This is a genomic window from Pontibacter populi (genome assembly GCF_040278685.1).
Classification (GTDB): domain Bacteria; phylum Bacteroidota; class Bacteroidia; order Cytophagales; family Hymenobacteraceae; genus Pontibacter; species Pontibacter populi.
Genome location: NZ_JBEOKT010000002.1, coordinates 1 through 56,409, shown reverse-complemented (window position 1 = coordinate 56,409; position 56,409 = coordinate 1). Strand labels below are relative to the sequence as shown.

The 56,409-nt window shown below is 45.0% G+C and carries 62 protein-coding genes (1 of these 62 only partly in view); 25 read left to right on the top strand and 37 right to left on the bottom strand.

Annotated elements, in window-relative coordinates; translation table 11 throughout:
* From ABS362_RS02040 to ABS362_RS02030, 3 genes are all read right to left on the bottom strand, one after another.
* Positions 1-861: the 5' portion of a hypothetical protein gene (locus ABS362_RS02040; protein WP_350410553.1), read on the bottom strand. The gene continues 54 nt to the left of window position 1, outside the view; only the first 861 of its 915 coding nucleotides appear in the window; the start codon lies at positions 859-861; its stop codon lies off the left edge, out of view.
* A gap of 77 nt (positions 862-938) precedes the next feature.
* A complete protein-coding gene (gene dtd, locus ABS362_RS02035; RefSeq protein ID WP_350410551.1) occupies positions 939-1,391 on the bottom strand; it encodes a D-aminoacyl-tRNA deacylase in 453 nt (150 codons plus the stop codon).
* A 104-nt stretch (positions 1,392-1,495) separates the two neighbouring features.
* The gene (locus ABS362_RS02030) at positions 1,496-2,128 is read right to left on the bottom strand and encodes a hypothetical protein (protein ID WP_350410550.1); all 633 of its coding nucleotides are present in this window, start codon (positions 2,126-2,128) and stop codon (positions 1,496-1,498) included.
* A gap of 134 nt (positions 2,129-2,262) precedes the next feature.
* On the opposite strand from ABS362_RS02030, the gene ABS362_RS02025 reads away from it, so the two are divergent.
* Complete coding sequence (locus tag ABS362_RS02025) at positions 2,263-3,141, top strand: ATP-grasp domain-containing protein (protein ID WP_350410549.1); 879 nt, start codon at positions 2,263-2,265, stop codon at positions 3,139-3,141.
* 9 nt (positions 3,142-3,150) lie between these two features.
* Here the strand turns inward: ABS362_RS02025 and ABS362_RS02020 are convergent, their stop codons facing one another.
* Positions 3,151-4,020: a universal stress protein gene (locus tag ABS362_RS02020; protein ID WP_350410547.1), complete on the bottom strand. Its 870-nt coding sequence runs from the start codon at positions 4,018-4,020 to the stop codon at positions 3,151-3,153.
* A 142-nt stretch (positions 4,021-4,162) separates the two neighbouring features.
* Here ABS362_RS02020 and ABS362_RS02015 point away from each other — a divergent pair, with 142 nt between their 5' ends.
* Positions 4,163-6,877, top strand: a complete 2,715-nt coding sequence (locus ABS362_RS02015; RefSeq protein WP_350410546.1) for a hypothetical protein — start codon at positions 4,163-4,165, stop codon at positions 6,875-6,877.
* Positions 6,878-7,147: 270 nt separating this feature from the next.
* Here ABS362_RS02015 and ABS362_RS02010 read toward each other — a convergent pair whose 3' ends face one another.
* Both ABS362_RS02010 and ABS362_RS02005 read right to left on the bottom strand, forming a co-directional pair.
* Entirely contained in the window at positions 7,148-7,753 is a 606-nt protein-coding gene (locus ABS362_RS02010; protein WP_350410901.1) for an IMPACT family protein, read from the bottom strand.
* A gap of 2 nt (positions 7,754-7,755) precedes the next feature.
* The gene (locus tag ABS362_RS02005) at positions 7,756-8,667 is read right to left on the bottom strand and encodes a hypothetical protein (RefSeq protein ID WP_350410545.1); all 912 of its coding nucleotides are present in this window, start codon (positions 8,665-8,667) and stop codon (positions 7,756-7,758) included.
* A gap of 93 nt (positions 8,668-8,760) precedes the next feature.
* Between ABS362_RS02005 and ABS362_RS02000 the strand changes: the two genes are divergently transcribed.
* The 6 genes from ABS362_RS02000 (at position 8,761) to ABS362_RS01975 (ending at position 16,164) form a co-directional block, all read left to right on the top strand.
* Positions 8,761-9,195: a sugar 3,4-ketoisomerase gene (locus ABS362_RS02000; protein ID WP_350410543.1), complete on the top strand. Its 435-nt coding sequence runs from the start codon at positions 8,761-8,763 to the stop codon at positions 9,193-9,195.
* 2 nt (positions 9,196-9,197) lie between these two features.
* Positions 9,198-10,301 carry a DegT/DnrJ/EryC1/StrS family aminotransferase gene (locus ABS362_RS01995; protein ID WP_350410541.1) on the top strand — a complete coding sequence of 368 codons (1,104 nt, stop codon included), beginning with the start codon at positions 9,198-9,200 and terminating at the stop codon, positions 10,299-10,301.
* 265 nt (positions 10,302-10,566) lie between these two features.
* Positions 10,567-11,511 (top strand): glycosyltransferase family 2 protein, encoded by a 945-nt coding sequence (locus ABS362_RS01990; protein ID WP_350410539.1) that lies wholly within the window; start codon positions 10,567-10,569, stop codon positions 11,509-11,511.
* A 194-nt stretch (positions 11,512-11,705) separates the two neighbouring features.
* Positions 11,706-12,686: an acyl-ACP desaturase gene (locus ABS362_RS01985; RefSeq protein ID WP_350410537.1), complete on the top strand. Its 981-nt coding sequence runs from the start codon at positions 11,706-11,708 to the stop codon at positions 12,684-12,686.
* Positions 12,687-13,370: 684 nt separating this feature from the next.
* Complete coding sequence (locus ABS362_RS01980; protein WP_350410535.1) at positions 13,371-14,471, top strand: vWA domain-containing protein; 1,101 nt, start codon at positions 13,371-13,373, stop codon at positions 14,469-14,471.
* 175 nt (positions 14,472-14,646) lie between these two features.
* Positions 14,647-16,164, top strand: coding sequence for a sigma 54-interacting transcriptional regulator (locus tag ABS362_RS01975; protein WP_350410533.1), 1,518 nt, complete (start codon positions 14,647-14,649; stop codon positions 16,162-16,164).
* Between the two features lie 63 nt (positions 16,165-16,227).
* Here ABS362_RS01975 and ABS362_RS01970 read toward each other — a convergent pair whose 3' ends face one another.
* The 10 genes from ABS362_RS01970 to ABS362_RS01925 all read right to left on the bottom strand — a co-directional run bounded on the left by ABS362_RS01970 (position 16,228) and on the right by ABS362_RS01925 (position 22,755).
* Positions 16,228-16,626: an NUDIX hydrolase gene (locus ABS362_RS01970; protein ID WP_350410531.1), complete on the bottom strand. Its 399-nt coding sequence runs from the start codon at positions 16,624-16,626 to the stop codon at positions 16,228-16,230.
* 23 nt (positions 16,627-16,649) lie between these two features.
* Positions 16,650-17,435, bottom strand: a complete 786-nt coding sequence (locus ABS362_RS01965; RefSeq protein ID WP_350410529.1) for a class I SAM-dependent methyltransferase — start codon at positions 17,433-17,435, stop codon at positions 16,650-16,652.
* A 16-nt stretch (positions 17,436-17,451) separates the two neighbouring features.
* A complete protein-coding gene (locus ABS362_RS01960; protein ID WP_350410528.1) occupies positions 17,452-17,739 on the bottom strand; it encodes a hypothetical protein in 288 nt (95 codons plus the stop codon).
* Positions 17,740-17,753: 14 nt separating this feature from the next.
* The gene (locus tag ABS362_RS01955; protein WP_350410526.1) at positions 17,754-18,080 is read right to left on the bottom strand and encodes a putative quinol monooxygenase; all 327 of its coding nucleotides are present in this window, start codon (positions 18,078-18,080) and stop codon (positions 17,754-17,756) included.
* 122 nt (positions 18,081-18,202) lie between these two features.
* Positions 18,203-19,285: a tetratricopeptide repeat protein gene (locus ABS362_RS01950; RefSeq protein WP_350410525.1), complete on the bottom strand. Its 1,083-nt coding sequence runs from the start codon at positions 19,283-19,285 to the stop codon at positions 18,203-18,205.
* Between the two features lie 39 nt (positions 19,286-19,324).
* A complete protein-coding gene (locus ABS362_RS01945; protein WP_350410524.1) occupies positions 19,325-19,888 on the bottom strand; it encodes a hypothetical protein in 564 nt (187 codons plus the stop codon).
* Positions 19,889-20,065: 177 nt separating this feature from the next.
* Positions 20,066-21,130: a ribosome small subunit-dependent GTPase A gene (gene rsgA / locus ABS362_RS01940; RefSeq protein WP_350410523.1), complete on the bottom strand. Its 1,065-nt coding sequence runs from the start codon at positions 21,128-21,130 to the stop codon at positions 20,066-20,068.
* Between the two features lie 200 nt (positions 21,131-21,330).
* Positions 21,331-21,687 (bottom strand): bleomycin resistance protein, encoded by a 357-nt coding sequence (locus ABS362_RS01935; protein ID WP_350410521.1) that lies wholly within the window; start codon positions 21,685-21,687, stop codon positions 21,331-21,333.
* Positions 21,688-21,841: 154 nt separating this feature from the next.
* Positions 21,842-22,330 carry a hypothetical protein gene (locus ABS362_RS01930; protein WP_350410519.1) on the bottom strand — a complete coding sequence of 163 codons (489 nt, stop codon included), beginning with the start codon at positions 22,328-22,330 and terminating at the stop codon, positions 21,842-21,844.
* Between the two features lie 110 nt (positions 22,331-22,440).
* Entirely contained in the window at positions 22,441-22,755 is a 315-nt protein-coding gene (locus tag ABS362_RS01925; RefSeq protein ID WP_350410517.1) for a hypothetical protein, read from the bottom strand.
* 213 nt (positions 22,756-22,968) lie between these two features.
* Between ABS362_RS01925 and ABS362_RS01920 the strand changes: the two genes are divergently transcribed.
* Complete coding sequence (locus ABS362_RS01920) at positions 22,969-23,706, top strand: hypothetical protein (protein ID WP_350410516.1); 738 nt, start codon at positions 22,969-22,971, stop codon at positions 23,704-23,706.
* Here ABS362_RS01920 and ABS362_RS01915 read toward each other — a convergent pair.
* Together ABS362_RS01915 and ABS362_RS01910 are read right to left on the bottom strand one after the other, a co-directional pair.
* Complete coding sequence (locus ABS362_RS01915) at positions 23,684-24,988, bottom strand: dicarboxylate/amino acid:cation symporter (protein ID WP_350410515.1); 1,305 nt, start codon at positions 24,986-24,988, stop codon at positions 23,684-23,686. The genes ABS362_RS01920 and ABS362_RS01915 overlap by 23 nt on opposite strands.
* A gap of 280 nt (positions 24,989-25,268) precedes the next feature.
* Positions 25,269-25,727 carry a peptidylprolyl isomerase gene (locus ABS362_RS01910; RefSeq protein WP_350410513.1) on the bottom strand — a complete coding sequence of 153 codons (459 nt, stop codon included), beginning with the start codon at positions 25,725-25,727 and terminating at the stop codon, positions 25,269-25,271.
* Between the two features lie 112 nt (positions 25,728-25,839).
* Here ABS362_RS01910 and ABS362_RS01905 point away from each other — a divergent pair, with 112 nt between their 5' ends.
* Positions 25,840-26,463 carry a fasciclin domain-containing protein gene (locus ABS362_RS01905; RefSeq protein ID WP_350410512.1) on the top strand — a complete coding sequence of 208 codons (624 nt, stop codon included), beginning with the start codon at positions 25,840-25,842 and terminating at the stop codon, positions 26,461-26,463.
* Here the strand turns inward: ABS362_RS01905 and ABS362_RS01900 are convergent, their stop codons facing one another.
* From ABS362_RS01900 to ABS362_RS01890, 3 genes are all read right to left on the bottom strand, one after another.
* Positions 26,464-27,165, bottom strand: a complete 702-nt coding sequence (locus tag ABS362_RS01900) for an SDR family oxidoreductase (protein WP_350410510.1) — start codon at positions 27,163-27,165, stop codon at positions 26,464-26,466.
* 329 nt (positions 27,166-27,494) lie between these two features.
* The gene (rsgA, locus tag ABS362_RS01895) at positions 27,495-28,418 is read right to left on the bottom strand and encodes a ribosome small subunit-dependent GTPase A (protein ID WP_350410509.1); all 924 of its coding nucleotides are present in this window, start codon (positions 28,416-28,418) and stop codon (positions 27,495-27,497) included.
* A gap of 1 nt (position 28,419) precedes the next feature.
* A complete protein-coding gene (locus ABS362_RS01890; protein ID WP_350410508.1) occupies positions 28,420-29,664 on the bottom strand; it encodes a 3-deoxy-D-manno-octulosonic acid transferase in 1,245 nt (414 codons plus the stop codon).
* 115 nt (positions 29,665-29,779) lie between these two features.
* Between ABS362_RS01890 and ABS362_RS01885 the strand changes: the two genes are divergently transcribed.
* The 3 genes from ABS362_RS01885 to crcB all read left to right on the top strand — a co-directional run bounded on the left by ABS362_RS01885 (position 29,780) and on the right by crcB (position 31,345).
* Positions 29,780-30,403, top strand: a complete 624-nt coding sequence (locus ABS362_RS01885; RefSeq protein WP_350410506.1) for an HAD family hydrolase — start codon at positions 29,780-29,782, stop codon at positions 30,401-30,403.
* Between the two features lie 120 nt (positions 30,404-30,523).
* Positions 30,524-30,955, top strand: coding sequence for a VOC family protein (locus tag ABS362_RS01880; protein WP_350410504.1), 432 nt, complete (start codon positions 30,524-30,526; stop codon positions 30,953-30,955).
* Positions 30,956-30,973: 18 nt separating this feature from the next.
* Entirely contained in the window at positions 30,974-31,345 is a 372-nt protein-coding gene (gene crcB, locus ABS362_RS01875; protein ID WP_350410502.1) for a fluoride efflux transporter CrcB, read from the top strand.
* Between the two features lie 80 nt (positions 31,346-31,425).
* Here the strand turns inward: crcB and ABS362_RS01870 are convergent, their stop codons facing one another.
* From ABS362_RS01870 to ABS362_RS01850, 5 genes are all read right to left on the bottom strand, one after another.
* Positions 31,426-32,055: a peroxiredoxin gene (locus tag ABS362_RS01870; protein ID WP_350410500.1), complete on the bottom strand. Its 630-nt coding sequence runs from the start codon at positions 32,053-32,055 to the stop codon at positions 31,426-31,428.
* Between the two features lie 19 nt (positions 32,056-32,074).
* On the bottom strand, positions 32,075-32,548 hold the full coding sequence (locus ABS362_RS01865) for a Fur family transcriptional regulator (RefSeq protein ID WP_350410498.1): 474 nt from the start codon (positions 32,546-32,548) through the stop codon (positions 32,075-32,077).
* A gap of 318 nt (positions 32,549-32,866) precedes the next feature.
* Entirely contained in the window at positions 32,867-33,640 is a 774-nt protein-coding gene (locus ABS362_RS01860) for an enoyl-CoA hydratase-related protein (protein ID WP_350410497.1), read from the bottom strand.
* Positions 33,641-33,732: 92 nt separating this feature from the next.
* Positions 33,733-33,960, bottom strand: a complete 228-nt coding sequence (locus tag ABS362_RS01855) for a hypothetical protein (RefSeq protein WP_350410496.1) — start codon at positions 33,958-33,960, stop codon at positions 33,733-33,735.
* Between the two features lie 151 nt (positions 33,961-34,111).
* Positions 34,112-35,371, bottom strand: coding sequence for an aspartate kinase (locus ABS362_RS01850; RefSeq protein ID WP_350410494.1), 1,260 nt, complete (start codon positions 35,369-35,371; stop codon positions 34,112-34,114).
* 100 nt (positions 35,372-35,471) lie between these two features.
* Here ABS362_RS01850 and fbp point away from each other — a divergent pair, with 100 nt between their 5' ends.
* Positions 35,472-36,479 carry a class 1 fructose-bisphosphatase gene (gene fbp / locus ABS362_RS01845; RefSeq protein ID WP_350410493.1) on the top strand — a complete coding sequence of 336 codons (1,008 nt, stop codon included), beginning with the start codon at positions 35,472-35,474 and terminating at the stop codon, positions 36,477-36,479.
* A gap of 10 nt (positions 36,480-36,489) precedes the next feature.
* On the opposite strand, the gene ABS362_RS01840 is transcribed toward fbp, so the two are convergent.
* From ABS362_RS01840 to yihA, 4 genes are all read right to left on the bottom strand, one after another.
* Entirely contained in the window at positions 36,490-36,801 is a 312-nt protein-coding gene (locus ABS362_RS01840) for a hypothetical protein (protein ID WP_350410491.1), read from the bottom strand.
* A gap of 61 nt (positions 36,802-36,862) precedes the next feature.
* A complete protein-coding gene (locus ABS362_RS01835) occupies positions 36,863-37,378 on the bottom strand; it encodes a DUF5606 family protein (protein WP_350410489.1) in 516 nt (171 codons plus the stop codon).
* A gap of 18 nt (positions 37,379-37,396) precedes the next feature.
* Entirely contained in the window at positions 37,397-37,798 is a 402-nt protein-coding gene (locus tag ABS362_RS01830; RefSeq protein ID WP_350410487.1) for an energy transducer TonB, read from the bottom strand.
* 36 nt (positions 37,799-37,834) lie between these two features.
* A complete protein-coding gene (gene yihA, locus ABS362_RS01825; RefSeq protein ID WP_350410486.1) occupies positions 37,835-38,443 on the bottom strand; it encodes a ribosome biogenesis GTP-binding protein YihA/YsxC in 609 nt (202 codons plus the stop codon).
* A 56-nt stretch (positions 38,444-38,499) separates the two neighbouring features.
* Between yihA and ABS362_RS01820 the strand changes: the two genes are divergently transcribed.
* The 7 genes from ABS362_RS01820 (at position 38,500) to ABS362_RS01790 (ending at position 44,993) form a co-directional block, all read left to right on the top strand.
* Entirely contained in the window at positions 38,500-38,625 is a 126-nt protein-coding gene (locus ABS362_RS01820) for a hypothetical protein (RefSeq protein ID WP_350410484.1), read from the top strand.
* A 4-nt stretch (positions 38,626-38,629) separates the two neighbouring features.
* Positions 38,630-39,889: a tetratricopeptide repeat protein gene (locus ABS362_RS01815; protein ID WP_350410482.1), complete on the top strand. Its 1,260-nt coding sequence runs from the start codon at positions 38,630-38,632 to the stop codon at positions 39,887-39,889.
* 385 nt (positions 39,890-40,274) lie between these two features.
* Positions 40,275-42,224 carry an OmpA family protein gene (locus ABS362_RS01810; RefSeq protein ID WP_350410480.1) on the top strand — a complete coding sequence of 650 codons (1,950 nt, stop codon included), beginning with the start codon at positions 40,275-40,277 and terminating at the stop codon, positions 42,222-42,224.
* 153 nt (positions 42,225-42,377) lie between these two features.
* Positions 42,378-43,100: a bifunctional demethylmenaquinone methyltransferase/2-methoxy-6-polyprenyl-1,4-benzoquinol methylase UbiE gene (gene ubiE, locus ABS362_RS01805; protein ID WP_350410478.1), complete on the top strand. Its 723-nt coding sequence runs from the start codon at positions 42,378-42,380 to the stop codon at positions 43,098-43,100.
* Positions 43,049-43,822 (top strand): type IX secretion/gliding motility protein PorT/SprT, encoded by a 774-nt coding sequence (gene porT / locus ABS362_RS01800; RefSeq protein ID WP_350410476.1) that lies wholly within the window; start codon positions 43,049-43,051, stop codon positions 43,820-43,822. The genes ubiE and porT overlap by 52 nt, the downstream gene beginning before the upstream one ends.
* 7 nt (positions 43,823-43,829) lie before the next feature.
* The gene (locus ABS362_RS01795; RefSeq protein ID WP_350410475.1) at positions 43,830-44,585 is read left to right on the top strand and encodes an SDR family NAD(P)-dependent oxidoreductase; all 756 of its coding nucleotides are present in this window, start codon (positions 43,830-43,832) and stop codon (positions 44,583-44,585) included.
* Positions 44,586-44,741: 156 nt separating this feature from the next.
* A complete protein-coding gene (locus ABS362_RS01790) occupies positions 44,742-44,993 on the top strand; it encodes a hypothetical protein (RefSeq protein ID WP_350410474.1) in 252 nt (83 codons plus the stop codon).
* Positions 44,994-45,083: 90 nt separating this feature from the next.
* Here the strand turns inward: ABS362_RS01790 and ABS362_RS01785 are convergent, their stop codons facing one another.
* The 6 genes from ABS362_RS01785 to typA all read right to left on the bottom strand — a co-directional run bounded on the left by ABS362_RS01785 (position 45,084) and on the right by typA (position 52,094).
* A complete protein-coding gene (locus tag ABS362_RS01785; RefSeq protein WP_350410472.1) occupies positions 45,084-46,664 on the bottom strand; it encodes a hypothetical protein in 1,581 nt (526 codons plus the stop codon).
* A 132-nt stretch (positions 46,665-46,796) separates the two neighbouring features.
* A complete protein-coding gene (locus tag ABS362_RS01780; protein ID WP_350410470.1) occupies positions 46,797-48,383 on the bottom strand; it encodes a hypothetical protein in 1,587 nt (528 codons plus the stop codon).
* Between the two features lie 28 nt (positions 48,384-48,411).
* The gene (locus tag ABS362_RS01775; protein WP_350410468.1) at positions 48,412-48,606 is read right to left on the bottom strand and encodes a hypothetical protein; all 195 of its coding nucleotides are present in this window, start codon (positions 48,604-48,606) and stop codon (positions 48,412-48,414) included.
* A gap of 276 nt (positions 48,607-48,882) precedes the next feature.
* Positions 48,883-49,041, bottom strand: coding sequence for a hypothetical protein (locus ABS362_RS01770; protein WP_350410466.1), 159 nt, complete (start codon positions 49,039-49,041; stop codon positions 48,883-48,885).
* Positions 49,042-49,230: 189 nt separating this feature from the next.
* Positions 49,231-50,139 (bottom strand): hypothetical protein, encoded by a 909-nt coding sequence (locus ABS362_RS01765; protein WP_350410465.1) that lies wholly within the window; start codon positions 50,137-50,139, stop codon positions 49,231-49,233.
* 143 nt (positions 50,140-50,282) lie between these two features.
* On the bottom strand, positions 50,283-52,094 hold the full coding sequence (typA, locus tag ABS362_RS01760; protein WP_350410463.1) for a translational GTPase TypA: 1,812 nt from the start codon (positions 52,092-52,094) through the stop codon (positions 50,283-50,285).
* A 211-nt stretch (positions 52,095-52,305) separates the two neighbouring features.
* Between typA and msrB the strand changes: the two genes are divergently transcribed.
* The 3 genes from msrB to ABS362_RS01745 all read left to right on the top strand — a co-directional run bounded on the left by msrB (position 52,306) and on the right by ABS362_RS01745 (position 53,679).
* Entirely contained in the window at positions 52,306-52,857 is a 552-nt protein-coding gene (gene msrB / locus ABS362_RS01755; RefSeq protein WP_350410461.1) for a peptide-methionine (R)-S-oxide reductase MsrB, read from the top strand.
* A gap of 132 nt (positions 52,858-52,989) precedes the next feature.
* Positions 52,990-53,250: a hypothetical protein gene (locus tag ABS362_RS01750; protein ID WP_350410459.1), complete on the top strand. Its 261-nt coding sequence runs from the start codon at positions 52,990-52,992 to the stop codon at positions 53,248-53,250.
* A gap of 105 nt (positions 53,251-53,355) precedes the next feature.
* Positions 53,356-53,679, top strand: a complete 324-nt coding sequence (locus tag ABS362_RS01745; protein ID WP_350410458.1) for a hypothetical protein — start codon at positions 53,356-53,358, stop codon at positions 53,677-53,679.
* A 67-nt stretch (positions 53,680-53,746) separates the two neighbouring features.
* Here ABS362_RS01745 and ABS362_RS01740 read toward each other — a convergent pair whose 3' ends face one another.
* The gene (locus ABS362_RS01740) at positions 53,747-53,962 is read right to left on the bottom strand and encodes a hypothetical protein (protein ID WP_350410456.1); all 216 of its coding nucleotides are present in this window, start codon (positions 53,960-53,962) and stop codon (positions 53,747-53,749) included.
* 142 nt (positions 53,963-54,104) lie between these two features.
* On the opposite strand from ABS362_RS01740, the gene metG reads away from it, so the two are divergent.
* On the top strand, positions 54,105-56,147 hold the full coding sequence (gene metG / locus ABS362_RS01735; RefSeq protein ID WP_350410455.1) for a methionine--tRNA ligase: 2,043 nt from the start codon (positions 54,105-54,107) through the stop codon (positions 56,145-56,147).
* Positions 56,148-56,409: the final 262 nt, after the last annotated feature.

The window sequence follows — 56,409 nt, the reverse complement described above, 5'->3', positions numbered from 1 at the left end:
TTCTATAATGTCCTTATTATTCAGGAAAGCCAGGTCCACGGTAATACGCTCGCCCATAAAGCGTAAACCATATGAATAAATGCCGCCACTGATATCCTCGCTGGGAACGAACCAGTTCTCTGAAACCAATCCAAGTTTCTGTGTTAGACGGGTCATGCCACTTAGCGTAACGATAGGCCTGCTGGCAAAGTCACCATCAACGTAACCATAACCTAACCCTAAAGTGGCATTATTATCGGTATTACCATAGGTTACAATGCCATAGCCAACGCCAAGGCCCGAGAAACCATCATCTGCAAGTGTGCTGGTCAGGTACAGTGCGCCAGCGCCTGCACGCCATTTGTCAGCTAGTTTAAAAGTGTATTTTGGAGTGATAAAAAAGGTAGGTTCGCCACTGAAGGTAGAGATCAGTTCAAACCCACCTCCTATGGTAAAGTTATCGGTAAGGCCAAAGTTAAAGGAGTTGAGAACCAGGTAGGTGTTCTGGTAATAGGCCTCGCCTTTGCGCAGACTAAACGCCGAAGGGCCAAACAGGTAACGGCTGGAGTTGGGGTTCTCGTACCAGTATTGGCCATTCTTATAGTTGCGCTCGTCCAGCACACGGGTGCTCTTTACCTTGTCGATAGGGATGATGATGTCGCCGGCACTATCGGTGCGTAGGTGTATGCCCAATTCGTCCTGCTTCAGAAAGACACCCTGGTACACCGAGCCATCCTTGGTCTCTACCATCCAGCGCTGCGGGGCAGGAGTTTGGGTAGTTGTAGTATCGGTCTGGGCTAGGGTTGGCGAGCAAACTATAGTTGCAAGTAAGAGCAGGCAACAACCTATTAGGTGGCGGGCACTAAGACCGGGCTTATCCATTCTTTATCTAAGTTAAAGTATAACTATAGCTGAATATACGGATTTCAGAAAGTTAGATAATGCCGCTCAGATTTATTTTATTCCTTGTTCTGAGAATCTATCGTTATCGTTACCGGGCCATCGTTCAGCAACGCTACTTTCATGTCGGCACCAAAGTCACCTGTCTGTACTTTTTTGCCTAAAGCAGTCTCCAGGTAAACTATAAATTTTTCGTAAAGCGGGATGGCTATAGTTGGCGGAGCAGCGTTGATGTACGACGGGCGGTTCCCTTTTTTGGTGTTGGCAAATAACGTAAACTGGCTTATTACCAGCATATCCCCGTTCACATCCTGCACGCTCAGGTTCATCTTATCATCTGCATCGCTGAATATCCGGAGCTGGGAAATTTTGCTGGCTGTCCATTTCAGGTCTTCATCAGTGTCGGTGGGCGTGAAGCCGGCCAAAATGAGTAGGCCTAAGCCAATTTCACCTTTTACTTCCTTGTTTATAGTTACGGATGCCTGCGTTACCCGCTGTACCACTACGCGCATACTGATTGCTGATTGTTTTATCCGGGTAAAGATAATTTAATTGTTGAATTGCTAAATTGTCGAATGGTTAAAAATCTAATAATCAACAATCAGCCATTTAACAATTAATCTACATACCCTTCATACAAAATACGACTGACTTTGCCGTTCTTCAGGAAGAAATATAGATGGATAGGAGCACCGTCTTTGGTGGAGGCAACGATCTTGTCTGGTGATTGCTGCAGGTTAATGTTCTGGGCTTTAAGTTTGCCGGTCAGTTCTTCCTGGGGCATGCCTACACGCAGGTTGTTACGGAGCTTGATCGAACTATTCCGGATATCGGCAACCTGTAGCAGCAATTTGCCCGATTGCGTTGGCGCGTATAGTTCCAGCATCGAACTCCCGAAGCGGATCGTGTAGATCGTGTCCGTAACAGTAGGGCGGTGCATATTCTCTATAGCGTCAGCATCTACCGAAAAATCATCCTGAATCTTATCGAAATAAGCGCTCAGCGAATTACTTTGGGCTACACTAGCAATAAAAGGATTTCCTAAAAAATCGATAGTGGCGGGAGCCCGGCGCGGGGTACGAACGGCTGTAGTGTCTATTGTTTCCCGGGAAACAGGGGAGGTGTTTTCTTCACTGGCCTGCTCTGAAGTGCATGCTACTGTTACTGAATGCACAAAAAACAACAGCGCAAGCAGCCGTACGCGTAGGGCATACTTATAGTTGAAACTGTTGCAGAGCAGGGTAAACATAGTATCCGGGGAAAAGGGTAAGATTTATACCTCACATACGAGAACCAGGCGCTTAAAAGTTTTACTTAAAATTGCCTGCATCTATAGTTTCTGCGCTGCCCAAAGTATAATTTCGCAGCAAAGATGATATAAATATGCAAATACAACAAATAGCGCTGATAACTTGTGAAAGCTTAGGTAGCTACACTGCCAACGCCGACTCAGAAGACGAGCGTTTATACCAGTTTTTGAAGGGAAAAGGACTGCCTGTCTCGTGGCAGGTGTGGGATGATGCAAGCGTAGACTGGAGCCGGTTTGACGCCCTGATCATTAAATCGCCATGGGATTATTTTGACAAGATTGAAGCATTTTATAGTTGGCTGGATAAGGTTGAAGCTGCTGGCTGTAAAGTGCTGAACCCGGTTAAAACAGTACGCTGGAATGCCGACAAACTATATTTTAAAGATATGGAAGCAGCAGGCGTAACTATAGTTCCGACGGTTTGGCTGGAGCAGGGCAGTAGCTTTGTTGCCGGAGCAGCTTTTGTAGAACTCGGAAGCGAGAAAATTATAGTGAAACCACGCGTGAGCGGCGGCGCCAAAAATACCTTTGCCTTAACTATAGATGAAGCCATCGCCAGAACATCAGAGATAAATCAGCTGCTGGAACAGGAGCCTTTCCTGGCACAACCGTTCATCGAAGAAATTAAGACGGACGGGGAGTGGTCGTTTATTTTCTTTAATGGCAACTATAGCCATACAGTATTAAAAACCGCAAAGCCCGGTGATTTTAGAGTGCAGCACTTTTTTGGTGGAACCATACATACCCCAACACCTCCGGCTGCCTTACTGGCCACAGCACAAACTATAGTTGATAAATTTGCGAAAGACTGCCTTTATGCCCGTGTAGATGGCGTAGCCCTCAAAAACGAACTGGTACTGATGGAACTGGAACTGATAGAACCATTCCTGTTTTTGAGTACTTCAGAAGGTAGTTTAGAACGCTATTACCAGGCATTATTAGCCCAACTATAGGTATTGAACTTAATCGGAAGCATGGAATATAAGTAACGGAACCTGCGACTCCAGCACAAGCCGTTTGGTAAGGCTGGGGTTTAGCAGGGAGCCGAGCAACGTGCGTGAGTGGGTAGTTAAAGCCACCATATCTATAGCCTGCTCGGATACGAATTTTTGCAGCGCATCAGACACGTCATCGCCATCCAGTAAAGTGTAACTGATGTTGGTTTTAGCGCTTTTCTGCAATTTACTGCGAAGCTCTTCCAGTTTCTGGTGGTCGCTTTTCGATAGCTCATCGGCTACGTGCACACATTCTATAACCGGGCTAAAAGGCTGTATAAGCTGCTGCAGCGATTCTAAAACCTGCGTATCTTCTTTCCCGAAATCAGTTGCGTACAGCACACGCTTTATAGTGGTGCCCTCGTAGGTTTCGGGTACGGTAAGCATGGGTACATTAATGTCTTTGGCAATACTGGTGGAGATGGTTCCGAAGAATGTCCGTGCCATGTTAGACTCGCCTTTGGTTGCCATTACCAGCAGGTTCGGTTTAAAGCGCTGCACTTCTTCGGGTATCAGGTCTTCGGGCATGCCATACATAAATACGCGTTCCAGGTGCAGGTATGGATTTTTATTTACGGCTTTCAGGGTCTGGTATAGTTCGTCGAGTCTCTCTTGGGCATCGGTCTGGTTGCGGCGCAGCACATGGTCGGTTATTATTTCTGATGTTGCATTACTTTCTGAAAACATGCCTTCTCCGTTGGGTTCTTCCAGATAATCCTGGTAACAGTGAAGTATGACCATAGTTGCTTCTTGTGCCTGGTTGGCAAACATAAGGGCAAAGTTGCAGGCTTTGTAAGAGCTTTCCGTAAGATCGACAGGTACCAGTATCTTGAACATAAGTTGTATGTTTGAGTTTGGGTAAAGTATACGTGCGCTGCCTCCGGATAAGTTATGTTACCGGCTATAGTTGGCAACATAAATCTGTAAAATCCTATGGTTTAAAAAATTCGGTTATTTTTGTGCCTATACAACGCTTTTCATGCTCAAACGCTTCTTTTTCTATTTTATCGGGTTTGTAGTGCTGGCTTCGCTGGCCTACTATGGCTTTAGCCGCTGGCAGGCCTCCAGGGAGAAGATAGACCTGTGGGCCATAGTTCCGGAAAGCGCCGCTGTTGTAATAGAGACCAATAACCACCAGCAATTAGGCGAGCATCTGCAGCAGACAGAGCTTTGGCAAAACATGGAAGTACTGCCTATTATGCAGGAGTTCCAGGAGCACATGGCCCTGCTCGACAGCATTTCGCCGGGTAAGCAGCGCCTTGCCCGTTTCTTCGACGAAAAAAATATTCTTACCTCGGTACATGTTACGGGTAAAACATCGCTTAATTTCATTTTCTACATCCCGGTAAATTCTGTTGGTGAGCATCGCTTTCTCAGAACTATAACCGAGAACATTACCCGGCACCCGGATTTTGAACAAAGCTCGCGGCAGTACAATGGCGTGCTCCTGACTGAAGTACACTACAAACCGCTAGACCTGCGCTATACTTATTTCTCGTACCATAACAACATGGTACTGAGCGCTTCATCGGCACTGATAGAAGAAGTGGTACGTCGCGCCGCCCTGGATAACCCGACATCTGTAGCAGCCGAATACAAAAGTGCCAATTACCTGGAGCAGCCTGATGTGTATGCCAACGTGTACCTCAACAACCGGCAAATTCCGGCCTTGCTGAACCTGTTTCTGAAGGACGATATTATGCCCCAGGTGCAATACCTGAGCAGCCTTTGCCGCAGTGGCATGTTGCAGCTTAAGCTGGAAGAGAACAAGATTTTCCTGAACGGTTTCTCTAACCCGGAACTCCTGAAAGGCTCGATGCACAACAACCTGCTGGCCGTTAAACCCAAACCCATTCTGGTTAAAGATTATTTGCCGGCACGTACGGCTGTGATGCTGCATTTTGGAGTGCAACAGATCGCGCGAATAAAACAGCAGAATCCCAAAGCCAAGCCCGCAGCCAACGACGCAACTATAGACAGCCTGGCCAACACCTTTAAACAGGAGCTTGTACTGGCCTACCTCGAAACAAGCACTACCCGCAACACACCCGAAAAAGTACTTTATGCCCTGAGCGGTAACAAGAGCCAAACGATCAAACTGCTTCAGAGATTGAACACAGCTACTGCACCAAAAAGCAGGCTGTATGCCGGGACCTATGGTGGCTATAAAATTCAGCAGATGGCTGTGCCTGATTTGCCTGCCAGGTTGTTTGGCGAGATGTTTTCGGGGTTTAAACAGGTTTTTATAGTTGAGCTGGATAAGTTTGTTTTGTTTACAGATGAGCTGAGCACGGCACACGCGCTGATTGATGATATACTGGCCGATAAAGTATGGAGCAGATCGCCGGTGCAACTGGCCTTGCAGGGCGAATTGTTGCAGGAAGCCAACTTCAGCTTTTTCATAAATACTGTGAATGCATGGTATGTGCTGAGTCGCTACACTTCCGAAGAAGAGCGGGAAAGTTTGTTGCAGGCATCGTCGTTCATCAAGAAATTTAACCAGGTAAGCGTGCAGTATGCTAAAGTAGAAGGGCAGTACTATACCAGCATCGTTATCCGGAAACAGGAAAGCAGCAACGTAGCCGCAAGCAACTATAATACTATCTTCTCCATGCCTTTCAGTAGCAGGCTGGTTTCAAGACCTTTCCCAGTGCAGAATGTGGTTGACAAGAGCCGCGAAGTAGTGGTACAGGATTCCGCGCTTACACTTTACAACATTACAGCAGATGGCAAACGAACCTGGGCAGACAGCCTTGGCAGCCCCGTACGGGGAACTATAAAACAACTGCCTATCGGCCCTGAGAACAGGCTGCGTTACCTTTTTGCTACCTCTAATCGCATTCATGCCATTAATAACCAGGGCGAGTCGCTGGAGAATTTTCCGTTTAACCTGACCGACTCCCTGAACATACAGCGCCTGACCATATTCGACTACGACCGAAGCGGCAACTATAACCTGCTGGTAGACGATAACCTGGGTAACCTGTACATGTACGACATCAGGGGCAATGCTATACAAGGCTGGCAACCGCGCCGCCTCGACCACAAACTGGCCGCTGACCCGCAGCACCTGCGCGTTGGCACCCGCGATGTGATACTGGTAATGCTGGAGAACGGCTATGTATATGCACTGAACAAAAATGGCGATACCTACCAGGGTTTCCCATTCAGTGTAAAATCGCCGGTTACAAGTGGGGCCGTGGCTACAATTGGGGCAGACCTGCGCAGAACCGAACTGAAAACAGTAACCCGCTACGGCGAAGTAATAACCTTTAACCTGCAGGGGCGTGTGCTGCGCCGCGAGAAATTGCCACGACCAAGCAAGCGTGCCATGTTTGAGCTGGTGCAGGCGGGCAATGATGATAAGTCGTTTGTGTTTGTAAGGCAGGAGCAGGGCAAAGTGGCCGTATTTAACCAGGAGCAGAAACTGTTGTTTGAGAAGCGTTTTGTGACCTCGGCTCCTAAAGTGATGCAATACTATAATTTTGGTGGCGATAATATTATCTACGCGATTACCGAAACAGGTCCCCAGAAAACATACCTCTATAACGCAACCGGCAAACTGATAGGCGGTAATGGTTTGGATAGCAATCAGCCTGTAACGATCTATTTCAACGAGGCCGAAAATAACTTCTCACTTTATAAAGTCTATCGCAAAGAACTGCAGAAAATCAACTTCAGGCTGGAAAGGTAGTTTTATAGGTTGGATTTATGCTGAATATTTGATCGGGACCATTGACACACCCCTGCCCCCTCTCAAGAGGGGATTTTTCTGCCTTTGGTATAGTTGGCTTTGTTGTTTTATAGTTCGTACCGCTGGCGCGAGTCTCCAGACTCGTGACTTACGATGGTGTTGAGTCTCCTGACTCAACTGGCCCGATAGGGACAGGAACTAATAAAGGGTGGAGCTACAGTTCTATAGTTGGCAGTTTTACACTTCCTAACTTCCAAACTCATAAACTCTTTAACTCCCAAACTCCTCAACTTTCACTCCTTCAATAGCCTCCAGCTTAGCGGTTATTTCTTCCTGTAGTTGTTTCCTTACTTCTATAGTTAGTACACAGGAGAGCTCGAATTGCTGGTTTCGGACGTCCAGGTTATAGTCTTTTACTAGGCTCATCACGTCGTTCATTTGGGGGTATTCGAAGTGTATCTGCAGCAGTGTGGTTTCGTGTTTTTCGATGATGGTGGCTTCAGCAAGCGCGTCGGCAGTGGCGGTTTTGTAGGCGTTTATCAGGCCGCTTACGCCCAGTTTGGTTCCGCCAAAATAACGGACCACAACGACTAGAATATTACTCAGATCAGCAGAACGGATCTGGCCCAGGATCGGGTCGCCGGCGGAGTGGTTGGGCTCGCCATCGTCGTTGGCACGGTAACGGCTTTTGCCGGCTCCTAAACTATAAGCATAGCAATGGTGGCGCGCATCAAAGTACTTTTTGCGAAGCTCAGCCAGGCATTCTTTTACATCCTCTTCAGAATAAACCGGGTAGGCAAATGCCAGAAACTTGCTGCCTTTTTCCTTATAAATGCTTTCGGTGGGTGCGGCTATAGTTCGGTACGTATCCTGTATCATCAGAACAAATTTGCAATAATTTCCTGATACGAAATAAGGACAAGTGCCAGCACTGCCATGGCAAGTCCTACCAGGTTAACCTTTGTAAGTTTCTCCCCGAAAAACAAAACAGCTCCCAGCGCGCCTGCCAGTATAATGCCGATGTTGTTGACCGGGTATAGAAATGCACCGTCGTTGCCGAATGCAGAAAGGGCTTCGATCAGGAAATAGATGGAAAAATAATTGGGAATGCCCAGCAGAATACCGGCCGCAATGCTTTTGCTGTAGAAGGTTGTTTTACCCGCGATCAGCATATAAAGCAAAACCACCAAGCCAACTATAGCAGACCCCGTGAAAGTGACCATCGTGAACTGGCTTGCTTCGTTTTGCTGCAGGTGGTACTGGTTGGTATAGTTGATGAGCGAATCGGCGATGCCGCTGTTAAGGAAAATGATGAACGGAAGCAGCAAGGCAAGCAGGGGAGAAGTAGGTTCTTCGGTCTCATTGTTCCGTGGTCTGATAGACGAAAGCACGATAGCCACCAGCGCTGCAACCATACCTGCATAGTTCAGGAAAGTATAATCTTTCAGACTGTTTTTAAGTACCAGCAAACTGAACAGCACGGGGATAACCAACGAAATTTTAGTAGCTACCGCAGCTGCTGTAACGCCAACTTTGTGTGTGGTAAGCGCGATCAGGTAAAACGTACCGATAAAAATAGTGCCCAGCACCAGCGCATAAATTACCCAGCTTTGTTGGAATATATTTGCCTGCACCACACCACTGCCCCCCGAAAACAGGAAACCAACGAGCACGCATGTCAGGTAGTTAACAACTATAGCCTGGAACGTGTGCACCTCAAACCGCTGGAACAATTTAAATATGAAGACCAGTGAGGTACTGGCAATTATGCTGAGCAGCAGGTAGACCATAGTTGGCTTTAGATCGGATGAAGTACAAATGTAGAACAAGCAGGGCAAAGCACCCGCAGCAAGTATTAGTAAATTTGCCTAAATTAGATTTATTTGCAGCTATACTTAACCCGCAATACATTGTCAGATTCTCCTTACTTGATTTCTTTTGAGCAGGTTGGCAGTGCCGCCGAAGGTTTGCTTACATCTACGCAGTTCGCTGATAAGTTGCCTTTTGCAATAAAGCGCGCATTCTGGATACAAGGCACGCCATCTGAGATCACACGCGGACTTCATGCCAACAAAACCACTCAGGAAGTATTGATTGCCCTGACCGGAACTATAAAAGTAAAAGCAGAGACGCACGAAGGTGTAAGTGAGTTCACCCTGTTATCATCTGCCACCGGATTATATATTCCCGCCCTGTGCTGGACCGAACTTACTTTTACCGAAGGAACTATAGCGCTTTGCCTGGCAAGCACTGATTTTGATGAACAGGATTATCTGCGGGATTATGAAGTGTATAAAAAGTTGATCGGGAAATTATAGTAATGCAGGTACCATACGTAGCTTTCAGGGATTGGCCGGCAGGTGTGACGCAGCAGGTAGAACAGGCTGTTTCACGGGTAATGCATGAGCAGCAGTTTATTCTCGGGCCTGATGTGAAAGCCTTTGAAGATGCCTTTGCTAACTTTTTAAATGCTGGTTCTGCGATAGGAGTAGGCAATGGATTTGATGCACTGGTGCTTGCCTTAAAAGCTGCAGGTGTTGGCCCCGGCGATGAAGTTATAGTTCCGGCCAATACGTTTATAGCCACTGCCAATGCAGTCGTGCACCTGGGCGCAACTCCTGTTCTGGCCGAACCCGATTTGCAAACCTACAACCTGGCAGCTGCCACTGCAGAAAGGCATATCACAGAAAAAACCAAAGCTATAGTTGCAGTGCATTTGTATGGGCAAACCTGCGAGATGGAGCAACTGCATAAACTGTGCAAAAACTATAGTTTGAAATTAGTAGAAGACGCTGCGCAGGCGCACGGTGCGAAATATAGAAACCATTTTGCAGGTACCTTCGGAGATGCTGCAGCTTTCAGTTTTTACCCTACCAAAAATCTGGGAGCCTTGGGCGATGGTGGCGCTGTGGTTACATCAAATCCGGAACTGGCTACTTTTATAAGAAGTTATCGAAACTATGGTCAGCAGGAAAAATATCACAACGAACTTGTCGGCGTTAACTCCCGGCTCGATACACTACAGGCAGCAGTGCTAACTATAAAACTAAAGTACCTACAACAGCAAAACGAAGAGCGGCAGCGGCTGGCAAAACTGTACCTGAAGCTACTACAAACTATAAACGAGCTGACACTGCCTTTCACAGCCGAACATTGCGATCATGTTTATCACATTTTCAATATCCGTACACCACGCCGCGACGAACTGAAAAATTACCTGCACCAACAAGGCATACAAACTGCAATTCATTACCCCGTTCCCATTCATCTGCAGCAGGCGTATCGTTTCCTGAACTATAGAGCAGGAGATTTTCGGATTACAGAAGAGCTTGCCAACACGAGTTTGAGTTTACCACTTTTCCCGGGGATGACAGAAGCGGAGCAGGAGTATGTAATAAGTTGTGTTAAGAAGTTCTTTGTCTGAATCAGAGTTTGCAGGATTGGGCTATAGTTTGGGCTATAGTTTTATAGCCACCGCTAGTCATCCCCCTGCCCCCTTCAAAGGGGGACTTTTTGCTGTTGTTTCGTTTGGCTTTACAGCACTATAGTTTCAGACCTTACGAAAGGAAATTGTAGCGACGTAATACCATTATGTCGTTTTGCGGGTTGCTATTAACCTCAACTATAGGACACATTAGATCACTCGGCTAACTATAAATCCGTAATTTAGCAGGCTGTAAACTATAGTTATGCCGCAACCCCTCGTTACCATCATCTGCCTTTGCTATAACCACGAGCGCTTTTTAAAAGAAGCGTTGGATTCGGTGCTGGCGCAGACTTACAAGAACCTGGAGCTGATCGTGGTGGACGACATGAGTACTGATAACAGCGCCGCGATCATACAGGAATATACCCGGAAATATCCTCAGATAAACTACATCAGTACCGGCAAAAACCTGGGCAATACCAAAGCCTTTAACATGGGATGGCGGGCATCAAAAGGAGAGTTTGTAATTGACTTTGCTACCGACGATGTATTGTTGCCCGAGCGTGTTGAGAAACAAGTAAATCAATTTCAAAAGGTTGGCTTAAACTATGGAGTTGTTTACTCTGATGCCGACTACATAAATGATTGTTCAGAGCACCTGTATTACCATAGCCAAAAGTTTAAGGCTGCACCGGATGGCGATGTTTTTTCGGAAGTGATTGGCCGCTATTTTATTTGCCCACCCACGATGATGATGCGCCGGGAAGTGCTGGGAGAATTGGGCGGTTACGACGAAACTCTGGCCTATGAGGACTTTGATTTCTGGGTGCGATCTGCCCGAAACTGGAACTATAGTTACCTGCCCGAAGTAACCACAAAACGCCGTTTGCATGCGCATTCGTTGTCCCAGAAATTGTATAGTTCAGAAGTCCGGATGTTACTGTCAACTATAAAAGTGTGCGAAAAAGCAGCGGCGCTGGTAGAAACTCCATCAGAAAAAAACGCTTTAATAAAACGCCTGAAATACGAGATACGGCATGCGTATCTTACAAATCATTTTACCGAAACAGCACAATTCCTAAAGCTGCTCAATAACCTTAAAACAAAACCTGGCATAGTTTACAACCTGATCAGATTACTGAATAACAAGCAAATAAAGCTGAACATAGTGAGGGAATTGTATGTTAGGCTCAGGTACGGCAAATAAGGACAGGGAATTAAAAGATTATATATACTGTTCTATTTTTTATGGGTTTCCTACGTTAAACTCTTTTCTTTTTTTTCGTAGACTCTTAGATAGAGGCAAAAGGTAAGCTTACTACCTGATTAACTAAATGTTAACTCGCTTGCCATTTTTTCGCATTAATCAGTATATTTGATCTTTAATATAAGCACCACAACATGATATCAGCAGTCGCCTCAAGAGTAGAAGTAATAAAATGGATGGAAGATTTTGTCAATGACAAGATCACGGAGCTTCTTAAAACTGTAGAAGAAAGCTGGCAACCAGCAGACCTTTTACCAGATGCTACCCTTGATAATTTCCTGAGTGAGATTAAACTTCTGCGCGAGCGTGCAAGCGATCTTTCGTATGACCTGCTTGCTGTTTTGGTAGGAGATACCATTACAGAAGAAGCACTTCCCACTTACGAAAGCTGGCTGATGACGATTGATGGTTTGCCACAGGACCCGAACGGGCCATGGATGCGCTGGAACCGTGCCTGGACTGCTGAAGAGAACCGCCATGGCGATGTGCTGAACCGTTACCTGTACCTGAGTGGCCGTATTAACATGCGCGAAATGGAGGCATCTACACAGTACCTGATCGCAGATGGTTTCGACCTGATGACGGACAATGATCCTTACCGTTCGTTTGTTTACACCTCTTTCCAGGAAACTGCAACTAATATTTCGCACCGCCGCGTAGCGCAGCTTGCTAAAAAAGAAGGCGATAACGTACTGGCAAAACTTTGCGGCCACGTAGCAGCCGACGAAGCCCGCCATGCAAAAGCATACAAGGCATTTGTAGGTAAGATATTTGAAGCAGACACCAACGAAATGATGCTGGCCTTTGAAGACATGATGCGTAAAAAGATCGTGATGCCGGCACACTATATGCGTGAATTAGGTGTAGACCTTGGTAAAACGTTTGGTCACTTTACAGATGCGGCACAGCGTTTAGGAGTATATACTTCTTCAGACTATACCGATATCCTGGATGGCCTGATCAAAGAATGGAAGATAGAGACACTAACTGGCCTGAACGAAGCCGGTGAGCGTGCCCGTGATTATGTTATGGCATTGCCAGCCCGTTTAAAGCGTGTTGCAGACCGTATGAAAGTTCCTGAATTAGAATACAAGTTCCGCTGGATAGCTTACTAACCAGTAGTTAAACTATAGAAAAAGGCAGGTTGCATCAGCAGCCTGCCTTTTTTGTTTTACCTTCCACCAGCCCCTTGCTTTTGTCGAGGGCCCCTACCCCCAAAACAGGAAGGGGCTTGTTACTATAGTTCTATAGTGCAGACCACGAGCGGACAGGTCGCGACCTGTCCCTACGGAAATACATTGCTGATAAATCTCGAAGCTTATCAGTAAAACTACAGATGCTGGTTGCTATGAGAAATATCACAGTCTTTGGGTTGAGCGCCTTGTGAATATCTGGTGCCGTTAGGCATTTCGAGGTACGAGAAAAAGAGATTCGCACAGCGCGATGCCCGAAGACGGGGCCTCCCGGCCATGAGGGCACCAAAGCTGGTTTGAAACGATAGGTAACTAAAGCTCCCAGGATTGGAGGTAATTTGAAAAGATAGCTTAGTTCGGATTGAAAGTTATCTTCAACTAAAGGACACATAAGATCCCTCAACTTCGCTCAGAATGACAAATGAGAAACTATAGTACGTATAAGATTTCTCACAGCTACACTGGCTCACTTCGACTTTCGTCTCAAGAATACCCGAAATGAAAGTAAGGGCCTACTGTTTTTAGGAAGGGGCCGGGGGAAGGTAAAACTCGTATACAGAACATTATACACCATCCGTTGTTATACTACACATACATTTACAAACTATGGCTTTAGGGTACAGATTTGCAGAATTTATTCCGCCGGAAGATGAAAAGCCGACCTTTGAAACGCTGCTTAAGATTTTCCTGCAGTTGGTAACTATAAGCTCCGGCGATGTGGCCGAAGCCCTTGCCTGGCTGAGCTCCTTAGATAAACAGTACAACCTGACCAGCGATGAATATGGCATTGGAGATTTTATAGAAGATCTGAAAAAGAAAGGCTACCTGGATGAAAATCCGCAGGAACAGGGAAGCTTTAGTTTAACTGCCAAAAGCGAGCAAGGTATACGCCGCAGCGCCCTCGAAGAGATCTTCGGGAAGCTGAAGAAAGGCGGACAAGGCAGCCATGCTACACCACATACCGGCATAGGCGAAGAAGCCAGCACAGACCAGCGCGAATACCGTTTCGGAGATGCCCTGGAGCAGATCTCTATGACAGATTCTATCCGGAACGCGCAGGTGAATCACGGTTTAGGCGAGTTCAGGTTAACAGAGCAGGATTTGGAAGTAACCGAAACGGAACACAAAACGCAGGCATCTACGGTATTGATGATCGACATTTCGCACTCCATGATCCTGTATGGTGAAGATCGCATTACGCCCGCCAAAAAAGTAGCCATGGCATTGGCTGAGCTCATCAAACAAAAATACCCGAAAGACACACTGGATATTATAGTTTTCGGGAACGATGCCTGGCAGATAGAAGTAAAGGATTTGCCTTATTTGGAAGTTGGTCCTTACCACACCAACACGGTTGCCGGTTTAGAACTTGCCATGGATATTCTGCGAAAGCGGAAAACACCGAACAAGCAGATATTTATGATAACCGACGGAAAACCAACCTGCCTGAAGATCGGACTGAACTACTATAAAAACAGCTTTGGGCTTGACAGGAAAGTAGTAAACAAAACGCTGAACCTGGCTGCTCAGTGCCGCCGACTGAAGATACCGATCACCACTTTTATGATCGCATCAGACCCATACCTGCAGCAGTTCGTAGACGAGTTTACAAAAGTGAATAACGGGCAGGCATATTATAGTTCGCTTAAAGGCCTCGGCCATTTAGTATTCCGCGACTACGGCCAGAACCGGAAGAAAAGCTTTTAAAGTTAAAGAGTTTAGGAGTTAAAGAGTTTGTGAGTTGTAAAACTGACAACAAGAATTCCCCTCCTCGGAGGGGCAGGGGTGGGTTTTCACCTGTAGATAAATCAAAGATTTAGCCACACAAACAATCAGAGTCAGCAAACTGGTTACTGATAATTGTTAACTGATAACTGTAAAAATGAACTATAAAGACATACCAGCAGAAAATTTACTGAAAATTAAAACACTGGGTCAACTAAAGGCAACCGGTTACGAACCGCAATCGGTAAAGCAGGAGTTGCGCCGGAATCTGATACATAAATTACAGAATAAAGAAGAGGTTTTTCCGGGCATCTGGGGTTATGAAGAAACCGTGATTCCGGATATGCAGCGTGCTATACTTTCGATGCACCACATTAACCTGCTGGGTTTGCGCGGACAGGCTAAAACCCGTATTGCCCGACAAATGATTGACCTGCTGGACGAATATATACCGGTAGTACAAGGCGCTGAACTGAACGATGATCCACTGCAGCCACTCTCGCGCTATGCTAAAGACCTGATTCATGAACATGGCGACGATACGCCTGTAGGCTGGTTGCACCGCAACGACCGGTATACAGAAAAACTGGCAACACCCGACGTTTCAGTGGCTGACCTGATTGGCGATGCCGACCCGATAAAAGCTGCTACCATGAAGTTGCCTTACTCTGATGAACGTGTGATCCATTTTGGGTTGATACCGCGCTCGCACCGGGGCATTTTTGTGATAAACGAGTTGCCCGATCTGCAGGCGCGCATACAGGTTTCGCTGTTTAATATCTTACAGGAAGGCGATATCCAGATCCGCGGTTTTAAGGTACGCATGCCGCTAGATATACAGTTTGTGTTCACGGCCAACCCCGAAGACTATACCAACCGTGGCTCTATCGTTACGCCGCTCAAAGACCGAATCGATTCGCAGATCATCACGCACTATCCTAAAACAATTGAAACCGGTAAGAAAATTACGCTGCAGGAAGCAAAAGTTAAAGAAGAGCAGAACGAACTGGTAAAAACCAACGATATTATCGGTGACCTGATAGAGCAGGTTGCTTTTGAAGCCCGCGAAAGCGAATATGTAGACCCTAAAAGCGGTGTATCGGCACGACTTACGATATCTGCTTTCGAGAATCTGCTGAGTGCTGCAGAGCGACGCGCTTTACTGAACGGTGAAAAGTCTACTTACGTGCGGGTGTCTGATTTCCTGAACACGATACCATCGGTTACGGGTAAAGTAGAACTGGTTTATGAAGGCGAACAGGAGGGAGCCGGCCACGTGGCGCAGGTGCTGATGGGTAAAGCGATCCGTACACAGTTCCTGAAGTATTTTCCGGACCCGGACAAGGCTAAAAAAGCGAAGGAAGGCAATATCTATAAAAAGATAACCGACTGGTTTGGCGATGGAAACACGATAGATATACTGAACGATGCGACTGCCTCAGACTATAAGAAAAACCTGCAAAGCATACCGGGCTTAACCGAGCTTGTAGAAAAGCAGCAACCAAAAGCCAAAGGTGACGAAAAACTGTTTCTAATGGAGTTTGCGCTTCATGGTCTGGCAGAGCACAGCCAGCTTAGCAAGAGCCGGTTAAGCACCGGGTTGCAGTTTAAAGACCTGCTAAGCGGTATGTTCACCATGCCAAGTTTTGGCGAGGAAGACGAAGACGATTTTTAGAGTTAGAAAGTTATAAGGTTAAAAAGTTAAGGGCAGGAGTTTGTAGCTTCTGCCCTTAACTTTTTAAAGTAACTGACCTTGTTCTTTTAACCAGTCAAATATTATTTTATCCACGGCCGATACCCTGGGTTTATCGGCATGAGAGAGCCAATCTACCTCTTCTATTTCTGAGGTTGCTGTTATAGTGCCCGTATACTTTGCTGTATAACACTGCATTTTTACCAGTATGCCTTCTGCATGGCCATGTGCCTGGGCTTCAAAAGTGCCAAGATAATTTATAGTTTCTGGTTGAAGGTCTACACTTAACTCTTCTTTTATTTCCCTGATCAATGTCTGAGCGTCTGTTTCCCCAGGCTCACGTTTACCGCCGGGTATATAAAAAGCGTCTTTCCCGAAAGAACGGGTACTCAAAATTTGCTTGTCCTGAATCTCGATCCAGGCTAGTTTATCGATTACTTGCATAACGTCTATGTTGTAGCGCAGAACTACTTTTTTACCGCTTTTACAGAAAACACGAGTGGAAGCTTTCCATCCCTTAAGCGGTATTTGTTGCCATCCTGGGTCATGTCTTTAAAGATGTTGTAGGGAGAGTAATTGTACTCCTGGAAATGAGTAAGCTCCAGGCCATGTTGTAACAGTGCAGTTATGGTATCGCTAAGTGAGTGGTTCCAGGTGCAGGAGTTGTTTTTGATCGGTGCTTCCTTGTCGGCATAAGTGCCTTCTTCCACCTCAATTATAGGCCCGTCGTTAAAATATGAGTAGATTACATTTTCCTGGTTGTTATCGAACATCCAGATGAACGGGTGAAACTCTATGAGGTAAAACGCACCACCGGGCTTCAGAAATCTGCTAACTATAGTTGCGAAAGCGTTCATGTCGGGGTGCCAGCCGATCACGCCATACGAGCAGAATACTATATCGAATTGTTCATCCAGGTACTTATCCAACTCCAGCACATTGCAACAGATAAAACGGGCATCCAGGTTAAGGTCTGTAGCCAGTTCTCTTGCCTTCTCTACGGCCACTTCCGACAGATCTACGCCAGTAACTATAGCGCCCATGCGTGCCAGCGAAAGCGTGTCCTGACCGAAATGACATTGCAGGTGCAGTATCTTTTTACCGGTTACATCGCCGAGCAGTGCCAGTTCAATATCGTTTAGGGAGGTGCGGCCAGCTTTAAAAGAGGGCACATCGTAAAATTCAGAATTGATGTGTGTTAAGGTTCTGGTGTTCCAGAGCTCACGGTTTATTTTGAGGTAATTTTCAGGCATAAACTATAGGTAAGGGTTATGAATTTCTGGTAATTCGTCGACGACCAACCAGCATGTAAACAATGCCAACTATACCGCTCATCAGCACCATCCCAAACGACCACATTATTTTCTCGGAAGTTTTAATCTCTTTAGAGCTGATGATCTCCAGGAGGGCAAGTAAAATGAACACGATCCAGATACCGGCTGCAGTAAGAAGAATGGAGTCGGAGCCCGGCCAATGCATTATTTTAAAGAAAGCGCCCAACAGACCAATGCAGAAAGAGAGGATGAAAAGCGTACTTAGGAAGTGGTTCTGGTTCATGGCCTTATATTTTGTTAGTTTAAACCTGTGCCACCTAGCACAGTAAATTCCATGCCTTTTTCCGGTTGGCCGGCCAAAATTGGCATTGCTTTGCCTATCAGTTCTCTTACACCTGCTACCTGTAACGAGTTGTCGTGATCTTCTTTAGAGTCCCATACTTCGTAAACCCACACATTTTCGGCGGTTTGCTGGTCTTTGCTGATAACATATAGGTGGCAGCCTTTGGCCGATTTAAGCAAATCAGCAGCTTGCAACAGTATCTCAGCCAGCTCATCGCCTTTACCAGATTGTGCCGTTAATTTGCCATGCAAGCCGTATTTTGTGATTACTGAGTTCTGCATATTATGGTGTGTTGTTTTAGAGTTTATGGTTGAGCAAATATTATGGTAAGAGGACGAATTTGTGCAGCCTAAACCCGCAGCGTAGCAAGGGTTAAAGCTGCACTTGGTTATGGCTTGTTGTTCTATTCACAATAAGTTTCCATGGCGTCAATTATCATCTGCTTCTTATCTCCTAATTGATAGCCTTTAGTTAAGTCAGCACATATTTGCTCCTGCTCTTCTTTTGGAATTTCTGCTTTGCCTTTCGATGCCATGACTGTGACTCCGCTCATCTTGCTCAAAGTCCTGCTGCCTTTGAATTCGTATTTGCGGATTCTCGCGAATGCTCTGTTGCTAAGTGCCTTCATATAAAATGGCTCAAGTTCTAAAGCCTTACTGTAGTCTTGGATGGCTTCATCAAACTTAAAGTCATAGAAATAGGCTGTTCCCCTTTCAAAGTATGCGTCGCTGTAGTTCGGGTCCATTTCGATTGCTTTGTCAAGTGTCTTTACAGAGCCTTGGTAATTTCCATCTCTGAACTGCTGGCTTGCCTTTAAAAGAAGAGTATGATATTTCTCCTGCTCTTTAGAAGGCATATCTTTACCAGTTTTGAATTCTGTCAGGCGCTTTAGCTTTCCAGTTGAATACCATTCTTCCCAGCTACCATTTTCTTTTCCGTCTTTGAACAAGCCCTTGTATTTGAGTTGCCCATTTGGAAAGTATTGTTCTGCTTCACCGTTTTCTATTCCGTTGCTGTAGTTTCTCTGGAAATTCTTCTTCCCATCAGGGTAGTAGACTGTACGTTTGCCTTCAATAACTCCTTCTTTGAAATTACCTTCGCCTTGCTTCTTGCCATTCAGGAAGTAGTCGATGAAAGGGCCTGAATAAGGAGTTGGCGAGTTTGTAAGATGCCACCTTCCGTCAATCCTTTTCATGGCCTTTGTGGATGGGATCTGCTTTAACTCTGGTGAGCGACTGGCATATGCTTTAGTAGTGATAAGAATCACCTTGTTAAGGTCTTTGTAGCCGTATTGCTCTATTGCGGCCTTATTGGTGACAACAGTTATTTCCTGAATATCATCTTCGCTTAAAGAACCGAAGCCTTCTTCTGGCTCATCAATAACAGGTATAGAGTCAATTACATAAAGAATTCTTTCGTCAGCTTCCTGTGCATAAGCGAAAACTGAAAAGAGTATGAAAAGCAGAGTGGTAAAGAGTGTTCTCATTTGTTTATTATTTGCATAACGGATTAGGTATCAAAAGATTTAGTTTTTGTTAGGTCTTGTTAGGGTAAGGTATTCTTCTTTTACACTCACCCAAATTCCTATATTAATTCCAAGCCCCGCTAAAAGCTGCCAGCTGATAAAGAACATTTCAGGGTCAATAGCGAGTACAGGTGCTTGATTTAATAAGTACAGGTTTAGTTGTTGTGTTAATAAAGCCGCAAGTAAAGCTAACAAAGCTGTAGTTACCAATCCCGTTTTGAAGCTTCGCATGTCTATATAAATGCTACATACTAAATACATCAGTACTGCTGCAACTGAACACATGATAACTATTGAAGATTGACCTACTATTTGAGTAAGTCCTATAGTGGATAGTAATGAGATAAAGAAGACTGCAAGAGATAACATCATACCTAATCCAATGGCCTTTAACTTATTTATTTTAACTCTATCAATATTTGTCAAAGTTAAAGCCAATATAAAAGTAAAAGGTGTGATGAAAATTACCCCATCATATTCTATTGAGTAGTAGGCAAGTGCCGATAATAAACCACAGGTTATTGTTGAAAGAAGTACCCGTGCTATGTCGGCAGTTATTTTCATTTCTATAATTTAAACTTAACCCAAACGGATCAGGTATTGGGGATGGTGGCGCTTTTGAAAAACGCCGGCCCAGCATTTGCACAAATATCCATTGGAATTGAAAATAATGAATTTATACCTGTCAGCCCCACTATCGCCAATACGATGTTAGCGGTTCGGGCTTCTTTTCTCAGAACTTCATTTTTTCTTATTGATGTTCTTTTTGTAATTCTTTACCATTTTTCCGAATTCCTTATCTTTTTTCCGTCTTTCAACAACCGAAGATTCAAAATGGGCTTTCTCTCTTTCTAGTTTCAGGTAATTTTCATAAGAAGCCCGGTCGATTTCTCCCTTTGCAATGGCTTCAATAACAGCACAGCCCGTCTCATTCGTGTGCGTACAATCTTTGAACTTACAATTCTGAGCAAGCCTGATTATCTTTTCAAATGTAATTTCTAATCCGCTTGTTGAATCGGCAATACCTACTTCTCTCATTCCCGGATTATCAATTAATATTCCGCCATTTTCAAGAACAATTAATTCTCTATGACTTGTAATATGTTTGCCTTTATTTGTGCTCAGGCTGATTGTATCTGTTCGCATTATAGATCTGCCTGAAAGATTATTTAATAAAGTGGATTTTCCAACACCAGAAGAACCAAGCATACAATAAGTTTTACCTTTTTCAATAATCGCTTTTAGATTGTCATACCCTTCTTGTGATGCATTACTTATGGCAATTATCGGCACATTACTAATTCGTCCTTTTATTTTATCCAATATCTCCAAAGTCAGATGTTCATCAATTAAATCAATCTTAGTGAGCACTATAATGGGACTAACCTTTGAAGAATTACAAATGGTCAGGTATCTCTCAAGTCTGTTAATATTGAAATCCCTGTCAGCGGCCTGCACTAATAATGCATAATCAATATTTGTTGCTATTATTTGTACCTCTCCGAATTTACCAATGTCCTGCCTGGAAATAATGGAGAATCTCGGAAATATGCTGTGAATAATGGAAAAGTCTGAATCATGAATTGTTATGGCTACCCAATCGCCAACGGCCGGAAAGTCTTCGCGACTTTTTGCTGTAAATCGTAAATTCCCTGTTATCTCGGCTTCAAATTCTCCTTTCTCAGTTTTTACAATATACCTTTCTTTATGCTCTGAAATTACTCTTCCAATCTCAAACCCTTTCAGGTTATTCTCATTCCTTAATTTTTCAAGTTTATCATTATATCCTAAATCTTCTAATGTCATTTCAATATAGTATTGATTAGCTTATTCAATACTTACGGTCTTTTTTAGCCTGACCGCCAACGAATAGTATAAAAACAGTGTGAGCGGGCGAGCTTATTTGTCAGCAAGACAATCAGGCGCAGCAAGCGAGCACAAACTTTCGAATTGAGACAGGTTTAAGCAATGTTTTTAAACAGTGTTGGCGGTTCGTTTTTTTATTATTAGATACTTTGGCCAAATGTCAATAGGTTATTGTCAGGGTCAAGTACTGAAAATTCCTTTTGTCCCCAAGGTTTGATTTCTAAATTTCCATTTGGGTGAATCTCGTTTTTTTTATCTAATAATGATTGGTAACACTCGTCAATATTGTCGGTTCTAATATAGATTTGTCCGTAATTTTCTTTGGGGTCAAGTTTTTTAAATTCAAAGAAATGAATTTGAATGCGGTCTTTTTCCATCATCAAATAACCATCAAGATCAGCACTCCCAAATTCTTTAAATCCCAACTTGTTGGCATAAAATTCCCTGGTAACAGTTTTGTCACGCATTGGTAATTTTGGATTAATATCTGTTAGCATAATTTTCTTGATTTATAATTATCCAATATCTCAGAGTGTCCTAAAATTCTAATCGAACACTTTTAAATAACCGCCAACGGATAGGCTAAAAGGTGTTGCTGTCCCTTGGGTCAACTGTGGTTTTTAATTCTTGTTAGGCGAATGTGTTTTTCTATTATTCTCCTTTGAAAGATTCCCAAGATTCATTAAATCTCAATCTGTAGTATAGCCCATAAGCTTTTTCTAGATTAAACTCTTTCACTTTGTTTCCATGCTGAATAGTAATCTTCTCTCTGCCAGCAGGTATAATTACCGTATTTTTAAGGTACTCTTTTTCTTGTTCAAGTCCTGCTGAAAAGTCAGAGCTGGAAATCATGAACTTATTTGCTATAGCATTCTCTATAGTAAGTGTTGAGTCTTGCCTAATCTGGTCAGTATAGAATGAGACTAAACTACTGTCGCCTTTCATTTGTATGACTGCTCGCCAAGACGAGCCTATATATTGCTTCTTTGATGTGTATTCAACTATTAGGGAATCACCATTCTTCAAATCATTCTCAATCGCCTTTTGAATATAGGTATACAAGTTTAACTCTTTTCTTTGCTGTCCATAGTAAGAGAAGGTAAGAATTACAAAAAGCATTGTGATTTTGATTCCAATCATTGCTTAGCGAATTACTGAAGATTATTGCTATGCTTACACTCCCGCCTAACGTGCTAGGCTATGAGGTGGCATAGCTACCTTATAGGTTTTGTTGTACAATGTAATTCTCTTTATTTTTCCTTGCCTTCGTTTTCTTTGCTTTCATCTCTTTCGTAGCAATTAAAAAGAAGAGAGTAGCCATCTTTTAAAGCTTCATTGTAAAATTCAAGGTAATCTTCTTCTACATCATCAGGAGATTCAAAAACAAGGTATTCTTCTTCTAATTCATCTATTTCCCAGCCATCATTCTCGATGTAGTACTTCGCTAATTCAAAAGCTCCATCTATGTCTGCATAATTGATGAACACCACCGCGTATGCACCTTCAACTTGCCCATATTTGCTGGAAGATTCTGTTGGTAAAACATGAGCATTTAATTGATACATATTCGTGACTTATATTTTGTACAACTATAGTATATACGTCACTATGACGTTTATCTGCACTATGTGCGTAAGTGGCGAAATACACTTTACCGACTTCTATAGTTAACATTAAGCTAAAAATAGTAAAATTTATATGCTTTACCAGCTATATCCTAAACTATAGTTTACTTGATTCCTAAAACTCAATTGATGCAAACAAAGTAGCCTATAGTTATGGAAAGTTACGTATCTGTGTGGCCGGTGCTGGCGTTGGCGTTTATACACTTCTTTGGTACAAGGTTGCGCTTCCTGGCGGGGGTACCGCGAAGCATCTGGTTGTCGGGGGCAGGTGGCGTGTCGGTGGCGTATGTGTTTCTGCATCTTTTCCCGGAGCTTGGCGAGGGGCAGGAGCATGTAGAGAAACTGAACTGGGCAGAGCAGTTCCTGAGTCACCATGTATACCTGATGGCCCTGGTAGGGTTATCTGTTTTTTATGGACTGGAGCGCTCAGTAGTGTCTGCCAAACGAGAGCAGGCGCACAAAACCAGGGATGAAGAACCAAAGACTCCTGCAGGTGTTTTCTGGCTGCACATCAGTTCATTTTCTATTTACAATGCGCTTATCGGTTACATTCTATTTCAGCGCGAAGAAGGACCAACCCACGAATTACTACTTTTTTCGATAGCCATGGCGTTGCACTTCTTGATAAACGATTTCGCCTTAAAGGAACATCACCAGGAGCACTACAAAAAGTATGGCCGCTGGGTATTGGTTCTGGCGCTGGTGGCAGGCTGGGCTACCGGTTTTATAGTTGAAATGCCTAAAACGGTAATTGTGCTGGTAATGGCTTTTGTAGGTGGAGGTGTGATACTGAACGTACTGAAGGAAGAGTTGCCTGAAGAGCGCGAAAGCCGCTACTGGGCCTTCGCGCTGGGTGCCTTTTTATACGCTATACTTCTGCTGTCTCTGTAACGGGGTGCAACTGGCCTTCGGTGCGGGCAATCATCATGGCCACGGTGGCGTCGCCGGTTACGTTCACAGTAGTTCGGAGCATATCCAGTATCCTGTCGGGGGCAAGTATCAGCGCAATACCTTCTACCGGAATACCAGCCTGCTGCAAAACTATAACCAGCATTACGGTTCCGGCACCGGGCACTGCCGCTGCACCAATAGACGCCAGCGTGGCCGTCATCACAATGCCAAGCTGCGTCATCAGGTCCAGGTCCATGCCATAGGCCTGTGCAATAAACACTGCCGCTACCGACTGGTACAGGCTGGTTCCGTCCATGTTTATAGTTGCACCCAACGGCAATACAAAACTGCTTACCTCGCGGTTAATGCCCAGGTTCTTTTCGGCACACTCCATAGTTACAGGCAGCGTAGCCGCACTAGACGAGGTAGAGAAAGCCAGCATCTGGGCCGGGAAAATACCTTTAAAAAAAGTTTTATAGTTTGTTTTACCAATAAACACAACCAGCATCGGGTAAACTATAAATATCATGGCGGCAAGCCCCAGGGTTACAACTATACAGTAGTAGCCAAGCACCAGCAGCAACTCAACCGCCGAGCCCGGGTCGTCGCCGGCAAACTCAACTACCAACCCGGCCAATAAGGCAAATACACCATAAGGCGCGGTCCGCATAATGATATCCACTACTTTCAGGATGACCATATTTACGCCTTCAAAAAAGTCGTTCACGGGTTGGGCCTTATCCGGCGGAATCATGATGAGTGCAACGCCGAACAGCAGCGCAAAAAAGATAACCTGCAGCATACTGCCATTATCCGTCATGGAATGGAAGATGTTGGAAGGAACAATGTCTACGAGTGGCTGCAGCGGGCCCTGTTTTTTTACTGATTCCGCATCCGAGGATTTTGCTGTTGTGGCGCTGGCAAACTGCTCTTTAAACTCCTCCCGTTTTTCAGGTGAAAACGCTTTGCCGGGGTCAAAAATATTGACAAGTGCCAATCCCAATGTTACAGCCAATACCGTTGTAGCCAGGTAAATACCGATTGTTTTGGAACCGATGCGCGACAGCCTGCTAATGTCGCTGAGGCTGGAAACACCTGTAATAAGCGAAACCAGCACGAGTGGCACGGCAATTAATTTAAGAAGGTTGATAAAGATTGTACCGAAAGGCTTTATCCAGTCGAGGGTGATACTGACAAGGCCGAAGCCACTGGCAAACATGCCCCATAGTACGCCAAACGCCATACCGATCAGGATTTGCCAGTGCAAAGCAAGTTTTTTCATAAAGAATGTTTTGTGAGCCTGCCGCTGTGCAGCAAAGAGCGCTCATTTACCAGATATCGAAAGCCTGTCACCATCTAAAGCCGGGTCAGCAAAGCAGAATTTCCCTGGGGTGTCGATCAGCAATCTGCTTTAAATTACAGATAAATACTGTTTAGCTCCCCAATTTGTTAGAAATATGAAACTATAGCTTCAGAAAGTATAGCTGGGCGGCAATTATAGGCATCAAAAAAGCCGCCCTTTGCAGGAGCGGCTTTAAAGCAGTTGCTATAGTTTGCGAAGCTTATTCTTCGTTTACTACAATCTTTTCGATTCTGTCGTTAGCCTTTATCTGGTCGATCACATCCAGGCCTTCTACTACTTTGCCAAAGCAGGTATGGTTACGGTCTAAGTGCGCGGTGTTTTTACGGTTATGAACTATAAAGAACTGAGAGCCACCTGTGTTACGGCCAGCATGAGCCATGCTCAGCACGCCACGGTCGTGGTATTGGTTTTCGCCGGTCAGTTCGCAATCAATTTTGTAGCCTGGGCCACCTGTGCCTGGTACGCCTTTGGCACCTTCGCGCGAGTTAGGGCAACCACCCTGTATCACGAAATCAGGAATAACTCTGTGGAATGTTAGGCCATCGTAAAAGCCATCTTTTGCCAGTTTTATAAAATTCTCAACTGTTTTAGGAGCGTCTTTTTCGTAGAATTCTACTTTCATTACGCCTTTGCCAGTGTGGATTTCTGCAGTTTTCATGCGTTTTATCTTTTAGTTGTATAACATGATCTAAAAACAAAAGTACGGATTTTATAGTTTAAGAAGACTATACTGCTCCATGTAAACAGAAGATACCCTACTACAGGATATCTTGAAAGCAAACATTATGAGAACTATAGTTACCTCTACCTACGCCCTTAGCTTACTTTTAAGTACGTTCATCATCAGCTGTGGTCCTGAAAACCAGACCGGCAGCGACACCACCACTGTCCGTACTATTGCTCCGGAACTTGAAGAGGCAAGTACGGAGAATAAAGAAGACGCCCTGACCGAAGCTGAAAAAGATAAATTGAAAACGATAACCCAGTTCGCTGCTACTGATTCAAACCTGTCGTCGTTTTCGAAGGCCTTTAAAAGCTCCGGACTCAACAAATCACTGAACAGTACCGGGCCGTACACTTTCTTTATCCCATCTAACGAAGCATTTCGATCGTTACACGCCGATACCCTGCAGAAGCTGCTGAAACCAGAAAACAAACAACGCCTGGCTAAAATACTGAATAACCATATTGTAGCCGGCAAGCTTGATACGGCCACACTGCAACATGGCTCCCGCATAAACACCCTGGGCAGGGAAGAGCTGGAAGTAACCAAGCAAAAAAATCTGGTTGTAATAAACGGTGCCAGGGTACAGCGCTCAGATATACAAAGCAGCAATGGCGTCATTCACGTCATCGATAAACTGATGCTGTCCGAACCAAAGGAGCAGTTATAGCTAGAACGGGTTGGTAGCCCACACGGCCTGTTCGGGTATAAACCCACGGTTATCCATTTCCAGCGCACTTTTTATGGCCCAGGCTATTTCCTGACCGCGTAGTTTGTTGGGCTGTGCATGGCGCTCCTCTCGGTCTTCGTTGCCAAAAGCTGTTGTTACTTCGCTGGGGTTAATCAGCATTACCCGCACATTGTGCTTTCGGAGCTCTACCTGCCAGCTTTGGGTCATGCTGCGCAGCGCCGCTTTAGACGAAGCATAAACCGAACCGCCTTCGTAGCCTTTAGTAGCCGCCGTAGACCCGATGTTGATGATGTTTCCATAGTTCTGTTTCTTAAAGATCTTAGCTGCCATACTGGCCATCATAGCCGCCCCGAACACATTTACCCGGTACACCTGCTCAAAATCTGCTATGGTCAGTTCGTCCAGTGGTTTGTAAATCCCGATACCGGCATTGTTTATCAGCGCATCCAGGTGGCCAAATTCATTCAGGAAAGTAGAAAAGGTATGTTTCACATCGCCATAATCGGCAACATCGGCCGTTATCGGGAACGCGCCGAGCGAACGGGCAGTTTTGTGCGTTCTTTTCTCGTCGCGGCCAGTTATCGCCACATTGGCACCATGTTTCAGAAGCAGCTCGGCCGTAGCATGCCCAATACCTAAGGTACCACCAGTTATCAGAATATTCGCGTTGTCCAGTTTCATAGCTATAGTTTATAGTTGCGGTATATAAACTGCTAACGCATTGTGTGGGTGAGGGTTGAAAGGTTGATTGGTTGGATGGTTGATTTTAGCTCAGCTGTTTCGTACATCTGTGTCCGAAACCAATCTGCTGCGGACGTCCACGTCCGCGTTAGCTGTACAACGGGGACAAGGATGTCCCCTGCAGCAGGCTTTCGGACAAGGATGTCCGAAAGAGCTTAAGTGAGCTTAGGAATGTTATTTGCCCTATAGTTCAGTTCCTTACAACCGGGAACAAGACGCAAAGTATTGTGTTTCTACACACTTAACTTCCCAACTCCCAAACTCCTAAACTACTTCCGGTTATCGTCTCCCATCAGCATGCTCAGGTAGCTTTCGTAGCGGGTAAGCGATATTTCGTTTTTGCGGACGGCCTCTACTATAGCGCAGCCGGGTTCGTTAAAATGAGTGCAGTTGTTGAAGCGACACTGGTTCAGGCGCTCGCGCATCTCCGGAAAATAGTGGCCTAGTTGGTTCTTCGGGATATCCACGATGCCCAGCTCTTTTATGCCCGGCGTATCTATGATGTACGTATCGGTATCTACTTCAAACATTTCGGCGAAGGTGGTGGTGTGCACGCCTTTGTCCGAGAAATCAGAAATTTCGGAAGTTTTCAGCTCCAGGTCCGGAACTATAATATTGATGAGCGTGGATTTGCCTACACCAGAGTGGCCGGAAAGTAAGGTGGTTTTGCCTTTCAGGAGTTTGTTCATCTCATCAATGCCTTCGTTGCTTTTGGCAGAAACCGTCATGCTGTTGTAGCCTATCTGCTCGTACATGTGGCTGATCTGGCGCTGGTAATCGCGCATCTCATCGTCGTACAAGTCGGTTTTGTTAAAGACAAGTATTGTCGGGATGTCGTAAGCTTCGGCGGTTACCAAAAAGCGGTCTATAAAACCAAACGAAGTGCGTGGTGAAACGAGCGTAACGATAAGCAGCGCTTGATCCAGGTTGGCTGCGATAATGTGCGAATAAGCAGTTTTGTGCGTGCTCTGGCGGATGATGTAGTTTTCGCGGTCCTCAATTTTATGGATCACGGCAGTGTCTTCGCCGGTGGTTTCCACGTCAAACTCTACGCGGTCGCCAACAGCCAGCGGGTTGCTCACTTTCATGCCTTTCAGCTTAAACTTACCGCGCAAACGGGCACGGTGCAGCTTGCCTTCCGCATCCCGAACCAAATACCACGACCCCGTCGATTTTACTACAACTCCTTTCATCTTATCTTTTTAACAGGCGCTGTATGTCGGCCATAATTTTGGTGGTAGCGCCTGCCTGCTGTTGTACGTATTGTTTTTCGGTGTCGGTTATCGTTTGGCGTGCTCCGGGTGTAGTATGTATTTTCTCAAACGCAGCCAACAGTTCATCTGCATTAGTTACAGGCATTGCACAGCCCAGCTTTACCAGGTCCACCGCTTCCTGAAACTTCTCATATTTCGGCCCGAAAAATAACGGCAAACCAAACACGGCAGCTTCCAAAGTATTATGCAATCCTTTGCCAAAAGCGCCTCCTATAAAAGCATAAGTCCCATAACTATAAAGCGCCGAGAGCATGCCGATGTTATCAATCACCAGCACGTTATAGTTGGCTATAGTTGCCACATCAGCCTGCGAGAACCTTACTGCGCCCCCGCCTATAGTTTGCAGCAACGTAGCAATTCCGTTTTCGTGGATCTCGTGCGGCGCAATGATGAATTTTATAGTTGACTTATATTTCTGGATCATGGGTTGCAGCACGTCCACATCAGCAGGCCAGCTGCTGCCTACCATAAAAACATCGCTGCCTGCAGTAAAAGCATCAACTAACGGAATCGGTTTTATAGTGGCGGCCGTCTGCAAAACCCTGTCGAAGCGTGTATCGCCGGCTATAGTTGCCTGGGTAATTCCTGTCGTTTTTAGTAGCTCTACAGATTGTTTATTCTGAGTATAGATGTGCGTGAAGCGGCGCAGCATGTTGCGGTTAAACTTGCCATAAGGTTTAAAGAAAACCTGGTCCGGCCGGAAAATAGCCGAAATGGAAAGTATTGGAATTTGTCGGTGCTGCAGCTCCTGCAGGTAATAATGCCAGAACTCATACTTTACAAACACGGCCAGCTTTGGCTGAACTATAGCTACAAACCTGCGGGCATTGGCAGCGCTATCCAACGGCATGTAAAAAATAAAATCGGCACCGCTATAGTTTTTGCGCACCTCATAGCCGGAAGGGGAGAAGAAAGTGAGCATGATCTTATACTCCGGAAACGCAGATTTAAAAGCTTCCATAACCGGTCGGCCCTGCTCAAACTCGCCCAACGACGCACAATGAAACCACACTACATGCGACTGGTTACCTGCAAAAGCCTGTTCTAACTTACCGAACTGGTTTTCGCGGCCATGCAGCATCAGCTTTGCCTTCTGGTTAAAGGGCGCTGCAACTGCAAGTAAACCGTCGTAAGCTTTTAAGCCGATATCGTAGAGGAGTTTCAAAACTATAAGTTGTGTTCTGCTGCAAATATAGCGGTTTAGGTGGCAATAGTTTTCATGGTGTTTATCTCTGCAGGCTGTTTTGCGTACTACTCATACTTTAAACAGCGAACCCAACATGGCAGACAACAGCGCCCACGAAATTAAAATAGCCGTATTTGATCTCAACAAAACCTTCTATAACAAAAGCTCAAAGGATGAGTTCTTTAAGTTTGTGAGTGCCAAAAAGCCGCATAAAGTCGCGTATTATTTTCAGATGCTCTACTATAAAATGCTCCTGAAAATGCACCAGATCCGGCAAACGGAGTTTAAGGAAAACTTCTTTAACTACCTGGACAACCTGCCTCCCGACAAAGTAGACGCTTATGCCAGGGAGTTCTGGCAACAGGAGTACCCCGACAATTTTAACCAGGAAATTAAAGCAAGGCTAGACAGGCTTAAAAAGGAAGGTGTGCAGATTTTTTGTGCGACCGGTGGTCTGGAAGTGTATGTAAAGCCGTTGTTTAAACTATACCCGATAGATGGCATTTTCGGGACGAAGGCGAATTATACTGATGGTACTTACCTGGTAGACGGAAAAGCCTGCAAAGCCGAAGAGAAGATTGCCCGCATTGATGAGTACTTTAAAAATCAAAAGTATAAAATTGTAGAAGCCTACTCCGACGACAAAGAAGAAATACTGGACGAAGCTGAAAAAGCCTGGCTGGTGAAAGATGGAGAGTTGAAACCTTATCAAAAATAGCTATAGCTAAAACAGATTGCTATGTATGGTAATTAGCCTATATTTGAAGGTTGGTCAACAATACACTTTAAGCTGTAGTTGCCAGCTCAATTCAGATATAACGATACGCTCAACTATAATATGCCATCTATTAACCCTTACCTGACCTTTGCAGGCACCTGCGAAGAAGCGTTTAACTTTTACAAATCAGTATTCGGAGGCGATTTTCCGTATGTAGGCCGCTTTAAGGATATGCCGTCCGAAAACCCGGTTCCGGAAACTGAAGGCAACAAAATCATGCACATTTCTCTGCCGATCAGTAAAGAAACTACCTTAATGGGCTCTGATTCTTCTGATGCATTCGGACATGCAACGGTAATGGGTAATAACTTTTCTATCTCCATCAACGCCGACAACGAAGACGAAGCAAAGCGTTTATTCGATGGCTTATCAGAAGGTGGCAAGGTAACCATGCCGCTGAACAAAACGTTCTGGGGTGCGCTGTTTGGTATGTTTACTGATAAATTCGGTGTTAACTGGATGGTAAACTACGATTACGAGCAGAAGCACTAAACTGAACTATAGTTTACCATGAAAATATTACTGGCAATTGGGGCAGGCAGTTTTATAGGTGGCGTGGGGCGTTACCTGTTATCGCTGCTTATACAAACAAAAGGCCTGACCCATTTTCCGGTAGGTACGCTGGTCGTAAATGTAGTTGGCTGTTTCCTGATCGGGATTGTGTTCGGCCTTTTTGCCAAAGGTGCTTTGTCAGATGAGTGGCGTTTGTTCCTGGCAACAGGCGTGCTGGGGGGCTTTACTACTTTCTCGGCTTTCTCTGGCGAAACTATAAGCCTGCTGCAAGGCGGCCAGTATGGCCCGGCTATAGTTTATGTGTTGGCAAGCGTGCTGCTTGGGTTGCTGGCTACTTTTATAGGGTTGTGGCTGGTAAAGGTAATATGAGTATAAAGTATAAATCAGTAACAATAAAAAAGCCCCGACTTATGCCGGGGCTTTTTCTATCAATAAGTTACTTATAAAGCTTAGTGACGTGCTAAGTAGTTAGATACGCTTTCTTTTGTAGCGTGCATTGCTTCTTTGCCTTCTTCCCAGTTTGCAGGGCAAACTTCACCTTTCTCCTCAAAATGCTGAAGCGCATCAACCAGACGAAGTGCTTCGTCGATAGAGCGACCAAGTGGAAGGTCGTTTACTACCTGGTGACGTACAACACCTTCTTTGTCGATCAGGAACAAGCCACGGTAAGCAACTGGTTCGCCAACAAATTCAACTTCGCCATCTTCGTTGTACTCGTAGTGGCCTGCCAGTACGTCGTAGTTCTGAGAGATAGTTTTAGCTGCATCAGCTACCAGCGGGTAGTTCACATCAGCAATACCACCTTGCTCGCGTGGTGTGTTTAACCATGCAAAGTGAGAGAAGTGTGTATCAGTTGAGCAACCCACTACAGCTACGTTCTTACGCTCAAACTCTTCCATTCTATCCTGGAAAGCGATGATCTCAGTTGGGCAAACAAACGTGAAGTCCATTGGATAAAAAAAGAAAACCACGTGCTTTTTGCCGATATATTGGTCCAGTGAGAAGTTTTCTACGAACTCGCCATTCTCAACGGCCATTGCTTTAAATGAAGGTGCTTTTTTACCTACTAATACTGCCATTTTTATTTATTATTTAGTTTTAAAGATTCTGGTTCCTAACTCCCGAAATGCTGATTTGTTTACCCGGCTCCACCTTTTTGCCAGTCAGCTGCACTGCAAAGCTCTTTATCTCAAAGTTTTCTACCTGCCTTTTGCTAAAGAAATCTCGGAGCAAAGTTTCCAGTTCCGGATCTTCAAAATCGATGATCTCGCGGGTATTGCTGCAGTAAATATGACTGTGCGTAGTGGTGTTTGTGTCATACCGCTTACCGCCTTCTTCCGTCAGTACCCGGCGCACTAACTCAGCCTCAGCAAACGTATCTAAGGTTTTGTAAACAGTGCCGAGCGAAATGCTTGGGTTTGCCGGTTTAAGGTGCTGGTAAATTTCTTCGGCGGTAGGATGGTGGCCGTGCAGCGCAACTATAGCTTCGTAAACAACCATACGCTGGCTTGTAGCTTTTAAGCCCGAAGCTGCAATATGTTTGTGTAGTTCCTGCCGTGTAAGTTGCTGCATTTCTAAATAAGAATAATTCCTAACTAGGAATTTATGCTACAAAGGTAAGGACTATAGTTAGAATATAAAAGTAAAGCCCAAAAAGATGTTAGTGAGTAGGGGAACTTTAAGGGTTAAAAGAAGTTGGTGAGTTGCTTAAAGTTTAAGAGTTAGAGATTTCAGGAGTTAGGATAAATGGATGGGCATAAAAAAATGTCATTTCGAACGCAGTGAAAAATCTGAGTCTTAACGTGATTTCAGATTTCCCTCTCCGTTCGAAATGACAAGTGAAGAATAATAAGTTTCTAACTTATACTTTTCTAACTTTCTAACTCAAAACTACCGGCCTTTAAATTCTGGTTTGCGCTTCTCTACAAAAGCGTTCATGCCTTCAGTCTGGTCTTCGGAAGCAAAACATAGGTAAAAATTCTTGCGCTCAAAGTATAAGCCTTCATCCAGTTGGGTCTCAAATGCACGGTTTACGGATTCCTTTGCTAGCTTTACTGCTACCGGCGACATTTGGGCAATCTCACTGGCTAGTTTAAAGGCTTCTTCCAGGTATAGTTCTACAGGTACCACGCGGTTTATCAGGCCTTGCTTTTCAGCTTCTTCGGCAGGCATAAACTTACCGGTCAGCACCATTTCCATAGCTTTGGCTTTACCTATGGCCTTAGTCATGCGTTGGGTTCCGCCTGCTCCCGGCATTACACCGATTTTAATCTCAGGCTGTCCAAACATAGCCGTTTCCGAAGCAATGATCATATCGCAGGTCATGGCCAGTTCGCAGCCGCCACCTAACGCAAAACCCGAAACGGCAGCTATAATTGGCTTTTTGGTCTTACGGATCTGGTCCCAGGTAGAGAACTGATCGATGTTGAGCATATCTATAGCTGTTTTGCCAGCCATCTGTTTAATGTCAGCGCCAGCTGCAAAAGCACGTTCGTTACCGGTTATAACTATAGCCCTAACGCTTTCGTCTTCGTCCAGCTGTTTCAATGCATCACGCAGTTCACCCATCAGCTGCAGGTTTAAGGCGTTCAGTTCTTTCGGGCGGTTTAGTTGTATGAGGGCAACATGTGGCTGCGCCTGCGGAGTAACAAGTATAAATTCCATAGTTGGTAAAGCATGATTTATGTATTGGCGAATTTAAAGCTTTTTGCGGAGAGGCCATAAAAAAAGCCCCGACATAGGTCGGGGCTTATAGTTTAAATAGCGATTTCTTCCGGTTCAGGGTCGGCTACTATACGGTAGTAAAGTTTCTTTATCTGCTTTGGCTCATACACCTCATTCGGAGCAGCATAGTGTTCTACTGGTCTGGCTTTGGCGGACTTTACCAGTTGAGGCACTTCCATTACGTAACCCAGGTACAACAACCCACACAGTAAGCATAACTTAACAACAAATAACTTGTTTACTTTTTCAACTGGTTGCATAGAAGGTGTAATATTAGCAGGTGCGATGGTTCTTATATACGGAGTTTCTATATTTAAGAAACTGTAATTATTAAGGAACTTTTGCTACTAAGGATACAAATATAAACAACCTACATAAAATATATACTATTTGTTTAAACCTTTATTGCCTTTATTTACTAACAAATTGAAATGTAGTACGTGTGCGCTGCTCCAGCAAAACCTGCTTACCATCTATAGTTTGGTTTATGCTATTCGAGTCGTAGTTCTTTATTGTATATAATTTCAGTCCTGTGTTATAATGTATAACAAACTCATCCTGTAGAGTTTGTAACAGTTTCTGCAGGCGCTGCTCATGCCAGTCGGTGCAAACCGAAAATGAGATAGCAGAGTTCTGCATCAGGTTGATTTTAAGCCGTAACTCTGATAAGGCATTGAAAATAGTACCCAGGTTTTTCTCAGATATAAACGTAAAATCTTTTACGCTGAAAGAGATAAGGCACTGGTTCTCTTTAATAATATAAGCCGGAGCGAGTTTCTGATAACGGCAATCGCAGATCTTGGTGCCTTCGCCGGCAGGGTTCAGGAAAGACTTTACATAGAGCGGAATTAACCGGTTGGCAAGCGGCTTTATAGTTTTGGGGTGTATGACAGAAGCGCCATAGTAGGCCATCTCCACGGTTTCCTGGTAAGATATTTCAGCGTAGCGCACCGTTTCGGTAAAGTACTTCGGGTCGGCGTTCAGCAATCCTTCCACATCTTTCCAGATATACATGGCATCAGCTTTCAGGCAATAGGCAAAAATGGCTCCGCTAAAATCCGAACCTTCACGACCTAATGTAGTGGTCAGGCCATTGTTGGTGCCGCCTAAAAAGCCCTGGGTAACAATAAGCTGCTCTTCCAGTATAGTTGGCAGGTCGCGGGTTATCAGTCGCTCAGTCCAGTTCCAGTCTATTTTTGCTTCGCGCCAGGTTGTGTCGGTTTGTATGTACTTGCGGCTGTCTATCCAGGTGTTTGTAAGGTGATGCAGTTGCAGAAAATGATGCAGTATAACAGATGCCATCAGTTCTCCAAAGCTAACAGTCTGGTCATATAGTTGGTCGTAACCTGCCTGGCGGTTAAGGCTTTGCAAGGTATCGTTTAATTTAGAGAACAGGTGCTCCAACTCTTCGTATACAGTGTGGCCTGCGTCCGGAAACAAATCCTGCACAATCTCATAGTGGTAGTCACGGCTCTGCTGCAAAGCAGCGTTATAGTCTTGATTATGGAAGGCCTGGTCAAAAACCTGCTCGAGGGCATTTGTGGTTTTGCCCATAGCCGACACAACTATAAGCAATTTGCTTTTGCCGCCATGGTTTCGCACTATTTGCGCAAGGTTCCGGAAAGCATCGGCATTTTTAACGGATGCACCACCAAACTTGTATATTTTCATTCCTTCAGGGATTATAACACGTAAAAATAGGTAGCCTTCGTTTATGAATCAAAAAATGATATTTTTGTACTACTATATATAGATCAAACCATCTGCTCTTATGAATTTCAATCTTGCTATACCTGTAGGCACTACCCTGGACAGGTTTATTATGAGAAAACAGGAAGCTTTTCCGTTTGCAACCGGAGAACTTTCTCAGTTACTGCGGGATATCGCGCTGGCTGGCAAAATTGTTAACCGCGAAATAAACCGTGCAGGTCTGCTTGATGTGACCGGTGCTTACGGCCAACAGAACGTGCAGGGTGAAGATCAGCAAAAACTTGATGTGATCGCCAATATACGTTTCATCAGGGCGCTGCGCAACGGCGGCGAGGTTTGCACGATCATCTCTGAAGAAGAAGACGAAGTGATACAGACCGGAAATAAGAAAGGAAAATACATTGTAGCTATTGATCCTTTAGATGGTTCGTCTAACATTGATGTGAACGTATCGATCGGTACGATATTCTCTATTTACAGAAGAAAATCTGAGACCGGCAGCGACGGAACTATGGAAGACTGCCTGCAGAACGGTACGCAACAAGTAGCAGCGGGGTATGTGATCTATGGTTCGTCTACGATGCTGGTGTACACAACAGGCCATGGCGTCAACGGTTTTACTTATGATCCTTCGCTTGGCGAGTTCTTCCTTTCTCATCCGGATATTAAGACACCTGCCAACGGTAATGTTTATTCCTGCAACGAAGGCAGCGTGAACAGTTTCCCGGAAAGTATAAAGCAATATCTTAACTACTGCAAAGAAAATAATTATTCAGCGCGTTATATCGGGTCGCTTGTAGCCGACTTCCACAGAAACCTGCTGAAAGGTGGTGTGTACATTTATCCATCTACATCTAAGGCACCAAATGGTAAATTGCGCCTGATGTATGAGTGCAACGCCCTGGCTTACATAGTAGAGCAGGCCGGCGGAAAAGCCACGAACGGTATCCAGCGCATTATGGAGATCGAGCCAACCGAACTGCACCAGCGTTGCCCGCTAATTATTGGTTCTCCGGAGATGGTTGATAAAGTAGAAGAGTTTATTAAAAGTGAAGTAGCTGCAGTATAAACTATAGCTCTTAATTAGAACGATAAATAAAGCGGGTCTGCGCCTTTTGCAGTTCCCGCTTTATTATTAACTGGGCTATACGGTCTGCCATTTCCGGCTCGGAGGGTAGGAGCATGGCCTGTTTCACGTGGCGCTCGTCCACATCAATACGGTAGAGGATATGCAGCAGGCGGTTCAGGTCTGTTTGTAACAGGTGCAGCACAGCCCGGGCAACTTTGTGCTGTAACTCGCCCAAGGTCTGGGTTTGTTGCAGGTCATCTGTGTTAAACAGTTTTTGTAGTTGCTGTGTAGCCCCTGAAAGTATAACTGCTGCGTATTCCATTTCTAAAACTATAGTTGTAAAGCAAAAAGGCCTTCTTGTTCAGAAGGCCTTTTTTATATAGTTACTCTTTTTTCTTTTTGGTCTTTTTCTCTTCAGCCGCCTCAGGTTTTTCTTCTGTTGCTTTAGCCTTCGGAGCTTTCTTTTCAGCCTTTTTCTCTGCCGGTTTTTCCTCTTTTTCCGGAGCTGTAAAACCAATGTACTGCTTTACTATTTTGTACCAGTTAGCCAGCTTCTTCATGTCGGAAAGGTACACCCGCTCTTCGTCAAAGTCAGGCAGTATTTCTTCCATAAAAGCTTTGTACTCGTGGTCAGCTGGTTTTTCGCTAAGTGGCAGGTTATCGCCATACTTTTCGTTGATGCGGTCGAATACTTCTGCCAAAGGCACAGTGGTTTCCTCATCAGTAGTATAAATAGAGATCTCATCCAGTAACGACATACGCTGGCGCGCCTGGGCAACCATACGCTGCGGCTTGTCAGATAAAGACTCAACGATAACACCGGTACGTGTTGGGGCTACCACGCGGTACAGGCCGTTCATGCCGGAAATGGCTGCAACTTGTCTTAGGTCAATTGGCATAGAGAATTAAAGCTTTTGTTATAGTTTAAACTTAATAGGTATACTCACATTCAGGGCGTAGCCCGGTGCATTAAATTTCAGTAGCCTGGCTATGCGCAGGGCTTCTTCGCCAGTGCCGGCACCAGGGTTGCGCAGTACTTTAAAGCCAGACGTAGAGCCATCTTCATTTATCGTGAAACCGATAATAGCTTCGCCCATCACACGGTTACGCTTGGCCAGTGCCGGGTACTTCATTTCTTTACTGATAAACTCATACATCCCTTCTTTACCGCCGTCGTAATGCTCCGTTGCAGGCAGCACGTTGTCAGGTATCCAGAAGGTAGGCTGTTCTTTTTTCTCGTCTGTAGTAGCTGTCTGGGCCGAGGCCGATACTGCCATAAAGGCAAATAAAATAAACAATAATGAGATTTTAGTTTTCATAAGGGTAATTGATTTAAAATTAAAACTATAGTTGGGTTATTGCTGCGCCTTCACTTGTTCATTTACTTCATCTATAAAGTTCAGCAGCTCATCTCGCCCTGTTCTTTTTTCTGCTGAAGTTACAAAAATGCGTGGCAATTCATCCCATGTTTGCAGCAATGTACGCTTGTAGGCTGCTATGGTTGAGTCTGTCTTAACAGAAGACTGCTTATCAGCTTTCGTAAAAACGATCACAAAAGGCACACCGATCTGGCCCAGGTGATTAATAAAATCCATGTCCGTCTTCATTGGCTCATGGCGCGAGTCGATCAATACAAAGATACAGGTCAGGTTTTCGCGCTTCTGGAAATAATAGTTGATCATTTTGCGCCAGTCGTCGCGCGAGCCTTTGCTAACTTTTGCATACCCATAGCCCGGCAGATCGACAAGGTACCAGGTATCATTTATCAGGAAGTGATTGATAAGCTGGGTTTTGCCTGGTGAGGAAGAAGTTTTAGCAAGCCCTTTGTGTTCGGTAAGCATATTAATAAGCGATGACTTACCCACATTAGAGCGGCCAATAAAGGCATATTCCGGCTTGTCTGGTGCCGGACATTCCTCTACGCGGGTATTGCTCATCAAAAATTTTGCTTCTTTTATAACCATGCTGCTGCTTCTGATTTGGTCTGGTTCCCGGATATTTGTAATATAGGGGTTCCAAAATGTATAAAATTGTTAACTTAAGCTCCCGCATACAGGACTTAGGTACTTACAAAGGTACGTTTTTATTTGCCAAACATGAAGAATGCACCGCTTTACTGGTTACAATTGCCATGTATAACGCTTAAAAAAATGAAACAGTATAAATTCTGGTCTGCAAAAAGTTTGTACAGCTTACTTTTAGTGGTAGCTATAGTTTGTTCAGGTATGTCGTGGCCTGATACTGAAGCGGCTGATGCCAGCATGCGTAAGGCCGACAAAGCATACGCAAAAGCTGATTTTGCCGAAGCAGCCGAGTGGTACCAGAAGGTGCTTGAAAAAGACCCGAAGAATGTGATGGCGTTGTACAGGCTGGGCATTAGCCACCTGGAGCTCCGCGATCCGCGCAAGGCGAAACTGTGCCTGCAGAAGGTGTATGACATTGACCCAAAGTTTGGAGAGAAAGTGATCGTGAACCTGGCGGAAGCGCTGCACCAGAACTATGAGTTTGAAGAAGCAAAAAAATACTACCAGCAGGAAATTTACAGCACCGGCCGTGCCGACTGGAACTATGTAGAGGTAATTCGTAAACGAATAGATGAGTGCAATGCCGGGCAGGCCCTGATGGCGCAGGCATCGGTGGCGCAGGTTGTCAACCTTGGTGCAGCTGTAAATTCTAAAGAAGTTGAATATGTGCCGGTACTTACCGACAACGATTCTACACTACTCTTTACAGTACACGACGCTCCTGAAGGACCGGAACAGATTAAAGTATCGAGAAGAGCAAAAGGTGCCTGGCAACGCTCAAAAGAGTACCTTAGATCTGATAACACCAAACACGGACAAGCCATTGTAACTATATCGCCGAACGGTAACCTGCTTTACACCTATGCATCTGCCGAAGGCTTGCGCAGCTACGACCAGTCTAAAGATGCCTGGGTAAACCCTAAACCTCTGCCTATACCGCTGAGCCAGTTAGCCAACGAAACATCGGTACACATAACCGAAAGCGGAGAGTTTGCTTTTTTTGCCAGCGACAGGCCCGGCGGCTTCGGCGGACTTGACCTGTATGTGAGCCAGAAGTTTCCGGATGGTACCTGGAGTGCAGCTATTAACCTTGGCGCAAATATTAACACCGCCCACGACGAAGATGCAGCTTATGTAGATGCCAAAACAAAGACCTTATACTTTAGCTCGCGCGGGCATAATACCATGGGCGGGTTCGATATATTTAAATCCCAGATGCGGGACGGTGCCTGGCAGCCTGTGCAGAACTTAGGTTTCCCGATCAACTCGCCACACGACGAACTATACTTTACCCTGGATCGGAACCGTAAATCAGCGTATTTCTCATCTGACAGACCAGGAGGTATGGGTGCACTGGACATCTACCAGATATTGACGCTTCAGTAATAGGCATCAGAACTATAGTTTAAGAACTTTTAACTGCCAACTCTGTAAAAAGACAAGGCAGTTTTTTCTTATTTAATTTTAAAACAATAGCTGAACATATATAAATACTATATTTTTTATATATTTGCCTGTATTCAATTGTTTATTGGGAATGTTATAGTTTAGATGTAGCATCCTGCTTTTTTACCCATAAAAATGGGAGCCTGCAACATCGGCTACACTTACATTACCTGATCAGCTAATGGATACGAAATAAATATATACAAACATATACCATTTTTAATATTGCTCGTATAGATGCAACATAATGGGCAGGAGTGCCTGTAACGTTTACAAATTTTACCCTCAGTCAAACCAACAAAACAGTATAACAAACCTTTACAACATGAATCAATTAGCCAAATCGTTTTCACGATTTTCTTTGCTGTTAGCCCTGTTGTGCCTGATAGCTTTTACGGCATCAGCTCAAAGTAACAGAAAGCTGATTCGGAGTGGAAACAAGCTCTTCGCAAAAGAAAATTACCGTGCTGCCGTTCCTTTTTATGAGCAGGTACTGGCCAATGATCCTGATAATGCGGATGCGTTGTATTACGCTGGTATCAGCTACATGACCTTCGATAAAGAGAAGGCAGCCGATTACCTGTACCGTGCTCAGAAGATCAAGCCGAACGTAGACCGTGACCTGGAATACTGGTTAGGCCGTGCGGACCACATCAACTATCGTTTTGATAGCGCAATAGAGCACTTTAAGGAAGCACAGAAAAACCTGCGCCGCCGCGATGAGGAGCGCCGCGAAGAATTGGCCATGCTAATTCAGCACGCAAACAATGCAAAGCGCGAAGTTGCTAACCCGAAAGATATTTTCGTGAAGAACCTGGGTGGTGTTGTTAACTCTGCTTACTCGGAGCACAGCCCTGTTATCTCTTCTGATGACAATTACCTGCTATATACTTCGCGTAGCTCTGAAGCAACGGGTGGTACTCCGGCACGTGACGGCGAATACTACGAAGATATTTTCGAATCGACCCGTACAGGTGAAGATGAGTGGTCTCCGACCAAGCGTGTATCAGGTGCCCTGAACAGCGCTGGTCACGATGCATCTATCCAGCTATTTGATAACGATACAAAACTGCTGCTTTACCGTGCTGATAACAACGGCGATATTATGGTTGCTGAGCGCCAGGCCGACGGCACATGGGGCGAGCCAAAAAGCATCGGTACAAACATCAATACCAAGCATTACGAGTCTGATGCCTTCATCACAAAAGACGGTCAGACATTATACTTCTCAACAAGCGCTTACTCTGAGTACGGCGACCTTGATATTTATGTATCAAAGCGTAATTCAGATGGCAGCTGGGCTGCACCTAAGAGCATCGGAAGCACTATAAATACGCCTTTTGATGATGACAGCCCTTACTTTGCTGACAACGGTACCTTATACTTTGCCTCTACAGGCCACAACACCATGGGTGGTTATGATATCTTCGCTTCTAAGTACGACTCAGTTGCAAGAAGATGGGCAAAGCCAGTGAACATGGGTGCACCAGTAAACACACCGGATGATGACACTTACTACAGACTTAGCCCGGATGGTAGCTATGCGTACCTGTCGTCGTACAGAATTGGCGGTTACGGTGAGAAAGATATCTACACTATAAACTATATCCGCAACGTACGTGTGCAGGGCCAGGTGTTCTCTAAAGTAGACAGCATGGCAATACCAGGTGTAGAACTGATCTTTAACGGCCAGTCAGCTGATAAACGTGCGATCTCTTATCGTGATGTTACCCGTCCTGATTCAGGTTTTTACCAGGTTGATGTTCTTTCAGGACGTAACTTCCAGGTGCAGGTATCGAAAGATGGCAAGCAGATCACTACTGAAGAACTGGAAGTTCCAATGTCGCTGAACGATACGACAACTATAGTTCGTAACTTCTACATCGATTACGTTGACACAACTGCAACCCGTGGCGGTATCATGGCTGTTAAGCCGATCTACTTCGATACAGATGAGTCTAACCTGCGTCCGGAGTCTGTAAGTGAACTGGATAGAGTAGTAGCTTACATGAAAGCGAACCCACTGGTTAATATCAGCATCGAAGGCCATTGCGACTCACGTGCAAGCGACGAGTACAACATGGCGCTGGGTAACAGACGTTCTGATGCAGCCTTCGATTACCTGGTAAGCAAAGGAATTTCTCCTAAGCGTATGGTAACTGTAAGCTACGGCGAACGCAGACCAGCTGTACCAAACACATCTGCTGAAAACATGCAGCTGAACAGAAGAACTGAGTTCAAAGTGTTGGAAAGAGCAGATCAGTCAAACAAATAATTTATAGTTGGGTTGTTAGCTTAACTACCCAGAAACTATAGAAATAAGTACAATAGAACAGGCCGGGTATTTGCCCGGCCTGTTTTTTTATATAAACCGTGTATCATAACTATAGGTGGTGTATTTTTGCCTCAATATTTTTTAATTGCAACTATGGCAGTAGTACCTTATAAAGACCAGAACGACGATAAGAAATCGCAGGTAGCGAAGATGTTTAACAACATTGCCGGCAAGTATGATTTTCTGAACCATTTCCTGAGTGCTGGCATTGACATTATCTGGCGCAAAAAAGCAGTAAGCCTGCTGGCCCCGATCAAACCAAAGCAAGTGCTGGATATTGCCACCGGCACCGCCGATTTCGCGATAGAAACGCTGCGTCTGAACCCCGATAAAATTACCGGTGTGGATATTTCGGAAGGCATGCTGGCTGTAGGGCGTGAGAAGCTGGTTAAGAAAGGGCTTACAGATAAGATAGAATTACTGTACGGAGACTCTGAAAATCTGCCTTTTGAAGATAACTCCTTCGATGCAATTACCGTAGCCTTTGGAGTGCGTAACTTCGAGAACCTGGAGAAGGGACTGGCAGAGATGTACCGTGTATTGAGACCGGGCGGCATGGCCGTGGTGCTGGAATTCTCTAACCCGCGCAGCTTCCCGATGAAACAATTGTACCATTTTTATTCCCGGAATATACTACCTATGATAGGTAAGTTCGTTTCTAAGGACAATGCGGCTTACACGTACCTGCCAGAGTCGGTGCAGGCTTTCCCGGACGGGCACGCATTTCTTAATATCTATGAAAAGGTTGGTTTTAAATCTACAAAATGGCATTCACTCACATTTGGCATAAGCGCCATTTACACCGGACGAAAATAACATTACTTACGTTACTGACATTGCTCTTAACTGCTCCTGCACTTCAGGCTCAGAAAAGATTAAACACACTTAACAAACCTGACTACGATCAGAAAAGAATACACTATGGCTTTTACCTGGCGGCACCGCTTACCCGCTATGTAATAGAACACTCGCAAGAGTATGCCGACCAACTGGCTGCTGATCCGTCTGGCGGAAATGGTACTACTAACGTAAATGCGAAATTCAGCCCTGGTTTTTATACCGGTCTGGTGCTTAATGTGCGTATTGCTGATAACCTGGATGCTCGTTTTGTGCCTGGTGTAGGGTTTTACAGCCGCAAGATCGAGTATACCAACATGCCCCAGGAATCCGGAGAGATACAGACTGAGGATAAGGTGATCAGTTCCACAATGGTAGAGTTGCCATTGCTGCTGAAGTATAAAGCCAAGCGCCGTACCAATGCCCGTATGTATTTTGTAGGCGGCATTAAACCGGGTATAGACCTGGGCAGTGGCAAAAGCGACGAGAACCCGGACCGTGGCCTGGCGGTTGAGAAATTTGACCTCGCCCTGGAATATGGCTTTGGAGTAGATATGTTTTACCCGTTCTTTAAATTTGCCCCTGAGATCCGTTTTTCGCATGGCTTAGTTAACCAGCATAAACTTACCCAGAGCCAGTACAGTCGCTTGCTGCAAAAGCAGACGAACCATAACATTTCGCTCATCCTTTTCTTTGAATAAATTATAAATGTCTAAGATAGCACTTGTAACCGGAGCAACATCTGGTATAGGACGCGCCACTGCTGTTGCGCTGGCAAAGCATGGGTACCAGCTTATTGTAACGGGTCGACGTAAAGAGCGCCTGGAAGAGCTGCAACAAGAACTGCAAGGTGTAACCACTGTTTTGCCGCTGCTGTTTGATGTGCGAATCAAAGAAGCCGTGCAGTTTGCCATTGCCTCGTTGCCGCAAGGGTGGCAGCAAATAGATGTGCTGGTAAACAACGCCGGCAACGCGCACGGGTTAGCCCCGATACAGGAAGGCTCTTTAGAAGACTGGGATGCCATGCTGGACATCAACATAAAAGGGTTGCTATATGTAAGCCATTCGGTAATTCCGTTTATGCAGCAGCAGGGCAGGGGCCACATCATTAATATCGGGTCTATAGCTGGTAAAGAAGTGTATGCCAATGGTAATGTGTATTGCGCCTCTAAGTTTGCAGTAGATGCATTATCGAAAGCCATGCGCATAGACCTGATACAAACTGGAATTAAAGTATCTGAAGTAAACCCGGGCCTTGTTGAAACTGAGTTTTCGGAGGTTAGGTTTAAAGGCGACAAGGAGCGTGCTGCCGGTGTTTATCAAGGTTATCAGGCGCTGCAGGCCGAAGATATCGCTGACCTAATCGCATTTATAGTTAGTCGTCCGCCACACGTAAACCTTGCTGAGGTGATGATATTGCCTGCTGCACAAGCATCGGCAACTGTAGTGAATAAGAACCTTTAAGGTTAGCCGCTCTGCAACATATTTGGAGTTTAACGCGTGTATGCGGCACTCTTTGTAAAGTTTGTTTTAAACCCCGCCAGAACTATGGCCGTACCTAAAAGGGTACCTGCAACTTATGCAGGTACCCTTTTATATTTAGAACTAGCATACCAAACTATGAAAAATCAGAAAGAAGATAAGAACCAGCAGATGAAGCAGCACAAAAACGATCCGGCAACCGTTCCGGCAACAAAGCAGGATAAGGGGATATCAAACGATGCCAATTTTAAAGGTGCTGTAAATACAGGCCAGGCTGGCACAAAGCCAACCGCTAGTCAGCAACAGGGGCAGGGCGCAAAAAATGCCAAAGACCATAATACCCGTAGCGGCAGCGATAGTGGCCAGAATACAAACAAGAAAGATCGCTAAACGGACATAGCTTAATAACTGTAAAAAAGCGGGCAGTATCTGAAAAGATGCTGCCCGCTTTGCATTTGCGCTAACTATAGTTTGGTGTGGTTAATCGAGGTAGAAGTGGAGCAGGAATCCTGCACCTGAAAAGTCCTTTGCGCGCAGATTATCATTATGTACTACTTTTATTTTATCGCCTGTTTTATAGTTATTGCCATAGGTACTATCAGAAATAACGATGCGGCTGCTTTTGTTTTTGCCTTCTGAGGTGTAAGTGTCCTCTCCTTCGCCACCCCAGATGCTGATCTTTATACCGGGCGTGTAGTTTCCTTCTATTACAAAATGGTCTTTGCCGTCTAAACCATAAAGTATAAGGTTTTTGGTCTGGGTAGCATTAAAAGTTCTGTCGTAAAGCAGGTCTTTTACTTCCTCGTCCTTGTTGGTTTTGTATACCTGCACCTGAACTTCGTTTTTATTCAGCACCTTCACTATAAAGCGTTCGTGTTTATCGCTGCCAACTATAAGTGCTTCTCTGGCAAGTATGTTATAGTAGTCGTGGGCTATTTCATACACGTTATCTCTGCGGGCTTTTAGTTTTTCTATGATCGGTTCCGCTGTTAAACTATAGATCGGGTCGGGCATTTTCTTGAACGAGCTTTCAATTACCTGGTCGGTTAAGGCGGCTTTTACACTATCTGCAATCTCGAGCCATTCTTGCTGACTTAGTTCTGATAGGATAAGAGCATCTAAATGACGGGCGTTATAGTTCAGTTTTTCGAGGTTGCCAACACGCTTGCGGTATGTTCTGAAGTGTGGCTTAAATTTCAGGAGGCGCGTGATCCAGGGAATAGGCGCATCGTGCAGTTTGTAAAATACATTGTCGCGGTCGCGGGGCACAGGGCGATAGGTGTAAACTTTATCTTTTGGCTCCAGCTCGGCCCAGCGCCAGTTGTCTTCGTGGCGGCTCCAGTCGCCTATCAGCATATCAAATAAGCGGGCACGCAGGTAATTGCGGGCATCTACCCTGGTGTCGTTATCCGAGAGGCGTTCGGTAAGCATAGAGCGGGTGCTTTTTACCTTTTCTGCATTACCCATGTTCGGGTTATCCTGCTGGTTGCCATCCGGGCGGCGCTCTATTAAAGCTATAGTTCCACCCATCTCATCCAGGTACTCGCCCAGTTTCGGGTCGTGGGGGATATAAACTATTTCCGGATCAGTATGATACACACCAATGGCATCTGCCATCTCAGGCAGAACGAGTGCTGCATACGGATGCGTGGCACTGGTAGCGTCTCGTGCAATGTTGGCAATATAACTTTCCTGCCACCTCGGCGATAGCGCTCCTGCAGGTTCTTTGTCTATAGAGCGTAACACATATTCTATGCTGTCCTTGGTTTGTGCGCGCAAGCTTATAGTTTGCCGGCTGCCGCCCATTTTAAGCGGTTGCAAGCCACCGAAGGCAGTGCTCAGGTCTAATACCTTCAGGTTAACGGGCGTGTACCAGGCGTTGCGGTAATGCTTGCCATAAAGCAAGGTGTGTAGGGGGCCGCGCTTATAGTGTGCCCCCGCTGGTAGAGTTATGGTGCTGTCGGTATAGTTTGTAACTGTAGCGGCGCTTGCAGGCGCGCTTAAAACCTGCCGCACCGTGTGCGGATACCGCTGGCAACTGCCCAGGAGCACAGCAAGCATAAGCCCGAAAAGTATACGATGTACATGCAAGGTTTTAATAATTGAAACAGCAGATTTATAATTCATTATTACATAATAAGCGTCAGAAGTCGCAAACTTTTTAAATTTATAATTTTCTAACTCCTAAATTTTCTAGAATCCTTCGCGGTCAAAGGCGTGAACTCTGACGTCGTTCGTGGTTTTGTTTTTGGTTTCGGGGCCGGCTTCCAGCTCAGTTCCACGTTTGGTATCGTATACCCATGTTTTCTTGCTGCCACTTTTAACCTTCGACTTGTCCTTTATCTCGTCCTCGCCACGGCCACCTACTATCACAACTTTAATCCCTTTCTCTACTTCGCCACTAACCTCAAACTCATCGTCTTCGGCAAGGCCGTGCAGAGTGATAACCTTGGTTTCGGAGCGTAAAAAGGTTCGGCGGTACATCACGACCTTATCTGATTTGCGTCTAACTATAACTTCAGTCTCATCGTTGTTGAGGCGTTTTACTTCAAACTCATCTTCCTCGTCGGTGCCAACTACCAGTGGTTCTTCAGCTAAGATTTCGTAAAATTCGGAGGCTGCTTTAGGTAACTGGTCGCGGCGGCTTCGTAGTTTTCGTGCTGTAGTTTCGCCTTCCAGTTTGTACACTTCATCCGGGAAGCGGCGTACCGCTTTTTCGATCACTTCATCGGTAATAGCTTTCTGCAGTACCACGGCAAGCGAATCGAACTGCTGGCGTGTGACCGCAGACAAAGCGCGTTTGTCCAGGAACTCGGCATTCATGGTCAGGGCAAACACGTCGTTATAGTCATCATCAAAAGATTCGAACTTACGGATAGCCCAGTTACGGCTGAATATCCAGGGAATGATACCGTCCTGGAAGCGGTAAAACACATTGTCGCGGTCTTTTGGTATGGGACGGTAAATGGTGTTGTCATTCTTTTTGTATTCGGCCCATTCCCATTGACCTTCGTGGCGGTCCCAGTCGTGTATAAGCAGGTCGAGCAGGCGTGCTTTTGCGAAGGACTGCTGATCTATTAAATGGTTATTTTCTTCGTATCGATTGTTCAGCATTTTACCTGATCCTGTAATGTCCACGGCATCACCCAGGGCAGGAGTCAGCGTGTTTTTCCCGTCAAACTTTTCTTCTATCAGGAATACCTTATCACTAAAGCGTTCGGTGTGCTCATCAAAGCTGGTGTCGTTGGGGTGCACATATACCAGCCGTGGCGTGGAGTGCGGAATGCCGGCAGCCTGTGCCAGCGGTGGTATGGCAAGCGCCCCATACGGGTTTATGGCAGTGGTCTGGTCGCGAAGTATGTTGGCTACAGCGGTTTTGCGCAGTGGCTTTGGTACAACCAGCACGGGGTCTTTGTCCAGGGAGCGCAGGGCGTAGGTAAAACCAGTACTATCAGAAAGCGTCATGCTGGTGGTCTGGAAGCCTCCGCCCAGTTTCTCAAAAGTAAGGCCACCTTTCAGGGTATCCATCTCGAAAACCGGTACTTTAACTTCGGCGGTCCATAGCGGGCGGTAGTGCGACCCCCAGAACACACGGTGCAGCCAACCGCGCTTATAGTGCTTGCCAGCTTTTATAGTTACACTATCAATAGTATGAGGGGTTTCCAGTAGCTGTTTGTACACAGCAGGATCGGTAACGGGTGTTTCGGCGTAGAAATTTTTGCGGGCACAGCCGCTTATAATTATCAGTGCAAGCAAAGCCTGCAAGTATATCAATTTCATAGTAGCAAGAATATTATCTTGACACTATCTAACGTAAATCAGATATAATGTTTACAGGCGAGGCCAAACTATAGTTTAGTGAAGGGCAATTTATAGTTAGGGAATGGAAGTTATAGTTGGTGGTTTTGAACGAAATATAGTTTCCGGCAAAAAAAACTATAGTTCCCTGACCAGTTTTCAACAGCCGGAGATTTTTAAATTTAGTAACTACAGTAAGATCCATGTAGAGACGCAATATTTTGCGTCTCCAAAGGCCGCCCGAATAGCAATAACTGAAGCTACAAGAACTATGGCTGCAGCTTAAACTATAAGGATTTTTATTACAGCCTGTCGCGGGCCACGCAAAATATTGCGTCTCTACATCGTTCGTAACCATCACGAAAGCGAACTGAATAAGAGTAATATACTAACCCCAAACTATAACACACCCCATAACAAAAATCCCCGGTCAGAATTACCTGGCCGGGGATTTTATAGTTTATAGTTTCAGCAGCTTATGCTACTTTATTTTGTCAGGGCTTATAGTTTTGATTACTCCGTTTTCGCTAATAACTATAGGCTGACCCAGTTCCTTTTTTTGAAGGATTAACTTCTGAGCTGAGATCTTCATGGCTTCTACAATACTGTCTCTTATTTCCTTTATCTCTGTAGTTTTCATCGTATCATATTCTTTAATTTGTTATGCCTATCTAAATCATGAATTTGATAGCTATCAGCTTCAGGCTTTTCATAAATCAAAATAGGGGTGTTTCTTGAGTTGTCATACACAAGCACAACATCACATATTTGCTACTTTTAAAAGCATGTGCTGTTAATTTGATTTTACTTCAGTGCTCTTATAGATTAATTATTTTTTAATTGTCGCAATACTTTTAACATACTCCTTCAAGTTATACTTTTCAATAAAGAAATTTGCATTCATAGTACGAGATACATAACTACTAATTGAAGATGCAATAATATCTCCAGTTTCAGCACGCATTACATATTGATTGGCTCTATCATTATTTGATGATGTCCCTTGAATAATTATAAAAGCATAGCCTGGAGTCTTATTTAAGATGACTTCATCAATTCTTTCCTTTGAAGTGATCTCATATCTTAGGCCATAATTTTTTTCAATTTCGTCTCGGGTCAGCTTTCTGTATACTTTCTTTTCATCAATAAGCAGTGTTAACTCTTTTAACTCAGTAGAATTTAAACCGTCCTTATATTCAAATTTCTTTCCCTCTTCAACAGATTTGTTCAAAAAATGCTGGATATGCATAAGAGATTTTGCTACTTCAGCAGGTGTAACAACTATATCATGCAGTTTGTATAGGTAGATTTTTTTATCAGGCTGTTCAGATAGGCTGAGTATAAAATAATTTGTAGGATAAATAGTTACAGTCGGATGGTCTTCATTATAATTAAAAAGCTCCCGAAGCTGGAGTATAGCGTATTTCTCAGGAGTCTTTTTATTGGTTGTATATTTACTAATCTCTTCTGGCTTAATAAATATTATTTCGGCTTCGTCTTTCCAATAGTCTGAAATGCTTTTAACCATAAACCTATTGACACGGTTAAATGCTGTATCCTGTTCTACATTATAGTATTTCTTGAACTGCTTACCGGCTGTCTCATTAAGCACAATTACCAAAGGCCTTTTTTTGAATTCTTCTAAATCGTTAATGCTGCCTGATAAGCGTTGAGCTTCGATATTAGTACTAACTAATTGAAATAAAACAAAAACAATTAAGGTAAAATTTATCTTCATGATTTTCTTATATACAGTATTTAATATCTCTGTAAGATAGTACTAAATATGGTATATAAGAATACATATATTATAACCCTAAAACAAAAATCCCCGGCCAGAATTACCTGACCGGGGATTTTAAAGTTTATAGTTGAGGCAGCTTATGCTACTTCTTCTTTCTTGCTCATACGGTTACGCTCGTTCTCGTCTAAGTAGATCTTGCGCATACGGATGCTCTTAGGAGTTACTTCCAGCAATTCATCCTTCTGGATGTATTCCATGGCTTCTTCCAGAGAGAATTTCTTGGCAGGAGCGATCTTTACGTTGTTATCAGAACCGGAAGCACGCATGTTTGTCAGCTTCTTACCTTTCTGAATGTTAACCGTGATGTCGTTCTGGCGGCTGTGCTCACCAATTACCTGGCCCATGTACACATCTACACCCGGATCAACGAAGAATACACCTCTGTCCTGAAGTTTATCGATAGAGTAAGCCGTTCCCGGACCCTGCTCCATAGAGATGATAGAACCATTTATACGACCTGGGATTGTACCTTTATGCGGCTCGTACGCCATGAAACGGTGGTTCATGATCGCCTCACCAGCAGTTGCAGTAAGTACGTTGTTACGAAGACCGATAAGACCACGTGCAGGAATGTTGAACTCCAGGTGCTGCAGGTCGCCCTTAGGCTCCATAATAGTTAACTCGCCTTTACGCTGCGTTACCAGTTCAATTACCTTACCGGCAGTTTCTTCAGGCACGTCAACAACCATGTGCTCGATAGGCTCGCAACGAACACCATCAATTTCTTTATAGATTACCTGTGGCTGACCTACCTGTAACTCATAACCTTCACGGCGCATAGTTTCGATAAGTACTGACAAGTGAAGGATACCACGACCGAATACCAGGAAAGTATCTTCACGGTCGGTTTCCTGTACGCGCAGTGCCAGGTTTTTCTCAGTTTCTTTGAATAAACGATCACGAAGGTGACGTGATGTTACGAATTTGCCCTCTTTGCCGAAGAAAGGAGAGTTGTTGATCGTGAACAACATGTTCATCGTTGGCTCATCTATAGAGATACGTGCCAGTGGCTCCGGGTTCTCAGCATCAGCGATGGTATCACCAATGTCAAAACCTTCGATACCGGTTACAGCGCAGATCTCTCCGGCTGATACTTCGGCAACGCTCTTACGGCCTAGACCTTCAAATATCTGTAGTTCGGCAATTTTACCTTTCTTGATAGTACCATCAGCTTTGCAAAGCGCGATTGGCATACCTTCTTTAAGCGTACCACGGTGCACACGACCGATAGCGATACGACCCACAAAAGAAGAATAGTCAAGAGACGTGATCTGCATCTGCGGCGTACCTTCACGGAACGGAGCAGCTGGTATCACATCAATGATAGCATCTAAAAGAGGCGTGATGTTGTCAGTTGGCTGAGTCCAGTCAGTGCTCATCCAACCCTGCTTTGATGAACCGTAAAGTGTTACGAAGTCTAGCTGATCTTCGGTAGCATCCAGGTTAAACATCAGGTCGAATACCTGCTCGTGCACTTCATCAGGACGGCAGTTTTCTTTGTCTACTTTATTTACCACCACGATCGGCTTAAGACCAAGCTGAATAGCTTTACCTAATACGAAACGTGTCTGTGGCATGGCACCTTCAAAAGCATCTACTAAAAGTAGTACACCATCGGCCATTTTAAGTACACGCTCTACCTCACCACCGAAGTCGGCGTGACCAGGCGTGTCAATAATGTTGATCTTAACGTCTTTGTAGCGAACCGACACGTTTTTGGAAACGATCGTGATACCGCGTTCGCGTTCCAGGTCGTTGTTGTCCAAAATAAGGTCATCAAAGTGCTGGTGGTCAGCGAATAGCTTTGAAGCGTGGATGATCTTGTCCACGAGCGTTGTCTTGCCGTGGTCTACGTGTGCGATAATCGCGATATTTCGAATGTTCTGCATTGAATTGGTTTTTCGAGCCGCAAAAGTACTAAAAAGGCTTGATAATTTAGTAGCCCGCTCGAAATAAAGAGGTTATGTTTCTATTATTTTCTTCAGGATCAAGTACTGACGCTGATTAAGGGGCAAACATAAGGCGCCTGAAGTTTGTTCATTTCCTGCACAATTATTGCATATCTCAAAGCAAAACACGCTTTTAACCGTAAAACCAACTATGAGCTACCTACAATTTATACTTATAGCTGCGGCATTAAATTTTTTTGGCTGCAACCAACCCGATCAACCCGAAATAGCCGCTTTTACTACGGCAACTACCGGCGATGCCCCGTTATCGGAAGCTCAAACCGGCAAACTGAACCGCCAAACGCAGCTCGATACGGTGTATAAAACCGAGGCCCAATGGAAAAAAATACTTAACTCGCAGCAGTATTATGTGCTCCGGAAAAAAGGTACAGAGCCCGCTTTCAGGAATAAATATAACGCCAACAAAGCCAAAGGTATTTACCATTGCGCCGGCTGTAACAATCCTGTTTTCAGTTCCGAAACCAAATTCGATTCCGGTACCGGCTGGCCCAGCTTCTGGAAACCGATTGCCAGCTATAGAATTAAAGAAGTGACAGACCGAAGTGGCGGCATGATACGCACCGAAGTTGTGTGTGCACGTTGTGGCGGCCATCTGGGCCACGTATTTGATGATGGCCCCAAACCAACCGGCCTTCGCTATTGCCTAAACTCTGCTGCTTTAAATTTTGTGCCGAAGAAGTGATGGCTGATTATCTGAACCGGGATTTTCAGGATATATTGGTATTAAACCTATTAGAATAACTATCAACCACTAACAATCAACTATAAAATGTAGCTGCCGTACTTTTTATCCTGAACCTTAAATTATAAAACTATGACAGAGCTACATTCAGAATCAGAGAATATAGAGAATTTATCGCAGGTAATGATGGATGCTTTCCGGACGAAAGACCTGAAAGAAGGCGAAGTGCTGCGTTACCAGGAGCTTTACCCGATACTGCAGGAGAAATACCCGAAATATAAAGACGTGCAAAAAGAGGCAGAGCAGCATCTAGCCAAACTCTCTTACGTAAATCCTGCGCCAGACGGACTGATGCTGACCCAGATCGGTTACAGATCTCTAACAGAAAAGTAATGCAACTATAAACCTGTAATAATCCTGTTGAAATGTACTTTGCTGCCGTATACTTTACTATAAGTGCGTGACCTATAGTTACGTACCTGTTTAAAGTAGCAAATTATGAGAAGGTATATAACAGCTATAGTTGGGTTGGCGGTGCTGGGTTTAACGTCCTGTACCTCATTATCGGAAGGGGAGGAAGGTGCCCCGGGCGTTGAACGGAACCAGCGCGTGCGTTACCGCGGTGATGCCGGTGCAGGCCTGCGCGAAAGGATGGATGAACAGTCGAGTGACATAAACCGGAAACGGAATATTGAGGAATCTGGCAGGAACAACCCGGCTATGAAACCACCAGAAATAAGACCGGAGCAGTTACCACATTCTCCGGTAGATACCACCAAACACACACCACGGCCGGTGAACCGAAAAAGAGGAGGTGACTAAACTATAAAAGAAGGGGTGCTGCATTACTAAAATGCTGCGCCCCTTCTTTTATAGTTTTCCGATAAACTTATTTGCTTACATCATCCGGTTCCTGGTCCACGTCGCCTAAATGCAGTTCATCCGGTTCCAGGTCCACGTACACTTCGTGGTCGGGTGGCGTGGTCTCCGATTCGCGTCTGTCTTCTTTCGTGGTCGGGTTTTTACTGATGTCTTTCTTTTCGCTTTTTTCTCCGAGGCTGTCTTTGTCGCCTTTTTTTGTGTGGGCGTTATCTTTCTGCTTCATGTTAAAGTATACAGTAGGTGATGTTCAGTTTACGGAAGAAGGGCGCAGAAGTAACTATAGTTTCCTGATTTTATAGTTTGATGGAAGTATAGCAGGGCGCAATCTGTCTGCTATTCGTATATTTGCTTTTTTAAGAAGAAAAATGACTACAACTACTCCCAAACGCTATACTGTAACGGCAGCTTTGCCTTATGCCAATGGCCCTGTTCACATCGGGCACCTGGCTGGGGTTTACTTGCCGGCTGATATTTACGTGCGCTACCTGCGCCTGCAAAACCGCGATGTAAAGTTTATTTGCGGCTCCGATGAGCACGGTGTGCCGATAACGATACGCGCTAAAAAAGAAGGCATTACGCCGCAGCAGGCCGTAGATAAGTACCATGAGCTGATCAAGCAATCGTTCGCTGATTTTAATATCTCGTTCGATGTATACGATCGCACTTCTTCTAAAATACACCACGAAACAGCTTCCGATTTTTTCCTGAAACTATACAACGACGGCAAGTTTATAGAGCAGACCACCCAGCAGTACTACGACGAAGAAGCAAAGCAATTTTTAGCGGACCGTTATATAGTGGGTACCTGCCCTAAATGTGGCAACGAAAATGCCTACGGCGACCAGTGCGAAAGCTGTGGAACTTCTCTTAATGCTACCGACCTCATCAACCCGAAAAGCACGCTGAGTGGCGCTGTGCCTGTAATGCGCGAAACAAAGCACTGGTACCTGCCGCTTAACGAGTACGAAGCCTGGCTGCGCGAATGGATAGTGGATGGCCATAAAGGCGACTGGAAACCAAACGTGTATGGGCAGTGCAAATCGTGGATAGACCAGGGGCTGCAGCCTCGTGCCGTAACCAGAGATTTAGACTGGGGCGTGCCAGTACCTGTAGCAGGTGCCGAAGGTAAAGTATTGTATGTATGGTTTGACGCGCCGATCGGTTATATATCGGCAACCAAAGCCTTAACCCCGGATTGGGAAAAATACTGGAAAGACAAAGACTCCAAGTTGGTGCATTTCATCGGTAAGGATAACATTGTATTCCATTGCATTATCTTCCCGAGCATGCTGAAAGCGCACGGCGATTATATTTTACCAGACAACGTGCCTGCCAACGAATTCCTGAACCTGGAAGGGGACAAAATATCCACGTCGCGAAACTGGGCGGTGTGGCTGCATGAGTATCTCGAAGATTTTAAAGGCAAAGGCGATGTGCTGCGTTATGCACTTTGCGCAAATGCTCCCGAGACCAAAGACAATGACTTTACCTGGAAAGATTACCAGGCCCGCAACAATAACGAGCTGCTGGCTATTCTGGGCAACTTTATAAACCGTGCTGTAGTGCTTACCCAAAAGTATTACAACGGCGCTGTACCTACCCGTAACGAGCTGCAGGACTACGACAAAGAAGTGCTGGGTGTGCTGGAAGGTATGCCAATGGTGATTGCCGCGCACATAGAGCGTTATAAATTCCGTGATGCCCTTAGCGAACTGATGAACCTGGCACGTTTGGGTAATAAATACCTGGCCGATACCGAGCCGTGGAAACTGATAAAAACAGACGAAGAGCGCGTAAAAACAATAATGAACATTGCGCTTCAGATCTCTGGTAGCCTGGCTATACTTATGGAGCCATTCCTGCCGGATTCTGCTGCGAAACTACGCGCCATGCTGAACATGGAAGCAGGTATGTGGGCTGATGCCGGCGCCGCCGATCTGTTGAAAGAAGGACATGTAATTGGCACGCCTGCCTTATTGTTCGAGAAAGTGGAAGATGCAGCTGTAGAAGCCCAGGTTCAGAAGTTACTGGATACTAAAAAAGCGAACGAAATGGCCAATGCCGTAACCGAACCAGCGAAGGAGAATATTTCATTCGAGGACTTCTCTAAAATGGATATACGTATCGGTACTATACTTACTGCCGAGAAAGTAGCCAAAACCAAAAAGCTCCTGAAGCTAACTATAGATACAGGTATCGACCAGCGTACTGTAGTGAGTGGAATTGCCGAATTCTTTAACCCGGAGGAAATTGTTGGTCAGCAGGTGAGTATACTTGTAAACCTGGCACCACGCGACATTAAAGGCATCACCAGCCAGGGCATGATCCTGATGGCTGAGAATGCAGATGGTTCGCTTGCTTTTGTACAGCCAAGTGTTGCTGTGAAACCTGGTGGAACAGTATCGTAAACTATAGTTTGATCATAAAAGAAAAGCCCCGCAGCTAGCTATAGTTGCGGGGCTTTTTTGTGAATAGGCATAATATTTCGAAATCCTATCCCGCAACTATAGTTTCGGTATTCGCAACTATAGCCTGCTTTGCAAACCGTTGTTTTTCCATCTGGTGGATGACCAGGTATAAACCGACAGCTGCAACTATAGCCAGTCCACCGCAAGCCCACCACAGCATATCGAAACTATAGGCTGCAATTATGCTGGTGCCCAGGTAGGG

Coding starts and splice junctions, on each gene's coding strand:
- dtd (WP_350410551.1), bottom strand. CDS start 1,391: ATGCGCGTAGTGGTACAGCGGGTAACGCAGGCATCCGTAACTATAAAC.
- ABS362_RS02030 (WP_350410550.1), bottom strand. CDS start 2,128: ATGTTTACCCTGCTCTGCAACAGTTTCAACTATAAGTATGCCCTACGC.
- ABS362_RS02025 (WP_350410549.1), top strand. CDS start 2,263: ATGCAAATACAACAAATAGCGCTGATAACTTGTGAAAGCTTAGGTAGC.
- ABS362_RS02020 (WP_350410547.1), bottom strand. CDS start 4,020: ATGTTCAAGATACTGGTACCTGTCGATCTTACGGAAAGCTCTTACAAA.
- ABS362_RS02015 (WP_350410546.1), top strand. CDS start 4,163: ATGCTCAAACGCTTCTTTTTCTATTTTATCGGGTTTGTAGTGCTGGCT.
- ABS362_RS02005 (WP_350410545.1), bottom strand. CDS start 8,667: ATGGTCTACCTGCTGCTCAGCATAATTGCCAGTACCTCACTGGTCTTC.
- ABS362_RS01995 (WP_350410541.1), top strand. CDS start 9,198: ATGCAGGTACCATACGTAGCTTTCAGGGATTGGCCGGCAGGTGTGACG.
- ABS362_RS01990 (WP_350410539.1), top strand. CDS start 10,567: ATGCCGCAACCCCTCGTTACCATCATCTGCCTTTGCTATAACCACGAG.
- ABS362_RS01985 (WP_350410537.1), top strand. CDS start 11,706: ATGATATCAGCAGTCGCCTCAAGAGTAGAAGTAATAAAATGGATGGAA.
- ABS362_RS01980 (WP_350410535.1), top strand. CDS start 13,371: ATGGCTTTAGGGTACAGATTTGCAGAATTTATTCCGCCGGAAGATGAA.
- ABS362_RS01975 (WP_350410533.1), top strand. CDS start 14,647: ATGAACTATAAAGACATACCAGCAGAAAATTTACTGAAAATTAAAACA.
- ABS362_RS01970 (WP_350410531.1), bottom strand. CDS start 16,626: ATGCAAGTAATCGATAAACTAGCCTGGATCGAGATTCAGGACAAGCAA.
- ABS362_RS01965 (WP_350410529.1), bottom strand. CDS start 17,435: ATGCCTGAAAATTACCTCAAAATAAACCGTGAGCTCTGGAACACCAGA.
- ABS362_RS01960 (WP_350410528.1), bottom strand. CDS start 17,739: ATGAACCAGAACCACTTCCTAAGTACGCTTTTCATCCTCTCTTTCTGC.
- ABS362_RS01955 (WP_350410526.1), bottom strand. CDS start 18,080: ATGCAGAACTCAGTAATCACAAAATACGGCTTGCATGGCAAATTAACG.
- ABS362_RS01950 (WP_350410525.1), bottom strand. CDS start 19,285: ATGAGAACACTCTTTACCACTCTGCTTTTCATACTCTTTTCAGTTTTC.
- ABS362_RS01945 (WP_350410524.1), bottom strand. CDS start 19,888: ATGAAAATAACTGCCGACATAGCACGGGTACTTCTTTCAACAATAACC.
- rsgA (WP_350410523.1), bottom strand. CDS start 21,130: ATGACATTAGAAGATTTAGGATATAATGATAAACTTGAAAAATTAAGG.
- ABS362_RS01935 (WP_350410521.1), bottom strand. CDS start 21,687: ATGCTAACAGATATTAATCCAAAATTACCAATGCGTGACAAAACTGTT.
- ABS362_RS01930 (WP_350410519.1), bottom strand. CDS start 22,330: ATGATTGGAATCAAAATCACAATGCTTTTTGTAATTCTTACCTTCTCT.
- ABS362_RS01925 (WP_350410517.1), bottom strand. CDS start 22,755: ATGTATCAATTAAATGCTCATGTTTTACCAACAGAATCTTCCAGCAAA.
- ABS362_RS01920 (WP_350410516.1), top strand. CDS start 22,969: ATGGAAAGTTACGTATCTGTGTGGCCGGTGCTGGCGTTGGCGTTTATA.
- ABS362_RS01915 (WP_350410515.1), bottom strand. CDS start 24,988: ATGAAAAAACTTGCTTTGCACTGGCAAATCCTGATCGGTATGGCGTTT.
- ABS362_RS01910 (WP_350410513.1), bottom strand. CDS start 25,727: ATGAAAACTGCAGAAATCCACACTGGCAAAGGCGTAATGAAAGTAGAA.
- ABS362_RS01900 (WP_350410510.1), bottom strand. CDS start 27,165: ATGAAACTGGACAACGCGAATATTCTGATAACTGGTGGTACCTTAGGT.
- rsgA (WP_350410509.1), bottom strand. CDS start 28,418: ATGAAAGGAGTTGTAGTAAAATCGACGGGGTCGTGGTATTTGGTTCGG.
- ABS362_RS01885 (WP_350410506.1), top strand. CDS start 29,780: ATGGCAGACAACAGCGCCCACGAAATTAAAATAGCCGTATTTGATCTC.
- ABS362_RS01880 (WP_350410504.1), top strand. CDS start 30,524: ATGCCATCTATTAACCCTTACCTGACCTTTGCAGGCACCTGCGAAGAA.
- crcB (WP_350410502.1), top strand. CDS start 30,974: ATGAAAATATTACTGGCAATTGGGGCAGGCAGTTTTATAGGTGGCGTG.
- ABS362_RS01870 (WP_350410500.1), bottom strand. CDS start 32,055: ATGGCAGTATTAGTAGGTAAAAAAGCACCTTCATTTAAAGCAATGGCC.
- ABS362_RS01865 (WP_350410498.1), bottom strand. CDS start 32,548: ATGCAGCAACTTACACGGCAGGAACTACACAAACATATTGCAGCTTCG.
- ABS362_RS01860 (WP_350410497.1), bottom strand. CDS start 33,640: ATGGAATTTATACTTGTTACTCCGCAGGCGCAGCCACATGTTGCCCTC.
- ABS362_RS01855 (WP_350410496.1), bottom strand. CDS start 33,960: ATGCAACCAGTTGAAAAAGTAAACAAGTTATTTGTTGTTAAGTTATGC.
- ABS362_RS01850 (WP_350410494.1), bottom strand. CDS start 35,371: ATGAAAATATACAAGTTTGGTGGTGCATCCGTTAAAAATGCCGATGCT.
- fbp (WP_350410493.1), top strand. CDS start 35,472: ATGAATTTCAATCTTGCTATACCTGTAGGCACTACCCTGGACAGGTTT.
- ABS362_RS01840 (WP_350410491.1), bottom strand. CDS start 36,801: ATGGAATACGCAGCAGTTATACTTTCAGGGGCTACACAGCAACTACAA.
- ABS362_RS01835 (WP_350410489.1), bottom strand. CDS start 37,378: ATGCCAATTGACCTAAGACAAGTTGCAGCCATTTCCGGCATGAACGGC.
- ABS362_RS01830 (WP_350410487.1), bottom strand. CDS start 37,798: ATGAAAACTAAAATCTCATTATTGTTTATTTTATTTGCCTTTATGGCA.
- yihA (WP_350410486.1), bottom strand. CDS start 38,443: ATGGTTATAAAAGAAGCAAAATTTTTGATGAGCAATACCCGCGTAGAG.
- ABS362_RS01820 (WP_350410484.1), top strand. CDS start 38,500: ATGTATAAAATTGTTAACTTAAGCTCCCGCATACAGGACTTAGGTACT.
- ABS362_RS01815 (WP_350410482.1), top strand. CDS start 38,630: ATGAAACAGTATAAATTCTGGTCTGCAAAAAGTTTGTACAGCTTACTT.
- ABS362_RS01810 (WP_350410480.1), top strand. CDS start 40,275: ATGAATCAATTAGCCAAATCGTTTTCACGATTTTCTTTGCTGTTAGCC.
- ubiE (WP_350410478.1), top strand. CDS start 42,378: ATGGCAGTAGTACCTTATAAAGACCAGAACGACGATAAGAAATCGCAG.
- porT (WP_350410476.1), top strand. CDS start 43,049: ATGGCATTCACTCACATTTGGCATAAGCGCCATTTACACCGGACGAAA.
- ABS362_RS01795 (WP_350410475.1), top strand. CDS start 43,830: ATGTCTAAGATAGCACTTGTAACCGGAGCAACATCTGGTATAGGACGC.
- ABS362_RS01790 (WP_350410474.1), top strand. CDS start 44,742: ATGAAAAATCAGAAAGAAGATAAGAACCAGCAGATGAAGCAGCACAAA.
- ABS362_RS01785 (WP_350410472.1), bottom strand. CDS start 46,664: ATGCTTGCTGTGCTCCTGGGCAGTTGCCAGCGGTATCCGCACACGGTG.
- ABS362_RS01780 (WP_350410470.1), bottom strand. CDS start 48,383: ATGAAATTGATATACTTGCAGGCTTTGCTTGCACTGATAATTATAAGC.
- ABS362_RS01775 (WP_350410468.1), bottom strand. CDS start 48,606: ATGGATCTTACTGTAGTTACTAAATTTAAAAATCTCCGGCTGTTGAAA.
- ABS362_RS01770 (WP_350410466.1), bottom strand. CDS start 49,041: ATGAAAACTACAGAGATAAAGGAAATAAGAGACAGTATTGTAGAAGCC.
- ABS362_RS01765 (WP_350410465.1), bottom strand. CDS start 50,139: ATGAAGATAAATTTTACCTTAATTGTTTTTGTTTTATTTCAATTAGTT.
- typA (WP_350410463.1), bottom strand. CDS start 52,094: ATGCAGAACATTCGAAATATCGCGATTATCGCACACGTAGACCACGGC.
- msrB (WP_350410461.1), top strand. CDS start 52,306: ATGAGCTACCTACAATTTATACTTATAGCTGCGGCATTAAATTTTTTT.
- ABS362_RS01750 (WP_350410459.1), top strand. CDS start 52,990: ATGACAGAGCTACATTCAGAATCAGAGAATATAGAGAATTTATCGCAG.
- ABS362_RS01745 (WP_350410458.1), top strand. CDS start 53,356: ATGAGAAGGTATATAACAGCTATAGTTGGGTTGGCGGTGCTGGGTTTA.
- ABS362_RS01740 (WP_350410456.1), bottom strand. CDS start 53,962: ATGAAGCAGAAAGATAACGCCCACACAAAAAAAGGCGACAAAGACAGC.
- metG (WP_350410455.1), top strand. CDS start 54,105: ATGACTACAACTACTCCCAAACGCTATACTGTAACGGCAGCTTTGCCT.